The 56,370-nt window shown below is 71.7% G+C and carries 52 protein-coding genes and 1 tRNA gene (2 of these 53 running past the window's edge); 26 read left to right on the plus strand and 27 right to left on the minus strand.

What is annotated here, in order from left to right:
- Positions 1-749: the 5' portion of an SMI1/KNR4 family protein gene (locus B079_RS0122730; RefSeq protein ID WP_018548145.1), read on the minus strand. The gene continues 244 nt to the left of window position 1, outside the view; only the first 749 of its 993 coding nucleotides appear in the window; it begins with the start codon at positions 747-749; its stop codon lies off the left edge, out of view.
- A 322-nt stretch (positions 750-1,071) separates the two neighbouring features.
- Between B079_RS0122730 and B079_RS0122735 the strand changes: the two genes are divergently transcribed.
- Together B079_RS0122735 and B079_RS0122740 are read left to right on the plus strand one after the other, a co-directional pair.
- Entirely contained in the window at positions 1,072-1,587 is a 516-nt protein-coding gene (locus tag B079_RS0122735; protein ID WP_018548146.1) for a YwqJ-related putative deaminase, read from the plus strand.
- 70 nt (positions 1,588-1,657) lie between these two features.
- Complete coding sequence (locus tag B079_RS0122740; RefSeq protein WP_018548147.1) at positions 1,658-2,188, plus strand: SUKH-3 domain-containing protein; 531 nt, start codon at positions 1,658-1,660, stop codon at positions 2,186-2,188.
- Positions 2,189-2,278: 90 nt separating this feature from the next.
- Here B079_RS0122740 and B079_RS0122745 read toward each other — a convergent pair whose 3' ends face one another.
- The gene (locus B079_RS0122745; RefSeq protein ID WP_018548148.1) at positions 2,279-3,589 is read right to left on the minus strand and encodes a sensor histidine kinase; all 1,311 of its coding nucleotides are present in this window, start codon (positions 3,587-3,589) and stop codon (positions 2,279-2,281) included.
- A gap of 165 nt (positions 3,590-3,754) precedes the next feature.
- Here B079_RS0122745 and B079_RS0122750 point away from each other — a divergent pair, with 165 nt between their 5' ends.
- The 7 genes from B079_RS0122750 to B079_RS0122780 all read left to right on the plus strand — a co-directional run bounded on the left by B079_RS0122750 (position 3,755) and on the right by B079_RS0122780 (position 9,529).
- Complete coding sequence (locus tag B079_RS0122750) at positions 3,755-4,633, plus strand: hypothetical protein (RefSeq protein WP_018548149.1); 879 nt, start codon at positions 3,755-3,757, stop codon at positions 4,631-4,633.
- A gap of 11 nt (positions 4,634-4,644) precedes the next feature.
- A tRNA-Gln gene (locus B079_RS0122755) sits at positions 4,645-4,715 on the plus strand.
- Positions 4,716-4,852: 137 nt separating this feature from the next.
- Entirely contained in the window at positions 4,853-6,301 is a 1,449-nt protein-coding gene (glmU, locus tag B079_RS0122760) for a bifunctional UDP-N-acetylglucosamine diphosphorylase/glucosamine-1-phosphate N-acetyltransferase GlmU (protein WP_078496064.1), read from the plus strand.
- Positions 6,302-6,472: 171 nt separating this feature from the next.
- A complete protein-coding gene (locus B079_RS0122765; protein ID WP_018548151.1) occupies positions 6,473-7,453 on the plus strand; it encodes a ribose-phosphate diphosphokinase in 981 nt (326 codons plus the stop codon).
- A gap of 205 nt (positions 7,454-7,658) precedes the next feature.
- The gene (locus B079_RS0122770) at positions 7,659-8,258 is read left to right on the plus strand and encodes a 50S ribosomal protein L25/general stress protein Ctc (protein ID WP_018548152.1); all 600 of its coding nucleotides are present in this window, start codon (positions 7,659-7,661) and stop codon (positions 8,256-8,258) included.
- Between the two features lie 116 nt (positions 8,259-8,374).
- Positions 8,375-8,971, plus strand: coding sequence for an aminoacyl-tRNA hydrolase (pth, locus tag B079_RS0122775; protein WP_018548153.1), 597 nt, complete (start codon positions 8,375-8,377; stop codon positions 8,969-8,971).
- A 63-nt stretch (positions 8,972-9,034) separates the two neighbouring features.
- Entirely contained in the window at positions 9,035-9,529 is a 495-nt protein-coding gene (locus B079_RS0122780; RefSeq protein ID WP_026248967.1) for a hypothetical protein, read from the plus strand.
- Positions 9,530-9,633: 104 nt separating this feature from the next.
- On the opposite strand, the gene ppc is transcribed toward B079_RS0122780, so the two are convergent.
- A complete protein-coding gene (gene ppc / locus B079_RS0122785) occupies positions 9,634-12,366 on the minus strand; it encodes a phosphoenolpyruvate carboxylase (protein ID WP_018548155.1) in 2,733 nt (910 codons plus the stop codon).
- A gap of 309 nt (positions 12,367-12,675) precedes the next feature.
- Here ppc and B079_RS0122790 point away from each other — a divergent pair, with 309 nt between their 5' ends.
- Positions 12,676-13,671, plus strand: coding sequence for an acyl-CoA desaturase (locus B079_RS0122790; RefSeq protein ID WP_026248968.1), 996 nt, complete (start codon positions 12,676-12,678; stop codon positions 13,669-13,671).
- The gene (locus B079_RS0122795) at positions 13,668-14,345 is read left to right on the plus strand and encodes a TetR/AcrR family transcriptional regulator (protein WP_018548157.1); all 678 of its coding nucleotides are present in this window, start codon (positions 13,668-13,670) and stop codon (positions 14,343-14,345) included. The genes B079_RS0122790 and B079_RS0122795 overlap by 4 nt, the downstream gene beginning before the upstream one ends.
- Positions 14,346-14,355: 10 nt before the next feature.
- On the opposite strand, the gene B079_RS0122800 is transcribed toward B079_RS0122795, so the two are convergent.
- Both B079_RS0122800 and B079_RS0122805 read right to left on the minus strand, forming a co-directional pair.
- On the minus strand, positions 14,356-14,766 hold the full coding sequence (locus tag B079_RS0122800) for a VOC family protein (protein WP_018548158.1): 411 nt from the start codon (positions 14,764-14,766) through the stop codon (positions 14,356-14,358).
- A 3-nt stretch (positions 14,767-14,769) separates the two neighbouring features.
- Positions 14,770-15,561, minus strand: coding sequence for a trans-aconitate 2-methyltransferase (locus B079_RS0122805; RefSeq protein WP_018548159.1), 792 nt, complete (start codon positions 15,559-15,561; stop codon positions 14,770-14,772).
- Positions 15,562-15,649: 88 nt separating this feature from the next.
- Here B079_RS0122805 and tamR point away from each other — a divergent pair, with 88 nt between their 5' ends.
- On the plus strand, positions 15,650-16,147 hold the full coding sequence (tamR, locus tag B079_RS0122810; protein WP_018548160.1) for a MarR family transcriptional regulator TamR: 498 nt from the start codon (positions 15,650-15,652) through the stop codon (positions 16,145-16,147).
- Here the strand turns inward: tamR and B079_RS0122815 are convergent.
- The gene (locus tag B079_RS0122815) at positions 16,106-16,873 is read right to left on the minus strand and encodes a LuxR C-terminal-related transcriptional regulator (protein WP_018548161.1); all 768 of its coding nucleotides are present in this window, start codon (positions 16,871-16,873) and stop codon (positions 16,106-16,108) included. The two genes, tamR and B079_RS0122815, sit on opposite strands and share 42 nt — an antisense overlap.
- A 280-nt stretch (positions 16,874-17,153) precedes the next feature.
- Here B079_RS0122815 and B079_RS0122820 point away from each other — a divergent pair, with 280 nt between their 5' ends.
- Entirely contained in the window at positions 17,154-17,597 is a 444-nt protein-coding gene (locus B079_RS0122820; protein WP_037801812.1) for a GNAT family N-acetyltransferase, read from the plus strand.
- 9 nt (positions 17,598-17,606) lie between these two features.
- Here the strand turns inward: B079_RS0122820 and galK are convergent, their stop codons facing one another.
- Genes galK through galT form a run of 3 tightly spaced genes read right to left on the minus strand, consistent with a single transcriptional unit; the run spans position 17,607 to position 20,823 of the window.
- On the minus strand, positions 17,607-18,761 hold the full coding sequence (gene galK / locus B079_RS0122825; protein WP_018548163.1) for a galactokinase: 1,155 nt from the start codon (positions 18,759-18,761) through the stop codon (positions 17,607-17,609).
- Positions 18,761-19,723, minus strand: a complete 963-nt coding sequence (gene galE, locus B079_RS0122830) for a UDP-glucose 4-epimerase GalE (RefSeq protein WP_018548164.1) — start codon at positions 19,721-19,723, stop codon at positions 18,761-18,763. The genes galK and galE overlap by 1 nt, the downstream gene beginning before the upstream one ends.
- Positions 19,720-20,823: a galactose-1-phosphate uridylyltransferase gene (gene galT / locus B079_RS0122835; RefSeq protein WP_018548165.1), complete on the minus strand. Its 1,104-nt coding sequence runs from the start codon at positions 20,821-20,823 to the stop codon at positions 19,720-19,722. The genes galE and galT overlap by 4 nt, the downstream gene beginning before the upstream one ends.
- Positions 20,824-21,018: 195 nt before the next feature.
- Between galT and B079_RS0122840 the strand changes: the two genes are divergently transcribed.
- Positions 21,019-22,731: a sodium:solute symporter family protein gene (locus B079_RS0122840; protein WP_018548166.1), complete on the plus strand. Its 1,713-nt coding sequence runs from the start codon at positions 21,019-21,021 to the stop codon at positions 22,729-22,731.
- Positions 22,732-22,752: 21 nt separating this feature from the next.
- On the plus strand, positions 22,753-23,091 hold the full coding sequence (locus tag B079_RS0122845) for a hypothetical protein (protein WP_018548167.1): 339 nt from the start codon (positions 22,753-22,755) through the stop codon (positions 23,089-23,091).
- Between the two features lie 34 nt (positions 23,092-23,125).
- Here B079_RS0122845 and B079_RS0122850 read toward each other — a convergent pair whose 3' ends face one another.
- The 4 genes from B079_RS0122850 to B079_RS0122865 all read right to left on the minus strand — a co-directional run bounded on the left by B079_RS0122850 (position 23,126) and on the right by B079_RS0122865 (position 30,394).
- Positions 23,126-23,821, minus strand: coding sequence for a response regulator transcription factor (locus tag B079_RS0122850; protein WP_018548168.1), 696 nt, complete (start codon positions 23,819-23,821; stop codon positions 23,126-23,128).
- Between the two features lie 193 nt (positions 23,822-24,014).
- Positions 24,015-25,937 carry a PQQ-binding-like beta-propeller repeat protein gene (locus B079_RS32590; protein WP_051095273.1) on the minus strand — a complete coding sequence of 641 codons (1,923 nt, stop codon included), beginning with the start codon at positions 25,935-25,937 and terminating at the stop codon, positions 24,015-24,017.
- Between the two features lie 628 nt (positions 25,938-26,565).
- The gene (locus B079_RS0122860) at positions 26,566-28,404 is read right to left on the minus strand and encodes a PQQ-binding-like beta-propeller repeat protein (RefSeq protein ID WP_018548170.1); all 1,839 of its coding nucleotides are present in this window, start codon (positions 28,402-28,404) and stop codon (positions 26,566-26,568) included.
- A 184-nt stretch (positions 28,405-28,588) separates the two neighbouring features.
- A complete protein-coding gene (locus tag B079_RS0122865; protein WP_018548171.1) occupies positions 28,589-30,394 on the minus strand; it encodes an ABC-F family ATP-binding cassette domain-containing protein in 1,806 nt (601 codons plus the stop codon).
- Between the two features lie 146 nt (positions 30,395-30,540).
- Between B079_RS0122865 and B079_RS0122870 the strand changes: the two genes are divergently transcribed.
- Positions 30,541-31,146 carry a Uma2 family endonuclease gene (locus B079_RS0122870; protein WP_106432365.1) on the plus strand — a complete coding sequence of 202 codons (606 nt, stop codon included), beginning with the start codon at positions 30,541-30,543 and terminating at the stop codon, positions 31,144-31,146.
- 5 nt (positions 31,147-31,151) lie between these two features.
- Here B079_RS0122870 and B079_RS0122875 read toward each other — a convergent pair whose 3' ends face one another.
- The 6 genes from B079_RS0122875 to rsmI form a co-directional block, all read right to left on the minus strand.
- A complete protein-coding gene (locus B079_RS0122875) occupies positions 31,152-32,045 on the minus strand; it encodes a 4-(cytidine 5'-diphospho)-2-C-methyl-D-erythritol kinase (protein WP_018548173.1) in 894 nt (297 codons plus the stop codon).
- Complete coding sequence (gene rsmA, locus B079_RS0122880) at positions 32,042-32,911, minus strand: 16S rRNA (adenine(1518)-N(6)/adenine(1519)-N(6))-dimethyltransferase RsmA (protein WP_018548174.1); 870 nt, start codon at positions 32,909-32,911, stop codon at positions 32,042-32,044. Before rsmA ends, B079_RS0122875 begins: the two co-directional genes overlap by 4 nt.
- A gap of 140 nt (positions 32,912-33,051) precedes the next feature.
- On the minus strand, positions 33,052-34,458 hold the full coding sequence (locus tag B079_RS36360; RefSeq protein ID WP_018548175.1) for a resuscitation-promoting factor: 1,407 nt from the start codon (positions 34,456-34,458) through the stop codon (positions 33,052-33,054).
- A 116-nt stretch (positions 34,459-34,574) separates the two neighbouring features.
- The gene (locus B079_RS0122890; protein ID WP_018548176.1) at positions 34,575-35,468 is read right to left on the minus strand and encodes a TatD family hydrolase; all 894 of its coding nucleotides are present in this window, start codon (positions 35,466-35,468) and stop codon (positions 34,575-34,577) included.
- A gap of 25 nt (positions 35,469-35,493) precedes the next feature.
- Positions 35,494-35,877: a hypothetical protein gene (locus B079_RS0122895; RefSeq protein ID WP_018548177.1), complete on the minus strand. Its 384-nt coding sequence runs from the start codon at positions 35,875-35,877 to the stop codon at positions 35,494-35,496.
- 247 nt (positions 35,878-36,124) lie between these two features.
- Positions 36,125-36,973, minus strand: coding sequence for a 16S rRNA (cytidine(1402)-2'-O)-methyltransferase (rsmI, locus tag B079_RS0122900; protein ID WP_018548178.1), 849 nt, complete (start codon positions 36,971-36,973; stop codon positions 36,125-36,127).
- Positions 36,974-37,078: 105 nt separating this feature from the next.
- Between rsmI and B079_RS0122905 the strand changes: the two genes are divergently transcribed.
- Positions 37,079-38,833, plus strand: coding sequence for a dolichyl-phosphate-mannose--protein mannosyltransferase (locus tag B079_RS0122905; RefSeq protein ID WP_018548179.1), 1,755 nt, complete (start codon positions 37,079-37,081; stop codon positions 38,831-38,833).
- Between the two features lie 27 nt (positions 38,834-38,860).
- On the opposite strand, the gene B079_RS35560 is transcribed toward B079_RS0122905, so the two are convergent.
- Together B079_RS35560 and B079_RS35565 are read right to left on the minus strand one after the other, a co-directional pair.
- Positions 38,861-39,676, minus strand: coding sequence for a GMC oxidoreductase (locus B079_RS35560; protein ID WP_234016851.1), 816 nt, complete (start codon positions 39,674-39,676; stop codon positions 38,861-38,863).
- Positions 39,589-40,437 carry a GMC family oxidoreductase N-terminal domain-containing protein gene (locus B079_RS35565; protein WP_051095257.1) on the minus strand — a complete coding sequence of 283 codons (849 nt, stop codon included), beginning with the start codon at positions 40,435-40,437 and terminating at the stop codon, positions 39,589-39,591. The genes B079_RS35560 and B079_RS35565 overlap by 88 nt, the downstream gene beginning before the upstream one ends.
- Before the next feature lie 239 nt (positions 40,438-40,676).
- Between B079_RS35565 and B079_RS0122915 the strand changes: the two genes are divergently transcribed.
- The 3 genes from B079_RS0122915 (at position 40,677) to B079_RS0122925 (ending at position 45,469) form a co-directional block, all read left to right on the plus strand.
- A complete protein-coding gene (locus B079_RS0122915) occupies positions 40,677-41,462 on the plus strand; it encodes a DJ-1/PfpI family protein (protein WP_026248971.1) in 786 nt (261 codons plus the stop codon).
- A 617-nt stretch (positions 41,463-42,079) separates the two neighbouring features.
- Positions 42,080-43,711 (plus strand): penicillin-binding transpeptidase domain-containing protein, encoded by a 1,632-nt coding sequence (locus B079_RS0122920; protein ID WP_018548181.1) that lies wholly within the window; start codon positions 42,080-42,082, stop codon positions 43,709-43,711.
- 96 nt (positions 43,712-43,807) lie between these two features.
- The gene (locus B079_RS0122925) at positions 43,808-45,469 is read left to right on the plus strand and encodes a penicillin-binding transpeptidase domain-containing protein (protein ID WP_026248972.1); all 1,662 of its coding nucleotides are present in this window, start codon (positions 43,808-43,810) and stop codon (positions 45,467-45,469) included.
- A gap of 39 nt (positions 45,470-45,508) precedes the next feature.
- Here B079_RS0122925 and B079_RS0122930 read toward each other — a convergent pair whose 3' ends face one another.
- Positions 45,509-45,862, minus strand: a complete 354-nt coding sequence (locus B079_RS0122930; protein WP_018548183.1) for an SsgA family sporulation/cell division regulator — start codon at positions 45,860-45,862, stop codon at positions 45,509-45,511.
- 162 nt (positions 45,863-46,024) lie between these two features.
- Here B079_RS0122930 and B079_RS0122935 point away from each other — a divergent pair, with 162 nt between their 5' ends.
- The 4 genes from B079_RS0122935 (at position 46,025) to B079_RS0122950 (ending at position 49,855) form a co-directional block, all read left to right on the plus strand.
- Positions 46,025-47,062, plus strand: coding sequence for an energy-coupling factor ABC transporter permease (locus B079_RS0122935; protein WP_018548184.1), 1,038 nt, complete (start codon positions 46,025-46,027; stop codon positions 47,060-47,062).
- A gap of 1 nt (position 47,063) precedes the next feature.
- On the plus strand, positions 47,064-47,825 hold the full coding sequence (gene cbiQ / locus B079_RS0122940; protein ID WP_018548185.1) for a cobalt ECF transporter T component CbiQ: 762 nt from the start codon (positions 47,064-47,066) through the stop codon (positions 47,823-47,825).
- A 13-nt stretch (positions 47,826-47,838) separates the two neighbouring features.
- Positions 47,839-48,600 carry an energy-coupling factor ABC transporter ATP-binding protein gene (locus B079_RS0122945; RefSeq protein ID WP_018548186.1) on the plus strand — a complete coding sequence of 254 codons (762 nt, stop codon included), beginning with the start codon at positions 47,839-47,841 and terminating at the stop codon, positions 48,598-48,600.
- Positions 48,601-48,685: 85 nt separating this feature from the next.
- Positions 48,686-49,855, plus strand: a complete 1,170-nt coding sequence (locus tag B079_RS0122950) for a serine hydrolase domain-containing protein (RefSeq protein WP_018548187.1) — start codon at positions 48,686-48,688, stop codon at positions 49,853-49,855.
- Between the two features lie 306 nt (positions 49,856-50,161).
- Here B079_RS0122950 and B079_RS0122955 read toward each other — a convergent pair whose 3' ends face one another.
- The 4 genes from B079_RS0122955 to B079_RS0122970 form a co-directional block, all read right to left on the minus strand.
- Entirely contained in the window at positions 50,162-50,437 is a 276-nt protein-coding gene (locus B079_RS0122955; protein ID WP_026248973.1) for a DUF1876 domain-containing protein, read from the minus strand.
- Positions 50,438-50,518: 81 nt separating this feature from the next.
- A complete protein-coding gene (locus B079_RS0122960) occupies positions 50,519-51,412 on the minus strand; it encodes an NAD(P)-dependent oxidoreductase (RefSeq protein ID WP_018548189.1) in 894 nt (297 codons plus the stop codon).
- 128 nt (positions 51,413-51,540) lie between these two features.
- Positions 51,541-52,662, minus strand: a complete 1,122-nt coding sequence (locus tag B079_RS0122965; RefSeq protein WP_018548190.1) for an FAD-dependent oxidoreductase — start codon at positions 52,660-52,662, stop codon at positions 51,541-51,543.
- Between the two features lie 143 nt (positions 52,663-52,805).
- Positions 52,806-53,651 (minus strand): EamA family transporter, encoded by an 846-nt coding sequence (locus B079_RS0122970; protein WP_026248974.1) that lies wholly within the window; start codon positions 53,649-53,651, stop codon positions 52,806-52,808.
- A 161-nt stretch (positions 53,652-53,812) separates the two neighbouring features.
- On the opposite strand from B079_RS0122970, the gene B079_RS0122975 reads away from it, so the two are divergent.
- Complete coding sequence (locus B079_RS0122975; protein WP_037801814.1) at positions 53,813-54,178, plus strand: hypothetical protein; 366 nt, start codon at positions 53,813-53,815, stop codon at positions 54,176-54,178.
- Positions 54,179-54,214: 36 nt separating this feature from the next.
- Positions 54,215-54,580, plus strand: a complete 366-nt coding sequence (locus B079_RS0122980; protein ID WP_018548193.1) for a hypothetical protein — start codon at positions 54,215-54,217, stop codon at positions 54,578-54,580.
- Between the two features lie 67 nt (positions 54,581-54,647).
- Here the strand turns inward: B079_RS0122980 and B079_RS0122985 are convergent, their stop codons facing one another.
- Positions 54,648-56,370, minus strand: the 3' portion of a protein-coding gene (locus B079_RS0122985) for an MMPL family transporter (protein WP_018548194.1). Its footprint extends 482 nt past the window's final position; the window shows 1,723 of its 2,205 coding nt (coding positions 483-2,205); its start codon lies beyond the right edge, outside the window — the gene reads right to left on this strand; its stop codon occupies positions 54,648-54,650.

Here is a 56,370-nt window from a genome sequence, read left to right on the forward strand (position 1 = left end):
ACCGCGAGCAGACCGCCCTGCACGAACCCGATGCCCAGGTAATCCTTCGTCAGATGGTCGCGCAGACACTTGTTGACGTACACCAGGTCGTTGACCGCCGCCTCGTCCCGCACCGTGAAGAACGGCTGGTCCACCAGCAGCCCCAGCTCCGCGTCCAGCGCCGCGCCCACCGGAGCGCAGCCGCCCGCCGCCTTCAGGAACGAGCGGTAGGCGCCCGGCAGCCGGTACCCGAGGTCCTCCTCGACCCCCTGCACCTGTGACTCCGTCACCGCCACCCCCGACTTGGGCAGCCCGAAGTGCGCCGGACGCGTCTCCGGCAACGGCCGCGTGCCCCGCTTGTCGTGGTCCACCACCGCCGTCGCCAGACCGCCGTGATGCCGCAGCAGCGCCTTCACCTCGACCGGGACCAGCTCCAGACGGCGCGAGGCCGCCACGTGATGCCACGTCCAGCCGTGCGGCGTCGCCACGTCCGGCACCGTGTCCCACAGCTCATGCCCCGAGGCCGCCAGCGCCGCGTTCGCCGACACATAGTCCGTCAGCCGCAACTCGTCGACCCCGAAACCCTCCGGCGGGTCCGCGATCTCCGCCGCCGCGCGCGCGTACGGCCCGAAATCGGGATAGCCGCGCTCGTCGACCCGTACCCCTCGCGGATGACGCGCCGCCCGCACCGGGTCCGGGAAGTGCACGACCTGCCCGGCATAGGCCGCGTTCGGCGGCGCGGCCTCCTGCCCGAGCCGACCTGTCGTCATGGCGGTTGCCCCCTGCGGCACTCTGTACGAGCCGGCGCCCGCGCCCACGACCGGCGCACCCCGACCCGTATCCGACTGTCTCAGGCGTCACCGACGCCTCGACCGCGACCAGCGCGGTGCCGACAGCCTATGCCGTACGCGCACACCGGTCACCGGGCCGCCGGACCACCACCCCGAGGCCCCCCGGACCTCTCTCCCCGCACGACATACAGTCACACAGCGTCACGACTCTGGCGTGTCGCGGCGCCCCAGCTTCCGCAGCCGCCACGGCATTTGGCACTCTGTGTCCCTCGGGGGAGCCCCAGGGGAGGGAAAGACGATCATGAACACGATGGCCACCAAGAGCACCGACACGCCCTCCGGCGACCCCCGCATCGGCTGGAGCGCCACCGACGCACCCCCCGCCCCCACCCTCCACCACCGCCGCGACGGCATCCTCCCCACCATCGCCGCCGCCCTCTCCGTACGCGGCGAAACCCTCACCGGCACCGCCGCCCGCGGCGACCGGCCCCCCGCGCTGCACCCCCTCGTCCAGGACTTCCTCGACACCCTCACCAGCAACCAGCGCGACCGCTTCACCGGCCGCTGCGCCGAAACGATCCTCATCTCCCGGCACCTCACCGCCATCGAGGCCACCCGCAGCAAACGCGCCGCCCGCAGACCCCTCACCAACGGCGAAGCCCGCAAATCCCTCAAGCAGGCCAAACTCACCGCCCGCCGCATACGCGAGGACGGCGACCCCCTGCACGGCAGCTTCGCCACCCCCTGCCGCGCCTGCACCGCCCTCAGCGCCCACTTCGGCGTCCGCATCGTCGACCCGGCCACCGGCGCCCACTGACACCACCGGCCCCACCGGTCACCGGAACCACCACCCGCACGACGACCGCACGCACGACGATCGAAGGCACATGCACCCCAACCGCACCACCACCCACGGCACCACCACACTCGGCCAGCCACCGGCCACCCCCCGCTTCCCCGGAGCCGCCGACAACGCCCTGCGCACCGCGGGCTGGCACCCCGGACGCTGGGACATAAAACAGGCCGAGATCTGGGCCGACACCCTGCGCGAACACCTCTCCCCCGCCGGACACCGCCACACCGTCTTCCCCGCCGCCGTCGAAGCCTGGGCCGAATTCGGCGGACTCCACATCACCCCCACCGGCACCGGACGCCAGGTCGCCCCCGCCACCCTCCACCTCGACCCCCTGCACGGCCTCCACCTCGCCCGCACCCTCGGCGACCTCGGCCGCGCCCTCGGCACCGAGGTCAGCCCCCTCGGCGAGGAGACCGCCACCGCCGCCCTCCTCGCCATCGACGCCGAAGGCCGCGTCTACGCCCTCGACCACAGCGGCGACTGGTACCTCGGCCCCGACATCGACCACGCCCTGGCCACGCTGATCATGGGCACCCATCCGGTACGGCTGACGGTGGGCTGAGCGCGCGCGGGGCCGCAGGACGGGGGCCGCAGGGGCTCAGGGCTCAGGGTCAGCCACGCGACACCGCGACGGACGCGACAGGGCGCCCCCTCACACCGCCGGAATCACCGCCGACACCCGGAAGCCGCCCTTCTCCGTCGGCCCCGACACGAACACGCCCCCCAGCGCCAGCACCCGCTCCCGCATCCCCAGCAGACCATTGCCACCCGACGGCAGCCCCGCCGCCGACGCCGACGCCACCTCCGGCGGAGACTCGTTCTCCACCTGCATCGCGATCTCCGCCCGCCGGTGCGCCAGCCGCACGATCGTCCGCGCACCCGCCGCATGCTTGTGCACGTTCGTCAACGCCTCCTGCACCACCCGGTACGCCGTCTGCTCCACCTCCGCCGCATACGAGCGCGCCTCGCCCTCCACCGACAGGGCCACCACCATCCCCGCCTGCGCGGACTGCCCCACCAGCTCCTCCAGCTCCGCCAGACTCGGGCCGTCAAGGACCTCCTCGGCAGCCGCCCGCGACGCCGCCTCCGCAGCCGCCACCCCCACCGCCGCCAACGGCACCGGCTCCGCCGCCCGCCGCACCGCGTCCCCCGACCGCAGCACGCCCAGCATCTCCCGCAACTCCGTCAACGCCTGCCGGCCCATGTCCCCCACCAGCGCCGCGTTCCGCACCGCCTTCTCCGGGTCCTTACGGGCCACCGCCTGCAACGCCGCCGCGTGCACCACCATCAGACTCACCCGGTGCGCCACCACGTCGTGCATCTCCCGGGCGATCCGCGTCCGCTCCTCGCCCCGCGCCCACTCCGCCCGCTCCTCGGCCCGCTCCGCGAGCAACTGAAGCTCCCGCTCCAAGCTGTCCGCCCGCTCCCGCAAGCTCTCCATCAACCGGCGCCGCGCCCCCACGTACAACCCGAGCAGCAGCGGCGGCGCCGTCAGCCCCAGCGACGTCGTGACCGCCGCGAACGGCACGAACCAGTCGCCGAGCGTCAGATCACCCCGCGCCATGTCCTGCCGCACCCGCACGAACGTCACGATCATCGTGCCCACCAGCGACATGCCCGCGAGGGCCACGATGATCCGGCGCGGCAGCTCGCACGCCGCCAGCGTGTACAGCCCCACGATGCCCATCAGGAAGCCCATCTGGGCCGGGGTGATCGCGATCGCGACGAGCACGACGACCACCGGCCACTTCCTGCGCACCAGCAGCACCGCACCGGCCAGCAGCCCGAACACGATCCCCACCGACAGCGGCACACCCGCGTCCCGGGCGAACGGAACACCCTCCGCGCCGCACTCCACGGCGGACACCAGGGCGAGCGCCCCGTCCAGCGCCGCGCCGCGCCGCCTCTCCCACCACCATGGGCCGGTCAGGGCCCTGGCGCGGTCTTCCCCCGTCGTGGTCATGCCTCCAGCCTACGGGCGCCGAGGGCGGCTTTTCCGGCGAGTTTCACCCTCCGCCCGGATCACACACCGTAATCGAATGTCCTCGAAACCATCTGAAATCGCTCGAACTACTGAACCCCGGCCCTTCACCACCGGACCTACCCGTTCCGCCCGGACGGTATGCACATGGCACATTCACTGGGCAACGGCGGGCGGTACGCGGACTTCGACACGTTGCGAGCGCGAGCGGTCGCGCTGCGCCGCGCGGGGCTCAGCCTCCGGCAGATCCGCGACGAACTGAAGATCTTCAACAACGACCTCCTCAACCGCCTCGTCCACGGCGAGCCCCCTCCGGAGTGGACGAAACGCCCGAACGCGAAGGACGACCTGCGCGAACGGGCCCGAGAGCTGCGCCTCCAGGGCTGGACGTACGACCAGATCCAACTGGAACTGGGCTGCTCCAGAAGCTCGGTGTCCCTGTGGGTACGGGACCTGCCGAGGCCGGAGCGCCGCACCCCCGAGGAGGCGTCGGCCATCGCCCGCAAGGGCTGGGAGGCACGGCTGCGCGTCCGCGACGAGGAACGCCGGCGCACGAAGGAACAGGCCGCGCACGACGTGGGCGCCCTGTCGGAGCGCGAGCTGTTCCTGATCGGCATCGGGCTCTACTGGGCCGAGGGCGCCAAGGACAAGCCGTACGACCGCCGCGAGAACGTCACCTTCGTCAACAGCGATCCCGGCATGATCGAGGTCTTCCTCGCCTGGCTGGACCTGGTCGGGGTGGCGCGCGAGCGGCTGCGGTTCATGGTGCTCATCCACGAGAGCGCGGACGTCCCGGCCGCCGAGCGCTACTGGGCGGATCTCGTGGGCGCCGATCCCTCCGCCTTCAACAAGACGGGCCTCAAGCGTCACAACCCCAAGACGGTCCGGAAGAACACCGGTGAGGGCTACCGGGGCTGCCTCGTCGTCAAAGTGCTGAAAGGTGCCGACTTGTACCGTCGCATTGAGGGGTCCTGGTACGGCATAGTGGAGGCCGCGCGCGAGGTCGATCAATTGAATCGGACATAGCGCACCAACCATCCCGGATCGTCTAAGGGCAGGACAAACGGTTTTGGTCCGTTGAATGAGGGTTCGAATCCTTCTCCGGGAGCCCACAGCGCACATATCCCAGGTTCGGGTCCTGACCGGTATCTCACCGGCAGGACCCGCTCTCATGTCCCCCCGAATTCACCCCGGTATCCTGCGCTCGTCACCCCCCACACCCTTCATGAGCCGAAAGGCAACCCCGTGAGCGCCATTCGCCCGGCAGCCGTCGTCGTTCTCGCAGCGGGTGAGGGCACCCGTATGAAGTCCGCCACACCGAAGGTGCTGCACGAGATCTGCGGCCGTTCGCTGGTGGGGCACGTGCTGGCCGCCTCCCGTGAGCTGGACCCGGAGCACCTCGTCGTCGTCGTGGGCCACGCCCGTGAGCAGGTCACCGCGCACCTGGCGGAGATCGACCCCGGTGTCCGCACCGCCGTGCAGGAGCAGCAGAACGGCACCGGGCACGCGGTGCGGATGGCGCTGGAGGAGCTGGGCGGCCCCCTGGAGGGCACCGTCGTCGTCGTGTGCGGCGACACCCCGCTGCTCACGGCCGGCACCCTGCGGGAGCTGGCCGGTACGCACCACGCCGACGGCAACGCGGTGACCGTGCTGACCGCCGAGGTCCCGGACGCGACCGGGTACGGCCGGATCGTGCGGGACGAGACGACCGGCGCGGTGACGGCGATCGTGGAGCACAAGGACGCGACAGAGGCGCAGCGGGCGCTCCGGGAGATCAACAGCGGTGTGTTCGCGTTCGACGGCCCGCTGCTGGCGGACGCGCTGAAGCAGGTGCGTACGGACAACAGCCAGGGCGAGGAGTACCTGACGGACGTGCTCGGCATTCTGCGGGAGGCCGGGCACCGGGTGGGTGCCTCGGTGGCCGGGGATCACCGGGAGATCGCCGGGATCAACAACCGGGTGCAGCTGGCGGAGGCGCGCCGGACGCTGAACGACCGTGTGGTGACGGCCGCGATGCTGGACGGTGTGACGGTGGTGGATCCGGCGACGACGTGGGTGGATGTGACGGTCACGTTCGGCCGGGACGCGCTGGTGCACCCGGGGACGCAGCTGACGGGTGCGACGCATGTCGGCGAGGGCGCGGAGGTCGGTCCGAACAGCCGGCTGAACGACACGCACGTGGGCGCGGGTGCGCGGCTGGACAACACGGTGTCGGACGGTGCCCGGGTCGGGGAGGGCGCGTCGGTGGGTCCGTTCGCGTATCTGCGGCCGGGGACGCGGCTCGGTGTGAAGTCCAAGATCGGGACGTATGTGGAGACGAAGAACGCGTCGATCGGTGAGGGGACGAAGGTTCCGCATCTGTCGTACGTGGGGGACGCGACGATCGGTGATTTCACGAACATCGGGGCGGCGAGCGTGTTCGTGAACTACGACGGTCAGGACAAGCATCACTCGGTGATCGGGTCGCATTGCCGGACGGGGGCGGACAACATGTTTGTGGCGCCTGTCACGGTCGGGGACGGTGCGTACACCGCCGCGGGGTCCGTGATCGTCAAGGATGTGCCGGCCGGTTCGCTGGCCGTGGCGCGTGGCCAGCAGCGCAATATCGAAGGCTGGGTGGCCCGTAAGCGGCCCGGGAGCGCGGCGGCGAAGGCGGCCGGTGCGGTGTCCCGTCCGGCCGGTGACGAGGGCTGACGGGGCCGGGGCAGGTCTCGTCCGGCCCCCTTCCGGACACGAGTGCGTCAAACACGGCGTACCGTGATAAGTGCACACCCGCACCCCCTACCAGCTGATTCGGCCCTCTCGTGCCCAGCCGAGAGGCCGCTTGGCCGAGGCTGGCTGACACACCTCTGAGGAGACAGTGCTGTGACCGGGATCAAGACGACCGGCGAGAAGAAGATGATGTTCTTCTCCGGCCGCGCCCACCCCGAGCTTGCCGAGGAGGTCGCCCGCGAGCTCGGTGTCGGGGTCGTCCCGACGAAGGCGTTCGACTTCGCCAACGGTGAGATCTACGTTCGCTATCAGGAGTCGGCGCGTGGCGCGGACTGCTTTCTGATCCAGAGCCACACGGCCCCGATCAACAAGTGGATCATGGAGCAGCTGATCATGATCGACGCGCTGAAGCGCGCGTCGGCCCGCTCCATCACGGTGATCGTGCCGTTCTACGGTTACGCGCGTCAGGACAAGAAGCACCGTGGCCGTGAGCCGATCTCGGCGCGGCTGATCGCGGATCTGATGAAGACGGCGGGTGCGGACCGCATCCTGACGGTGGATCTGCACACGGACCAGATCCAGGGCTTCTTCGACGGTCCGGTGGACCATCTGTTCGCGCTGCCGCTGCTGGCGGACTACGTGGGCTCCAAGGTGGACCGTGACAAGCTCACGGTCGTGTCGCCGGACGCGGGCCGGGTGCGGGTGGCGGACCGCTGGTGCGACCGGCTCGGTGCGCCGCTGGCGATCGTGCACAAGCGGCGCGACAAGGACGTGGCGAACCAGGTCACGGTCCATGAGGTCGTGGGTGAGGTCAAGGGCCGGGTGTGTGTGCTGGTCGACGACATGATCGACACGGGTGGCACGATCTGTGCGGCGGCGGACGCGCTGTTCGCGCACGGTGCCGAGGACGTGATCGTGACGGCGACGCACGGTGTGCTGTCGGGTCCGGCGGTGGACCGGCTGAAGAACTCGCGGGTGAGCGAGTTCGTGTTCACGGACACGCTGCCGACGCCGGGTGAGCTGGCGGCGGATCTGGAGAAGATCACGGTGCTGTCGATCGCGCCGACGATCGCGAACGCGGTGCGTGAGGTGTTCGAGGACGGCTCGGTGACGAGCCTCTTCGACGAGCAGTGAGGTTTCCGCTGGCCCGTCTCGCGGGCTAGTGGATGATCCTTTTGGGTGCGGCCTTCCGGCCGAGTAGACTGCGACAGTTGCTCGGCGAGGGAGGCCGCACTCGTGTTTTTCGCGAGGTGGCTGTCCGTTATCGACGCGCTCTTCGTAGCAGGCCGTTCGTGGCCGGGTGACCACGTCCCTACTACCTCTACGAGGAGTGATTCACATGTCCGAGGTGAAGATCGCCGCCGAGACCCGCACCGAGTTCGGCAAGGGTGCGGCCCGCCGCATCCGCCGTGACAGCAAGGTTCCCGGTGTGCTCTACGGCCACGGCTCCGACCCGCTGCACCTGACCCTCCCGGGCCACGAGCTGCTGCTGGCGCTGCGTACGCCGAACGTCCTGATCGCCCTGGACATCGACGGCAAGACCAACGAGCTGGCGATCCCGAAGGCCGTCCAGCGTGACGCCATCAAGGGCTTCCTGGAGCACGTCGACCTGCAGCTGGTCAAGCGCGGCGAGAAGGTCAACGTCGAGATCCCGGTCGTCGCCGAGGGCGAGCTGGCCCCGGGCGGCAACCTGCTCGAGCACGTGCTGAACGCCCTGCCGGTCGAGGCCGAGGCCACGCACATCCCCGAGTCCGTGACGGTCTCCGTCGAGGGCCTGGAGGCCGGTGCCTCGATCCACGCCAAGGACATCAAGCTGCCGGCCGGTGTCTCGCTGGCCGTCGAGGGCGACGCCGTCGTCCTGCAGGTCCTGGCCGCCCAGGCCGAGGAGGTCTCCCCGGAGGCCGAGGCCGCCGAGGGTGACGAGGCCGCCGAGGCCTGAGTCGGCCCGGTTCTGCCGCCGCGTCCGTGGCGGTAGCCGTATTCGCTCCAGCCGCTGCTTCCCTAAGGGTGTTCCCTTGGGGGAGCAGCGGCTGTCGCACGTGAGGAGACAGGGACGTGAGCACGTCCGAGAGTGCCCCCTGGCTGGTCGTCGGGCTCGGCAATCCGGGTCCTGAGTACGCGATGAACCGGCACAACGTCGGTTTCATGGTGGTGGATCTGCTCGCGGAGCGGATCGGCGGGAAGTTCAAGCGGGCGTCCAAGGCGCAGGCGCAGGTGCTGGAGGGCCGGATCGGTCCGGCGGGTCCGGGCAGCCGCCGGGTGATCCTGGCGAAGCCGATGTCGTTCATGAATCTGTCGGGCGGCCCGGTGAACGCGCTGCGGGACTTCTACAAGGTGCCGGTCGATCACATCGTGGCCGTGCACGACGAGCTGGACATCGACTACGCGACGCTGCGGCTGAAGCTGGGCGGCGGGGACAACGGGCACAACGGCCTGAAGTCGATGACGAAGGCGATGGGCGCGGACTATCACCGGGTGCGGTGCGGGATCGGCCGTCCGCCGGGGCGGATGCAGGTGGCGGACTTCGTGCTGAAGGACTTCGCGTCCACCGAGCGCAAGGAGCTGGACTGGTTCGTGGACCGGGCGGCGGACGCGGTGGAGTCGTTGGTGACGGAGGGTCTGGAGCGGGCGCAGTCGGCGTACAACTCCTGACTTGTCGGGTCTGCTCCGCAGCGGAGTTGACCGGTCGTAGGGGTATGGCCAATGATCCCGGCCATGCCTGCCAGAGCCAGTTCTGTCCGCCGGGCTTCCGTGACCGCGCTGGGGGTGGGGCGGGCCGTGCTGATGGGCATGTGCGCCGCGCTGATCCTCTTCGCCGGGGCATGGGGTTCCTGGGGCACCGCGCAGCACGTGATGCTGCCCAAGGGCCGTGAGCACGGCACGATGCGGGTGACGGAGTGTTCCGGCGACCGCTGTACGGGTCCGTTCACGCCGACGTCCGAGGGGGCGGTGCGGCGTGCGCGTGTGGTGCTGGCGAAGAGCGTCGCGGTGCGCGAGGGCCGGTCCTACGAGGTGACGGTGGAGCCCGGTACGGACGTGGTGGTGCGTTCGGGGCTCTCGGGGACGCTGTTCGCGTGGCTGCCGCTGGGCGGGGCGCTGGTGCTGGCCTCGGTGGTGGTGGCGGGCGGGATGCGGCTGACGCGGACCGGCTGGGTGCTGGCGGGGCTGGGTGTGGCGCTGCTGACGGGGGCGTTCGTGACGGCGCAGTGACGTACGCGTGCGTCCCCTGACCTGTGCGCCCCCTGATCTGGATGTGCCGGTGCCCCCGGAGCCTTTCGGTCTCCGGGGGCACCGTCGTGTGTACGGCGGGGTGGTCAGCCGGTGTTGCGCAGGCCCGCCGCGACGCCGTTGACGGTCAGGAGCAGGGCGCGGGCGAGGAGCGGGTCGGGTTCGGCGCCCTCGGCGACCGCGTCGCGCTGGCGCTTGAGCAGGGCGACCTGGAGGTAGGAGATCGGGTCGAGGTAGGCGTCGCGGATGGCGAAGGTCTGCCGCAGCACGGGCTGGGCGTCGAGGAGTTCGCTCTCGCCGGTGATGCGCAGGATCTCGGCGACGGTGAGGTCGTGCTCGGCGCGGATGGTGTCGAAGACGTGCCGCAGGTTCTCGGGCACGAGGGTGTCGACGTAGTGTCCGGCGATGCGCAGGTCGGTCTTGGCGAGGGTCATCTCGACGTTGGAGATGAAGTTGCGGAAGAAGTGCCACTGCTCGTGCATCTCGTCGAGCACGGTGTCCAGGCCCGCCTCGCGCAGGGCCTTGAGGCCGGAGCCGACGCCGAACCAGCCGGGGACGATCTGCCGGGACTGGGTCCAGCCGAACACCCAGGGGATGGCGCGCAGTCCGTCGAGGGAGACGCCGGAGCCGGGGCGGCGGGAGGGCCGCGAGCCCAGGTGCAGGTCGGCGAGCTGGTCGACCGGGGTGGAGGCGAGGAAGTACGTCGGCAGGTCGGGGTCCTCGACCAGCTCGCGGTAGGCGGAGTGGGCGGCGTCGGAGACCACGTCCATGGCCGCGTCCCAGCGGGCCAGGGCCTCGTCGGACTGGCGGGGCGCGGTGTGCAGGGCGGACGCCTGGAGGGTGGCGGCGACCGTCAGCTCCAGGTTCTCCCGGGCCAGCGAGGGGATCAGGTACTTGTCGGAGATGACCTCGCCCTGCTCGGTGACCTTGATCTCGCCCTCCAGGGTGCCCCAGGGCTGGGCGAGGATCGCGTCGTGCGAGGGGCCGCCGCCGCGGCCGACGGTGCCGCCGCGGCCGTGGAAGAGGCGCAGGCGGACGCCGTAGCGGTGGGCGACGTCGCGCAGGCGGCGCTGGGCGCGGTGGATCTCCCACTGGCTGGTGGTGATGCCGCCGAACTTGGAGGAGTCGGAGTAGCCGAGCATGACCTCCTGGACGTCTCCGCGCAGCGCGACCAGGCGCCGGTAGGAGGGGTCGGAGAGCATGTCCTCCAGGATGGTGTCGGCGGCCTTCAGCTCGTCGGTGGTCTCCAGGAGGGGGACGATGCCGATCTTGGCCCAGCCCGCGTGCAGGTCGAGCAGTCCGGCCTCGCGGGCCAGGACGGTGGCGGCGAAGACGTCGTCGGCGCCCTGGCACATGGAGATGATGTACGACTCGATGACCTCGGGTCCGAAGACCTCCAGGGCGCGCTTGACGGTCTGGAAGACGCCGAGGGTCTTGGCGGCTGCCGCGTCGACGGGGGCCGGGCTCGGGGCGAGCGGGCGGCGCGAGCGCAGCTCCTTGGCCAGCAGCTTGGCGCGGTAGTCGCGGGGCATGTCGGCGTAGCGCCAGGACTCCTCGCCGAGGCGGTCGAAGAGCTGGCCGAGGGCGTGGTGGTGGGCGTCGGCGTGCTCGCGGACGTCCATGGTGGCGAGCTGGAGGCCGAAGGCGGCCAGGGTGCGGATGACGCGGGCGAGGCGGCCGTCGGCGAAGAGGGCGCCCCGGTGGGCGCGCAGGGAGGTCTGGATGATCCGCAGGTCGTCGAGGAGTTCGGCGGTGCCGAGGTAGTCGCGGCCCTCCTGGTGGGGGGTGTCGCGGGCCAGGCGCTGCTTGGTGTTCTCCAGCTTCTGGCGGATCGCGGTGGCCTTGAGCCGGTAGGGCTCCTCGGCGTTGAGGCGCTTGTAGCGGGGGCTGATCTCGGGCAGGCGCTCCAGGTCGGCGTCGAGGGAGGTGAGCAGTTCCTCGGTGGCGCCGGTGTAGCGGATGGAGTTGGAGAGCAGTCCGCGCAGCTCGTCGATCATCTCCAGGGCGTCGTTGATGCCGTGCTCGTGCTGGAGGATGAGGACGTCCCAGGTGACCTGGGGGGTGACGTTGGGGTTGCCGTCGCGGTCGCCGCCGATCCAGGTGCCGAAGGTGAGCGGCCGGGTGTCGTCGGGCAGCTCCACGCCGACGCGTTCCAGCTCGGCGGTGAGGTCTTCCAGGACGTCCCCGACGGCGTGCGCGTGCAGCTCGTCCAGGTAGTAGATGGCGTTGCGGGCCTCGTCGGTGGGCTCGGGGCGTACGACGCGCAGTTCGTCGGTCTGCCAGACGAGGTCGATGTTCTCGGCGAGGCGCACGTCGTGGCGGCGGCGGTCGGAGTCGAGGACGGGGGTGTCCAGGAGTTCGGCGACGCGCCGGAGCTTGTTGAGGACGGAGCGGCGGGCGGCCTCGGTGGGGTGCGCGGTGAAGACGGGCCGCACGTTGAGGTTGCGGACGGTCTCGCGGACGTGCTCGGGGTCGGCGTCCTTGAGGCGGTCGGCGGTGCGGGCGATCAGGCCGCCCTCGGCGGCGCGGCGGGCGCGCAGCTCGCGGCCTCGGTGCACCTGCTCGGTGACGTTGGCCAGGTGGAAGTAGGTGGAGAAGGCGCGCACGAGCTTGGCGGCGGTCTCCAGTTCGGTGCCGCGCAGCAGCTCGGCGGCGGCCTCCCCGTCCTCGCGGGTCAGGCGGCGGACCTTCTCGACCAGTTCCAGGAGTTCGGGGCCCTCCTGCCGTACGAGGGTCTCGCCCAGCAGGTCGCCCAGGCGCCGGATGTCGGCGCGCAGTTCGCTGCCGGTCGTGGTGGTCTGGTCGTCGGCACTGCTCACAGGTGCGGCTCCTTGCAGTGTTGAAGCTCAACTGGGAGGGAACCCGGGGCATCCGGCCGTCGTGACGCAAAACGCCGCATACGGCCTGGAACGTCCGGGAAGTAAACAGAGCGGACCGCGCTGTCCGACCGCTTCCAAGGATAGGTGTCCACCGGGACGCGCAGGGTCTGGGGCCCTTGCCGCGCCCCGACTCGCTGCCATACTTACGACGCCGTAGGTTACGGAACCGTAGGGAAGTATTCCCTTCATTCCCGTCCGGTCCCGGCGGCCCGGCACCTGCCCCGACCCTCGACCCCACAGGGGACGCGCATGACGTCAAGTTCCGATGTGATCGACGAAGCCTCACCCGATGGCTCCTCCGCCACGCTGGGCGGCGAGAAGAAGCGCTCGATCGAGCAGATCGCCCTGCTCGTGTTCATCGTGGTGCCGTTCCTGGCCCTGGTGGCGGCCGTGCCGCTGGCCTGGGGCTGGGGAGTGAGCTGGCTCGATCTGGGCCTGCTGGCACTCTTCTACTTCATCGGCTGCCACGGCATCACCATCGGTTTCCACCGGTACTTCACCCATGGCTCGTTCAAGGCCAAGCGGCCCCTGCGGATCGCGCTGGCGATCATGGGCTCGATGGCGGTCGAGGGCCCGATCGTGCGGTGGGTGGCCGATCACCGCAGGCACCACAAGTTCTCCGACGCCGAGGGTGACCCCCACTCGCCCTGGCGCTACGGCGAGACGCTTCCGGCGCTGATGAAGGGCCTGTGGTGGGCCCACATCGCCTGGATGTTCGACGAGGAGCAGACCCCGCAGGACAAGTTCGCGCCGGATCTGATCAAGGACCGCGCCATCCGGACGATCTCCCGGCAGTTCGTGATGTGGACGGTGATCTCGCTGGCGCTGCCGCCGCTGATCGGCGGGCTGGTCACGATGTCCTGGTGGGGGGCCTTCACCGGGTTCTTCTGGGGTTCACTCATCCGGGTGGCGCTGCTGCATCACGTGACCTGGTCGATCAACTCGATCTGTCACGCGGTGGGCAAGCGGCCGTTCAAGTCGCGCGACCGCTCGGGCAACGTGTGGTGGCTGGCGATCCTGTCCTGCGGCGAGTCCTGGCACAACCTGCACCACGCGGACCCGACGGCGGCGCGGCACGGTGTGGAGCGCGGCCAGCTGGACTCCTCGGCCCGGATCATCCGCTGGTGCGAGCAGCTGGGCTGGGCGTACGACGTGCGCTGGCCGTCACGCTCGCGTATCGATTCGCGCCGCAGCGACGGTGCGGGCTCCTCCCGGAGCGGGAAGACCGGCGCCGAGGCGGCATGATTGACGGCGTGGCGACCGACTCCAGCAGCATCCAGGGCAACGACAAGCAGCGGCGGACGCGCCGGACCCGTATGACCGGTGCCGAGCGCCGCCAGCAGTTGCTGGAGATCGGTCGCACCCTCTTCGCGGCCAAGGGCTTCGAGGGCACGTCGGTGGAGGAGATCGCGGCGAAGGCCGGGGTGTCCAAGCCGGTGGTGTACGAGCACTTCGGCGGCAAGGAGGGGCTGTACGCGGTGGTGGTCGACCGTGAGATGCGGCGGCTGCTCGACATGGTGACCGGCTCGCTGACGGCGGGGCATCCCCGTGAGCTGTGCGAGCAGGCGGCCTTCGCGCTCCTGGACTACATCGAGGAGTACACGGACGGGTTCCGCATCCTGGTGCGCGACTCGCCGATCCCGCAGTCCACGGGCACCTTCGCCTCGCTGATCTCGGACATCGCGACCCAGGTGGAGGACATCCTGGGCCGCGAGTTCAAGAGCCGCGGCTTCGACTCCAAGCTGGCCCCGCTCTACGCGCAGGCGCTGGTCGGGATGGTCGCGCTGACCGGGCAGTGGTGGCTGGACGTGCGGCGCCCGAAGAAGGCGGAGGTCGCGGCGCATCTGGTGAACCTGGCGTGGCACGGCCTGGACGGCCTTGAGCAGAAGCCTCGGCTGATAGGGCACCGCAAGAACTAGCGCGCGCTTTCTACGGCGTCTCGGTCCGGTCCGGCGTCTCGGTCCGGTCCGGCGCTTCGGGCCCGGTCGGCTCCAGGAACTCCAGGCGGTTGCCGACCGGGTCCTCCGTGTAGAAACGGCGGTGGCCGGGGAGGTCGCCGTCCCAGGTCACGGGGGCGCCGTGGGCGGTGAGCCGGGCGGCGTACGCCTCGATGTCACGGACCCGCAGCCCGGGGTGAGCCTTGCGGGCCGGGCGGAAGTCCTCCTCGATGCCCAGGTGGAGCTGGACCCCGGCCGCCTGGAACCAGCAGCCGCCGCGCGCAGCGAGCACCGGGGGCTTGGGGATCTCGGTCATGCCGAGGGTGCCGGTGTAGAAGGCGCGCAGCGCGTCCTCGCTGCCCGCGGGGGCGGCGAGCTGGACGTGGTCGACGGCGACGAGCACGGCTCAGCCCTCCCGTACGGCGACGGCGAAGAGGCGGCGGAAGGGCAGCACGGTCCCGTAGGGGGTGCTCGGGTAGGCCGTGCGCAGCAGGTCGCGGTACTCGGCGAGGAACGCGTCCCGCGCCTCGGGGTCGTCGGCGAGCGCGGTCAGGGCGGGGCGCAGTCCGGTGCCCTTGACCCAGTCGAGCACCGGGTCCTGGCCGGTCAGGACGTGCTGGTACGTCGTCTGCCACACGTCGGTGGTGAGGCCGAGGCGGGCGAGGCGGTCCAGGTAGCCGCCGGGGGTGTGGACGGAGTCCGGGCGGCGCAGGACACCGGCGAGGCGGGACCTCCAGCGCGGGGTGTCCGCGAGTTCGCGCATCAGGGCGTGCAGCGGGGCGTCGGTGTTGTCGGGGACCTGGAAGGCGAAGGTGCCGCCGGGCTTCAGGGCGGCGGTCCAGTCGGCGAAGCGGTCGAGGTGGCCCGGCACCCACTGGAGGGTGGCGTTGGAGACGATCACGTCGCAGGGCTCGTCCGGGGTCCAGGTGCGGGCGTCGGCGTGGGCGAAGTCCAGCGCGGGCTGCTCGGCGCGGGCGCGCTCCAGCATCTCGGGCGAGTTGTCGTAACCGGTGAGGTGCGCGGTGGGCCAGCGGGCGGCGAGCAGGGCGGTGGCATTGCCGGGGCCGCAGCCGAGGTCGGCGACGCGCGGGCGCTCGCTCGGCGGGTCGGGGACGCGGGCGACGAGGTCGGTGAAGGGGCGCAGGCGGTGACCGGCGTGGCGGAGGTACTGGGCGGGGTTCCACTGCGGCATCGTCATGTTCTCCAGCCTGGCGCCCGAGTTCTCTCGATGTCAAGACTGTCGATGTCAAGAGACTTCACGTCGACACAACCACTACACTGATCGCATGGAGGACGAGGTCGATCGGCTGGTCGCAGCGTGGCGCCGGGAGCGCCCGGACCTCGACGTGGAGCCGCTGGAAGTACTGAGCCGGGTGAGCAGGCTGGCCCGGCACCTGGACCGCGCGCGCCGGCTCGCCTTCGCCGAGCATCAGCTGGAGCCCTGGGAGTTCGACGTGCTGACCGCGCTGCGCCGCGCCGGGACGCCGTACCAGCTCTCCCCCGGCCAGCTGCTGACCCAGACGCTGGTCACCTCGGGCACGATGACCAACCGGATCGACCGGCTCGCCAAGAAGGGCCTGGTCGAGCGGCTGCCCGACCCGAGCGACCGGCGGGGCGTGCTGGTGCGGCTGACCGACACCGGCCGGGACCGGGCGGATGAGGCGCTGGCGGGGCTGCTGGCGCAGGAGCGGGCGATCCTGGGCGAGCTGTCTGTCGCCCAGCGCTCCGAACTGGCCGGGCTGCTACGCCAGTTGACCGCCCCGTTCGACAACGTCCCCGGCTAGGTCCACCGGGCCCACCCCGGCCCTGCGGGCGAGCGCCACGGCGGCCAGGGTGGAGTGGACGCCGAGCTTGCCGAGGACGTTCTGCATATGGGTGCGCACGGTGTGCGGGGAGAGGAACAGCCGCTCCGCGACCGCCTTGCGGCCGAGCCCGGCGACCATGCAGCGCAGCACCTCCCGCTCGCGCGGGGTCAGCGACTCCACCAGGCGCTCGCTCTCGCTGCGGTGCTTGCGGGCGGCGGTCAGTTCCTTGAGGACGCCGGTGAGCAGGGCGGGCGGCAGATGCGTCTCGTCGCGCAGGACGCCCCGGATGACGGTGAGCAGCCGGGACAGCGAGCAGTCCTTGGCGACCCAGCCGCTGGCGCCCGCCTGGAGCGCGAGGGCGGCCCGGCGGGGCTCGTCCTTCTCCGCGAGGACCACGGAACGTACCCCCGGCTGGGCGGTGCGGACCCCGGCGACCAGGGAGATCCCGTCCACCGGGCCCTCGGCGTCGCCCAGTTGGACGGGGATGGCCGCGCGTCCGCCCGGCAGGATCCTGCCCAGGTCGGCGTCGACCAGCAGGACGTCGTAGCGGCGGCCCTCGGCGGCGGCCCGCTCCAGGCAGCGCAGCGCCGCCGGGCCGCTGCCCGCGGCGAACACGTCGACGTCCGGCTCCGCGGCCAGCGCGGCGGCCAGCGACTCGGCGAAGATGCGGTGGTCGTCGACGACCAGGACTCGGATGCGAACCACGTAACCCCCTATCCCCAGGCTCCGTGTGGGAGCGGGGGAGACCCCAGGCTGGGAGAACGACGACGGCTCGCGGTCACGGCACCCGCGAGGGAGCCGCCCGACCGCACGGCACACGCCGTCGCGGACAGTGCTACCCCCCTCGCGGGTGCCGTACCCGCCTGTCTCGCCCCCTGAATCGGCACCGGCCCCCACCGGCACCGCTTCTCAGCGTACGGGCGGGGGCCGTCGGGGGCGGGCGAATTGGCGGAACTGACCGGGCTGCGCGTTTATGGTGTGCCGCATGTTTCGTATCGAGACGGAAGTCGACCAGGACCGACGTGCTCTGCTGCGGGCGCGGCTACGGGACACCAACACAGCGGCCTCCCCCGTCCTGGCCGCCTTACGCGGCACGCCCCCCGCGCGGGAAACCCCGCTCCACGTCTGGGCGTTGGACGACTCCGGCGCCCTGTCCGGCGGCCTGGTCGCCCACACCTGGGCCGGCTGGCTCCACATCACCTACCTCTGGGTCGACACCCCCCACCGAGGCACCGGCCTCGGCACCCACCTCCTCACCGCGGCCGAACACCAGGCCCTCCACCACCACGCCTGCACCGCCGCCCGCGTCGAGACCTGGGACTTCCAGGCCCCCGGCTTCTACCGCAGACAGGGCTACGAGGTGGTCTGCGAAATCCCGGACTACCCACCGGGGGTCACGGAGTACACGCTGACCAAGCGACTCGGCTGAGCTGAGGGCTCAGGCCAGGCGGCGGGCGCCCGGGGAAGGCACCGCCTCGAAGATGCGTGGGGCCCGGTAGCCGGCGTGTGCGAAGGCCTCCTTGATCGCCTTGGTGAGGGTGTCGACCGCGGAGGCTTCTGTCAGGGCGATCGCCGAGCCGCCGAAGCCGCCGCCGGTCATGCGGGCGCCGAGGGCTCCCGCCGACAAAGACGTGTCGACGGCCAGGTCCAGCTCCGGGCAGGAGATGCGGAAGTCGTCGCGGAGGGAGGCGTGGCCCTCGGTGAGGAGGGGGCCGATGGCGCGGACGTCGCCCGACTCGAGCAGGGTCACCACGCGTTCCACCCGGTGGTCCTCCGTGACGACATGGCGGACCAGGCGGCGGACCTCCTCCTCGTCCCCGAGGTCGGCCAGGGCCCGGTCGAGGCCGGAGTACGGCACGTCCCGCAGCGCGTCCACGCCCAGCAGGGCCGCGCCCTTCTCGCAGCCCGCGCGGCGCTTGCCGTATTCACCGCTGCTGTGGGCGTGCTTGACCTGGGTGTCGATGACCAGGAGGCGCAGGCCCTCGGCGGCGAGGTCGAAGGGGATCTGGCGCTGGGAGAGGTCGCGGGTGTCGAGGAAGAGGGCGTGGCCCTCCTCGCAGCAGGCGGAGGCGGTCTGGTCCATGATGCCGGTGGGGGCGCCGACGTAGACGTTCTCCGCGCGCTGGCACAGGCGGGCCAACCGCCAGCGGGGAAGGCCGAGTTCGTGGAGGTCGTTCAGGGCGAGGGCGACGACGATCTCCAGGGCCGCGGAGGAGGACAGGCCCGCGCCGGTCGGCACCGTGGAGGACAGATGGACATCGGCTCCCGTGACCGGACAACCCGCCTCGCGCAACGCCCAGACCACGCCCGCCGGGTACGCCGTCCAGTCGTGGTCCGAGCCCGGCTCCAGAGCGTCCAGAGCCAGCTCCACGGGCCCGCCCTCGACGTCCGCCGAGTGCAGCCGCAGCACCCCGTCCGTGCGGCGCGAGACCGCCGCCGTCACCTGGTGGGGAAGTGCGAACGGCATCACGAAGCCGTCGTTGTAGTCGGTGTGTTCGCCGATCAGGTTGACCCGGCCCGGCGCCGCCCACACCCCCTCCGGTGCGGCTCCGTACAGCTCGGCGAAGCGTTCCCGGACCGACTCTGCGCCCACTACTGCTCCTTGTGCGTCCGACGCGCGAACTGCCAGGCGTCCGCGATGATCCCGGCGAGGTCCGCGCGGGAAGGGTTCCAGCCCAGTGTGGCGCGTGCCGTCTCCGCCGACGCCACCAGGACCGCCGGATCGCCCGCCCGGCGCGGGGCGGTGATCTCGGGGACCGGGTGCCCGGTGACCTCGCGGACGGTCTCGATGACCTCGCGGACGGAGAAGCCGTTGCCGTTGCCGAGGTTGCAGATCAGGTGCTCGCCGGGCTGCGCGGCGTCGAGCGCGAGGAGGTGGGCCTCGGCGAGGTCGGCGACGTGGATGTAGTCGCGCACGCAGGTGCCGTCCGGGGTCGGGTAGTCGTCGCCGTAGACCGAGATGGCGTCGCGGCGGCCCTGGGCGACCTGGAGGACGAGCGGGATGAGGTGGGACTCGGGGTCGTGCCGCTCGCCGTGACTGCCGTACGCGCCCGCCACGTTGAAGTAGCGCAGCGAGACCGCCGCGAGGCCGTGCGCCGCCGCCTCACCGGTGATCATGTGGTCGACGGCGAGCTTGGAGGCGCCGTAGGGGTTGGTGGGCTTCGTCGGCGCGGACTCCCGGATCGGGACCTCCTCCGGCTCGCCGTAGGTGGCGGCGGTGGAGGAGAAGACCAGGCGGCGCACGCCCGCCTCGCGCATCGCGGCGAGCAGCGCCATGGTGCCGCCGACGTTGTTCTCCCAGTACTTCTCGGGCTTCACGACCGACTCGCCGACCTGCGAGAACGCGGCGAAGTGCAGCACGCCGTCGAAGGAGGGGTCGAGCCACTTGGCGGCGTCGCGGATGTCGCCCTCGACGAAGGTCGCCCCCTCGGGGACGCCCGCGCGGAAGCCGGTGGAGAGGTTGTCGAGGACGGTGACCTCGTGTCCCGCCTCCAGCAGATGCTGGGCCACCACGCTGCCGACGTAACCCGCGCCACCCGTCACCAGGTACTTCATGAACTCGCTACCTCTCGCAGTCGCTCGGCCGCGCGCTCCGGCGGCACGTCGTTGATGAATACGTTCATGCCGGACTCGGAACCCGCGAGAAACTTCAGCTTGCCGGAAGTGCGTCGGATGGTGAAAAGCTCCAGGTGCAGCGCGAAGTCCTCGCGCTGCGCGCCGGGGACACCCGTGTCGCCGAACGGCGCCTGGTGCCAGGCGGCGATGTACGGCGTCGGGGGCTCGCTCACAGCCTCGCTCGCGCCCTCGCGCACGGCGCCCTCCTCTCCCTCCCGCCCGAAGATCCGGTCGAAGCGCTTCAAGAGTTCCAGATAGACCTGGGGAAACTCTGTGCGCGCGGCCTCGTCGAGCGCGAGCAGATCGGGCACCCGGCGCTTGGGATACAGATGGACCTCGTACGGCCAGTGCGCGGCGTACGGCACGAAGGCCGCCCAGTGTTCACTCTCCAGGACGACCCGCTCACCGGCGAGTTCCCGCGCGAGGACGGCGTCGAAAAGGTTCTCCCCGCCGCTCTCCGCCTTGTGCGCGGCGAGCGAGCGGAGCATCAGCGCGGTGCGGGGCGTGGTGAACGGGTAGGCGTAGATCTGCCCGTGGGGATGACCGAGGGTCACCCCGATCTCGGCGCCCCGGTTCTCGAAGCAGAACACCTGTCGCACGGAGGGCAGTTGGGAGAGTTCGGCGGTGCGGTCGGTCCACGCGTCGAGGACCAGCCGGGCCTGTTCCCCGGTGAGGTCGGCGAAGGACGCGGTGTGGTCGGAGGTGAAGCAGACGACCTCGCAGCGCCCGGAGTCCCCGGCGAGCGAGGGGAAGCGGTTCTCGAAGACCACCACGTCGTAGGAGGAGTCGGGGATCTCGCTCAGCCGCTCACCCCGGCTCGGGCACAGCGGGCACTCGTCGGCCGGGGGGTGGTAGGTGCGGCCCTGGCGGTGGGAGGCGATGGCGACCGAGTCGCCGAGCAGCGGGTCGCGGCGGACCTCGGAGCGGGTGACCGTGGGCTCAAGCGGGCGCCGGTCCACCGCGTCGCGCACCGTGTCGTCGCGCAGGTCGTAGTAGATCAGCTCACGCCCGTCGGCCAGCCGCGTCGGGGTCTTCTTCACGCCGGACTCCTTGATCGACCACCCCGCAGGGCGTCCTCACCCAATCACTCAACACAATCAAACATAACAAACCACAACTCGACAACGGAGCGTACGATCACAATCAAACAAAGAACACCAACAGAACTGTTCAAATACTGAAGGCCGCGGCGTAGGTTCCGCTCTGGATCAGTTCGCGCAACGAAGCGAGTTCTCATGCAGACGTCCCCGACCGGCCCCGCGCCTCTGGCGGCGGGCCACACCTACCTGGCCGCGGAGCTACGGCTCCCCACCAACTGGCTCGATTACACGATCCTGGCCATCTACTTCGTCGTCGTCCTCGGCATCGGCTTCGCGGCCCGCCGCTCGGTGAAGACCAGCCTGGACTTCTTCCTCTCCGGACGCTCGCTGCCCGCCTGGATCACCGGCCTCGCCTTCATCTCGGCGAACCTGGCGGCCACCGAGATCCTGGGCATGGCGGCCAACAGCGCGCAGTACGGCGCGTACACGGTGCACTGGTACTGGATCGGCGCCATCCCCGCGATGGTCTTCCTGGGCCTCGTGATGATGCCCTTCTACTACGGCAGCAAGGTCCGCTCGGTCCCCGAGTTCCTGCTGCTGCGCTTCGACAAGGCCGCCCATCTGCTCAGCTCGATCCTGTTCGCGTTCGCGGCGATCCTGATCGCGGGCGTCAACCTGTACGCCCTCGCGATCGTGGTCGAGGCGCTGCTCGGCTGGCCGCAGTGGGTGGCGATCGTGGTCGCGGGCGCCTTCGTGCTCGCGTACATCACGCTCGGCGGTCTCTCCTCGGCGATCTACAACGAAGTGCTCCAGTTCTTCGTGATCCTGGCCGCCCTCATCCCGATCACCTTCCTCGGCCTGAAGAAGGTCGGCGGCTGGGACGGCCTGACCCACAAGCTGGACGCGACGCACGGGGCGAACTTCACCACCGCGTGGGGCGGCACCGGCATCGGCAGCGCCAACCCGCTCGGCGCGAACTGGCTGACCATCGTCCTCGGCCTCGGCTTCGTGCTGTCCTTCGGCTACTGGACCACCAACTTCGCCGAGGTGCAGCGCGCCCTGTCCGCGAAGAACCTCTCCGCGGGCCAGCGCACCCCGCTGATCGCCGCGTACCCGAAGATCTTCATCGTCTTCCTGGTGATGATCCCGGGCCTGGTCGCCGCCGCCCTGGTCCCCAAGATCGGCACCGCCGGTTCCGGGCTCCAGTACAACGACGCGATCCCCTATCTGATGCAGGAGCTGCTGCCCAACGGCGTGCTCGGCATCGCGGTCACCGGTCTGCTCGCGGCGTTCATGGCGGGCATGGCGGCCAACGTGTCGTCGTTCAACACGGTGTTCACCACCGACATCTGGGCGCGCTACGTCAAGCCCGGCCAGGAGGACGGCTACTACGTCCGCTTCGGCCGTCTGATCACCGTCATCGGTGTCTGCGCCTCCGTCGGCACGGCGTTCCTGGCGTCCTCGTTCTCGAACATCATGAGCTACCTCCAGACGCTGTTCTCCTTCTTCAACGTCCCGATGTTCGTGGTCTTCATCGTCGGCATGTTCTGGAAGCGCGCCTCGGCCAAGTCCGGCTTCTGGGGCCTGCTCGCGGGCACCGCGACCGCGATGGTCAACTACTTCGTGTTCTACAAGCAGGGCATCATCTCGATCCCCTCCGACCAGGGCGCCAACTTCGTCTCCGCCATCGCGGGCTTCGTCGCGGGCGCGGTCGTGATGGTCGCGGTGTCGCTGTTCACCAAGGCCAAGCCGGCCGACGAACTCCAGGGCCTGGTCTACGGCACCAAGTCGCCGGGCATGTCCGAGGCACCGGCCGAGGGTGACGACGCCTGGTACCGCAAGCCCGCCCTGCTCGGCTGGGGCGCCGTCGTCCTGGCCGCCGCCTGCTACATCCCGTTCTCGTTCTGATCGCGGGAGGATGAGGAAACCATGACCGAAGAATCCCCCCGCCCCGAGCACGGCGCGACCGAGCACGACGTCCAGCGCGAGGTCACCGAGCTGGAGGGCAAGTCCGCCACCGCGGCCCGCATCTTCGACCTGCGGCGCATCATCGGCGGCCTGTTCGTCGTCTACGGCGTCATCGTCACCATCGCCGGGATCACCGACTCCCAGGCCGCGATCGACAAGGCCGAGGGCGTCAACATCAACCTGTGGACCGGCATCGGCATGCTGATCCTCGGCGTCTTCTTCCTGGCCTGGCTCAAGCTCCGCCCGACCCCGCCCCCGCTCCCCACGGAGGGCGCGGCCGAGGAGGACCCCGCCCACTAGTGAACCGGGCACCGTGCGGGGCCGGAGCTGTGCGTCACAGCTCCGGCCCCGTCGTCGTGTGCGGCAGGGGGCCCGCTCTGTCCAGGAGGCCGGTGCGGGCGGCCAGGGCGGCGGCCTCCAGGCGGGAGCCGACACCGAGCTTCATCAGGACGCGCTGCACATGGGTACGGGCGGTGCTGGGCGCTATCCCCATGCCCGCCGCGATACGGCGCGTGTCCTCGCCGTCCGCCACCCGGACCAGCACCTCCACCTCGCGCGGGGTGAGCAGCCGCAGCAGCCGCTGGCCCTCGTCGTCGGGCTGGGCGGCGGGATTCAGCAGCTCCGCGAAGGCGCCCTGGAGCAGCTGCGGGGCCACGGCCGCCTCGCCCGCCCGCGCCTTCATGATGGCCCGCTCGACGCCCTCGATGCGCTCGTCGTGCCGGACGTACCCCGAGGCACCGGCCGCGAAGGCCGCCGCGATGCCGCGCGGGGACGGCACGGGCCCGAGGACCACCACGGCCACCTGCGGGCGCTCCCGCTTGATCCGCACCACCGGGTCGAAGACGCCCGGTTCGGCGGGTGCCGCCGTACCGAGCAGGCACACCTCGGGTGCCCGTGTGATCACCAGCTCGGCCGCGCCCGCCGCCGGTGCCGCCGCCGCGAGCACCCGGTGCCCGCGCAGCTTGAGCGCGGAGGCCAGCGCCTCCGCGAGCAGGCGGTGGTCGTCGACGACCATCAGCCGCACTCCCATACTGCAAACCCCCCAGTCCCCCGGTGGATGCCCCACTATGGACGCCCACCGGTCCCCGGGGACAGAGGGCCCCCCGGCGCCTCGTCCCCCATGTCCCGGAAGTTACACGCTTGTTCGACGTCGCGCCGCCACTATGCGGAGAAGTGCCCCGGACCGATGAAATCCGGGGCACTCGGGGCGGGGCGGGCTGCGCTCAGCCGTCCGTGCCGAAGGCGAGCACCAGGTACTCCTTGCCGTAGGACACCTTGTGCGCGTAGACCGCGGACATGTACAAACGGCCGCCCGCGAACCGGAGTTCCGCGTACTCGGCGGGCATCGTCGCCTCCATCTGGTGCACGTCCCGGGTGGCCGGGTTCTCCAGCAGCCTGGTCGCCTTGAAGGAGGTGCCGTCGATGCTGAGGACCTGGCCGCCCTTGTCGTACGGCGGGTGGTTGTAGGCGAGCAGGTTGGTGCCGTCCATGCGCAGCGGGTAGAGCGTGTAGCCGTTGCCCGCCGGGGCGCGCTGGCCGGTCTGCTTGCCGGTGGTCAGGTCGAAGGCGACGATCTCGTTGGTCTTGCTGTACTTGTCGCTCGTGCCGTCGTGCTCCTCGGTGGGCACGTACAGCTTGCCGTTGCCCGCGACGACGCCCCGGCAGTCCTCGACCCGGGTGATGCTGTCGCACTTGCCGCCGTAGGTGTCCCCGGGGGCGGAGATGCGGGTGAGCAGCTTGCCGGTCTTGTTGTCGATGGAGAAGTAGTCCGAGATGCCGCTGCCGTCGCCCGCGCTGTGGCCCACGTCCGCGGCGACGACCAGGGGGTCGCTGGAGACCACGGAGGCGTACTCGATGCCGGGGGCCATCTTGTACTCGGAGATCACCTTGCCCGACGTGGGGTCGATGGTCTGGATGTGCAGCGTCGGGTTGTCGTAGCCGCCGCACTTGCGGACCGCGACGAGCTTGGGGCCGCCGCCGTACCCGGCGTCGTAGCAGCCGTCGGAGGGCTTGGGCTGCCAGAGCGGCTTGCCGGAGTCGATGTCGAACGCGGCGCCGCCCTCGTTGCTGCCCGCGGCGACGGTACGGCCGGAGACGGTGACGTTGTCGAAGGTGACGGGGAAGTCGCCCTCTCCCACGGTCTTCGTCCACAGCCGGGTGCCCTTGGTGAGGTCGACGGCCGCGAGCTGGCTGCAGCCCGCCCTCGGGTCGTTCATCTTCGGCTGGAAGACGATCGCCGTGCGGCCGTCGTCGGTGAGCTGCCTGCTCGCCGAGCAGACCGGCCCGGGCAGCTTGAGCGTCCATTTGCGGGTGCCGTCGGCCGGGTCGTACCCGGTGATCTGAGCGACGCCCGACTTGGCGTACACCGTGTCCGTCGCCCAGGAACCCGCCGTGACGACGGTGTTCTTGGTCTCCGGCAGCGGCACCTGGAACAGCAGCTTCGAGGAGGGGTCGGCGGGGACCTTCTCCTTGCCGCCGCCCGCCGCGCCGGAGCCGTTCTTCCCGCCGGTCCCGCCGGACGAGTGCGCGGTGTCCCGCTTGCCGTCGCCGCCGCCCGCGTTGGCGTACCAGAACCCGAGCCCGGCGATCAGCGCGATGGCGACCACCGCGGCCACGACGATGTACACCACGGTCCGCTGTCCGGACGCCTTCGGCGCGGGGTAGGGGGCGGTGGGGTGCTGCCCGTACGGGTACCCGTAGGGCTGCTGCGGCTGCCCCGGGTAGGCGTAACCGCCGGGCGGGGGCGGGCCCTGGGGGTACCCGTAGGGGGGCTGGGGCGGGGCGGCGGGGTGCGGCTGGGGCTGCGGGGCCGGGTGGGGGTACGGCTGCGGATAGGCGTACCCGGCGGTGTGGCTGCCGTGCGGAGCGGCGCCGAACCCTCCGGGGGGCTGGGCGGGGGGTGCGCCGTATCCGCCGGGCTGGGGGGCGGCGGGGGGCTGGCCCTGCGGGGCGCCGAAACCGGGCTGCGGGGCGCCGTAGCCGCCGCTGGGCTGCGACGGGGTGGCGGGCGGCTGGCCCTGGGGCGCGCCGAAGCCCGGCTGCGGAGTGGCGGCCGGGGGCTGGGGCGCGCCGTAGCCACCGGGCTGCGGGGCAGCGGCGGGCGGCTGCTGCCCGGGCCCGGGCGCCGGCGCGGGTGCGGTGGGCAGCTGGTCCTGGGGCGGGCCGAAGCCGCCCGACTGCGGGACCGGGGCGAGTTGGGTGGTCGGCGGGTCCTGGGTGCCGGGCCGCGCGTCCGGGGACGTCTGCGAACCGGCCGCGTCCGCACCGGAGTTGGCGGACGCGGCGGCCGGGGTCGCAGGCGCGTCCGTCGGCGGGACCGGCTTCAGCAGCGTGGTCGGCGGGTCCTGGGCCTCGGGCTCCTTGCTCAGGGATGCCCTGGAACCGCCCTGCGGCGCACCGGAGTTGCCGTCCGGCTGCGCGGCCGGAGGCTGGGTCCGGGGCGCTTCGGGGCTGTCCGTCGGCGGAACGGGGGCCAGTTGGGTGGTCGGCGGGTCCTGGGGTGCGGGACGGTCGGCCGGGGGCGGCTGCGGGGCGCCCCCGGGGGCGGCTGCCGCGCCGGAGGCGTCCTGCCGGGGCGCAGCCGCCGGGAGTTCGTCCGGCGTGGCCGTCACGCGGGGCTCGGGTGCGGCGGAGTCGGCCGGGCGCGGTGGGGCCGTGGCGGGCTCCTCCGGTGCCGGAGCCTGCTGCGCCTCACCGGAGGTGCCCCGCTCGGGGTCGTTGGGGGGTGGCTGGGTCATGGGGTGGATACCTCGAGGTGGGGACGCGGGGCCTGGGTCACTTGCCGAAGGCCATCATCAGCTTTTCTTTGTCGTCGTCGTTGCCGGTCAGCCGGTTCGAGGAGAGATAGAACCGGCCGTCGGCCCAGGCGATCGAGCTGCTGAAGAAGGTGTCCTCGATCTCCGCGGTCGAGGAGGGGTTCCGCAGCAGCGTGCCCGGCTTGTGCGAGGACCCGGAGAGCGGGATCGCGACGACCCGGCCCCCCGTGTCGTACGACGCGTGCACATAGGCGACGAGCTTGCCGCCCTCCGCCTTGATCGGGGTCATCGACTCGTCCGTGGGCGACTTGACGCGCCATTTCTCCTTGCCGGTGGCGAGGCTGACGGCGACGACCTCGTTGGGCCCGGTGGTCTTGCTGGTGGGCAGGAAGAGCGTGTCGTCGGCGACGACGGCCCCCTGGCAGCCCTGGAGCGCCCGGCTGAGCACCGCCCACCCGCAGCTGGTGGTGAACTTCTCGTCCACCTTCACCTCGGAGCGGAACGTCCCGCTGTCGGTGAGGGTGGAGATGTTCCACGCCTTCTTGTCGTCGTTGACGAGGTAGATCACCAGCGGGTTCACCGAGTACGCGTGCTGGACCCGCCAGCCCTTCTTGATCTTCTGCGTCCACTTCACCTTGCCGGTGGCCGCGTCGAGCTGGCGTACCTCGTCGTGCTCGTTGCTGCCGCCCGTGCCGCAGGAGGCGACCTGGATCAGCCGTCCGCCGCCGCCCGTGAAACCGGCGGGAAAGCAGTCCTCGCCGTACTTCTTGGACTCGTACATCGTGCGCCCGGTGCGGATGTCGAACGCGACGCCCGACTGGGAGCGCCCCACCAGCAGGGTGTTGCCGCTGGTGATGAGCTGCACGTTCAGCGCGCTGTCGAACAGGCCGCCCTCGGGGACCTCCCGGTGCCAGCCCTTCTTGCCGGTGCCGAGGTCGATCTGCTGGAGCTGGTTGCACTTGGCGCGGTCGCTGACGCCGTTCATGTACCCGACGACGATCTTGCCGTCGGCCGGGTCCGGGGTGACCGCGCAGATCTTCTGCGGGAAGGTGATCGGGGCCCAGGCGGGGGTGCCGTCGGCCACGCGGTAGGCGAAGACCTGCTTGTACGCGGCTTTCACCGCCGTACTGCCGGTGATCCACATGCCGGGGGCGTCCGCGCCCGAACCCGGGGCGTCGGGGGCGGTCTTGTACCAGAGGACCTTCGCCTCGCCGGGCTTGCGGCCCGCGTTGAGGTCGTCGGTGTCGGAGCCGCCGTCGCCGCTGCCGTCACCCGGGTCGACCGGGGCGGTGACGGTCGGCTTGGGGTCGTCGCTCTGGTGCGCGACGGGCTTCTTGCCGCCGGAGTCGCCGGAGGTCACGGCGTAGACGGTGCCGCCGACGAGGAGCAGGGCGGCGGCGACGGCGCCCGCGATGATGGCCGTCTTCTTGCCGTTGCCGCCGGAGCCCGGCGGGGTGCCGGGGGCGCCGGGGTACGGCTGCTGGGGGTACCCGCAGGGGCCGGGCTGCTGGGCGTAGGGGCCACCGGGGGGCGGGCCGTAGGGGGCGGCGCCGCCGGGCTGGGGCGGATACCCGTAGGGGCCCGGCTGCTGCCCGTACGGGCCGGGCTGGGCGTAGGGGCCGGGCTGCTGCGGGAAGCCGTAACCGGGCTGCTGCGGCGGGGTGTTCGGCGGCTGAGCGTGCGGTGGCTGGGCCGGGGGCGGCGGCGGGTTCTGCGGGGCGCCGAAGCCGGGGTGCGGCGGCGGGCTCTGCGGCGGCTGCCCCTGCGGTGGCTGCGGCTGGGGCGGCTGGCCCTGCGGCGGCTGGTCCTGCGGTGCTCCGAATCCGCCCTGCGGCGGCTGACCGGGTGGCTGAGTCATCAGCGCTGCTCCCCCTCGTCCACTGATTTTTAGCCAAGTGCTCCGAGGCGGGCGGCCGACCGCAAGCCGGACACGCGCTCCCCCGAACGGCTCTTTTCTATCACCCGCCGCCGACAGCACAGGAGCGCACGAGAGCCGGTCCTCCCAAGCGTTCCCAAGGGAGGACCGGCCCGTGATGCCTCCGTTACGCGTCCTCGGCCAACTCCAGCCAGCGCATCTCCAGTTCCTCGCGCTCGTCGGCAAGACCCCGGAGCTGGGCGTCGAGTTCGGCCACCTTGCCGAAGTCGGTGGCGTTCTCCGCGATGGCCGCGTGGAGCTTGGCCTCCTTCTCGGAGATCTTGTCCAACTGGCGCTCGATCTTCTGGAGTTCCTTCTTCGCGGCGCGCTGGTCGGCGGCGCTGCGCTCGGGGGCGGCGGCGCTCTTCGGGGCGGGGGCGGACACGGCCACCGCCTCCTCCATCCGCTGGCGTCGCTCCAGGTACTCGTCGATGCCGCGCGGCAGCATCCGCAGCGTGCCGTCGCCGAGGAGGGCGTACACCTTGTCGGTGGTGCGCTCGACGAAGAAGCGGTCGTGGGAGATGACGATCATCGAGCCCGGCCAGCCGTCGAGGACGTCCTCCAGCTGGTTCAGGGTCTCGATGTCGAGGTCGTTGGTGGGCTCGTCCAGGAAGAGGACGTTGGGCTCGTCCATGAGGAGGCGCAGCAGCTGGAGGCGGCGGCGCTCACCGCCGGAGAGGTCGCCGACCGGCGTCCACTGCTTCTCCTTGCTGAAGCCGAACGTCTCGCACAGCTGGCCCGCCGTCATCTCGCGGCCCTTGCCGAGGTCGACGCGCTCGCGCACCTGCTGCACGGCCTCCAGCACCCGGGTGGCGGGGTCGAGTTCGGCGACCTCCTGGGAGAGGTAGGCGAGCTTGACGGTCCTGCCGACCGCGATGCGTCCGGCGGCGGGCTGGGCCTCGCCCTCGGTGCGGGCGGCCTGGGCCATGGCGCGCAGCAGGGAGGTCTTGCCCGCGCCGTTGACGCCGACCAGGCCGATGCGGTCGCCGGGGCCGAGCTGCCAGGTGACGTGCTGGAGCAGCAGCTTGGGACCGGCCTCGATGGAGACGTTCTCCAGGTCGAAGACGGTCTTGCCGAGCCGCGAGGAGGCGAACTTCATCAGCTCGCTGGTGTCGCGGGGCGGCGGCACGTCCTTGATCAGCTCGTTGGCGGCCTCGACGCGGAAACGGGGCTTGGACGTACGGGCCGGGGCACCGCGTCGCAGCCAGGCCAGCTCCTTCCTGACCAGGTTCTGCCGCTTGGCCTCCTCGGTGGCGGCGATGCGCTCGCGCTCGGCACGGGCGAAGACGTAGTCGGAGTAGCCGCCCTCGTACTCGTACACGTCGCCGCGCTGCACGTCCCACATGCGGGTGCAGACCTGGTCCAGGAACCACCGGTCGTGGGTCACGCACACCAGCGCCGAGCGGCGCTCGCGCAGATGCCGGGCGAGCCAGGAGATGCCCTCGACGTCCAGGTGGTTGGTGGGCTCGTCCAGGACGATGAGGTCCTGCTCCTCGATGAGCAGCTTCGCCAGCGCGATACGGCGCCGCTCACCACCGGAGAGCGGACCGATGACCGTGTCGAGCCCCTTGGGGAACCCCGGCAGGTCGAGCCCGCCGAACAGCCCGGTCAGCACGTCCCTGACCTTGGCGTTGCCCGCCCACTCGTGGTCGGCCATGTCCCCGATGACCTCGTGCCGGACGGTGGCCTCCGGGTCGAGCGAGTCGTGCTGCGTCAGCACCCCGAGCCGCAGCCCCCCGGAGTGCGTCACCCGCCCGCTGTCGGCCTCCTCCAGCCGCGCGAGCATCCGGATCAGCGTGGTCTTCCCGTCCCCGTTCCGCCCGACGACCCCGATCCGGTCCCCCTCCGACACACCGAGCGAGACACCGTCCAGCAGGGCACGCGTGCCGTAGACCTTGCTGACGTTCTCGACATTGACCAGGTTGACGGCCATTTCACTCCTGTGCGCGCGGGGCGGATCAGCCTTCAAGCGTAGGGCCTGCGGGGGTGAGGGCGGGGCGCGAGGGGCCGGTCACCCTTTGTGATGACGTGATCGGGATTCGGCGGCTACCGTGGTGGGGAGGCAGCAGGATCCCGTTCATGGGAGGAACCATGACCGCCGAGTCCGTCGAGCACCGCGTCCAGTGGCCGGTGCCGCCGCAGGACGGCTACACCGTGGACGACCTGTTCACGCTGCCCGATCTCCCGCCGCACACAGAGCTGATCGACGGGAGCCTGGTTTTCGTGAGTCCGCAGCGTCGTTTTCATTACCTTGCGATCGATCTGCTGTTCAACGGGCTGCACGCGGCTCTCCCCCCGGAGTTCAGCGTCGAACGGGAGATGGCCGTCGTCCTCGACGACCGCAACGGCCCTGAACCCGATGTATGTGTGGTCCGTGCCGACGCGGTGACCGGGCTGGACCAGACCCGATTTCAGGCTCGGGACGTCCTGCTCGCCGTGGAGGTCGTCTCCCCCGAGTCCGGTTCCCGCGACCGTACGACCAAACCGCAGAAGTACGCCGCCGCGGGTATCCCGGCCTTCTGGCGTGTCGAGCAGGACGGACCCACCGGCAACCCCCTCGTCCATGTGTACGAGATCGACCCGCTCACCAAGTCCTACGTGCACATGGGCCTGCACCGGGACAACCTCAAGGTCGACAAGCCCTACCCGATCGGCATCGACCTGACCGCGATCGGACGGCGCTGACCGGCTCAGATCACCAACGCCCCCGGCGCAGGCCCGGAAGCCACCCGTACCGTCCGGCACGTGCCGGAGGCCAGCAGGGCTTCCGCGACCTTCGCCGCCGACTCCGCGTCCCGGGTCAGGAAGGCCGTCGTGGGGCCCGAGCCGGAGACCAGGGTGGCGAGGGCGCCCGCGTCACGGCCTGCCGCCAGGGTGTCGGAGAGTTCCGGGTAGAGGGAGAGCGCGGCGGGCTGGAGGTCGTTCGAGAGGGTGGCCGCCAGGGCGTCCGGGTCGCCCTTGGCGAGGGCGTCCAGGAGGTCCGGGGAGGCGACCGGCTCGGGGATGTCGCGGCCCTCGGCCAGGCGGTCGAACTCGCGGAAGACCGCCGGGGTGGACAGGCCGCGCTCCGCCATCGCGAAGACCCAGTGGAAGCCGCCGCCGATGTCGAGCGGGGTGAGGCGTTCGCCGCGCCCGAGGCCGAGGGCGGCGCCGCCGACCAGGCTGAAGGGCACGTCGCTGCCCAGCTCGGCGCAGATGTCCAGGAGTTCCGGCAGGGACGCCCCCGTACGCCACAGCGCGTCGCAGGCGACCAGCGCGCCCGCGCCGTCCGCGCTGCCGCCCGCCATGCCACCGGCGACCGGGATGTCCTTGACGATGTGGAGGTGCACGGCGGGGTCGATGCCCCGGCGCTCGGCGAGGGCGAGGGCCGCGCGGGCGGCCAGGTTGGTGCGGTCCAGCGGGACGGACGCGGCGTCCGGGCCCTCGCAGGTGATCCGGAGTTCGTCGGCCGGGGTCACGGTCACCTCGTCGTAGAGGCCGACCGCGAGGAAGACGTTGGCGAGGTCGTGGAAGCCGTCGGGCCGGGCGGCGCCGACCGCGAGCTGGACGTTGACCTTGGCCGGTACCCGTACCGTGACGCTCACGCGCCCGCCCCCTTGTGCTCCGCGATCCGCGCGAACTCCTCCACCGTCAGCGACTCGCCGCGCGCCTGCGGGGACACCCCGGCCGCGACGAGGGCCGCCTCGGCCGCGGCGGCCGAACCGGCCCAGCCGGAGAGCGCGGCGCGCAGGGTCTTGCGGCGCTGCGCGAAGGCCGCGTCCACGACCGCGAAGACCTGCTCCCTGGTGGCGGTGGTCCTGACCGGCTCGGTGCGGCGGACCAGGGAGACCAGGCCGCTGTCGACGTTCGGCGCGGGCCAGAAGACGTTGCGCCCGATGGCACCGGCCCGCTTGACCTCGGCGTACCAGTTGGCCTTCACCGAGGGCACGCCGTACACCTTGGAGCCGGGCGCGGCGGCGAGCCGGTCGGCGACCTCGGACTGGACCATCACCAGGGTGCGCTCGATGCTCGGGAAGGTGGCGAGCATGTGCAGCAGCACGGGGACGGCGACGTTGTAGGGCAGGTTCGCGACCAGCGTCGTGGGCGGCGGGCCCGGCAGCTCGTCGACGAGCATCGCGTCGGAGTGGACCAGCGCGAACCGGTCGGCGCGCTCGGGCATCCGGGCGGCGATGGTCGCGGGCAGCGCGGCGGCGAGCACGTCGTCGATCTCGACGGCGGTGACCCGGTCGGCGGCCTCCAGCAGGGCGAGGGTGAGGGAGCCGAGACCCGGCCCCACCTCGACCACCACGTCGTCGGGGCGTACCCCGGCGGTGCGGACGATGCGGCGGACCGTGTTGGCGTCGATCACGAAGTTCTGACCGCGCTGCTTGGTGGGCCGCACGCCGAGCACGGCCGCCAGTTCGCGGATGTCGGCGGGTCCGAGCAGGGCGTCGGGGGTGGGGCTACTCACGGAACAAGGGTACGGGGCGGCGGCGGGCCTCCCGCCCGGCGGACGGCGCGGCGGGGCCGTACGGCGGTCGCGGGGACGGTCCGAGAGTGCCCGGTTGCCGCTCCGTACGGGCGCGAAGAGCGCCCGGCCCGCGCCCCCGCTCACCCCCGCAGCCGCCCTCCGCAATGCGGCCACGGACTCGTCCCGTGCCGCAGATAGAGCTTCTTCGCACGGTAGGTCTGCTCCTCGGCCGGGGCGTCCTGCGGGCGGCCCTGGCCGCCGAGGCTGCGCCAGGTGGGGGTGTCGAACTGGTAGAGGCCGCCGTAGGTGCCCGAGGGGTCGACGGCGTCGGGGCGCCCGCCGGACTCGCAGACGGCGAGGGCGTGCCAGTTCAGGTGGTCGGCGCCGCCCACGGAGGCGGGGCGCTGCCGGGTGCCGTAGCGGACCTTCCCCCGGCGCGGCTCGCGCACCACCTCGGAGCCCTCCAGGCGCGGGCGCTGCCGTACGCCGTTGACGGTGCGCACCAGATAGGTGACCCGGCGCAGCCCCGGGCTGCCCTGCCGGTCGACCACCTCGGTGCCCTGGAAGAGGCTCGGGTCCTCGGTGCGCTCGACGGTGTACGCGATCGGTTCCTCGCGGACCTCGCGGGTGCCGGTCACGCGCAGCACGGTGACGGTCTGCCCGTCGCGCGGGAAGCTCGTGGCGGGCACGGAGGTGGTGTCCTCGCCGTGCAGGGTGATCCCGGCCTGGTCCAGCGCCTCCCGGACGGTGGCGGCGTTGGTGCGGACGGTGCGGCTGCGGCCGTCCGCGACGAGGGTGACGGTGCGCTCGGTGCGCACGTCGAAGCGGAGCCCGGCCCGCCCGATGGGCTGGGAGCGCGAGACGGAGAGGTAGGCGCCCTCCGCCCGCACCCCGAACTGCCGGAGCGCCTCCTCCACGGTGTCGGCGGTCGTCCACACCGTGCGCCGCTCGCCGTCGATGGTGAGCCGGAGGGGGCGGCCGTGGCGGACGGTGATCTCGTCGCCGTCGGTCAGCGGGGTGCCGGGGGCGGGCGCGACCACGTCGTGGCGGCCGAGCCGGACGCCCTCCTCCCGGAGCAGGTCGGTGACGTCGTCGGCGAAGGTGTGCAGGGTGCGGTGGCCGCCGTCCACGGTCAGCTCGACGGACTTGTCCTCGGCGACGAACGCGCTGGTGCCGCCCGCGAGGAAGGCGACGACGAGGGCCTGCGGGACGAGCCTGCGCACGGCGGACTCGGGGCGCTCGCCGGACCACGAGCGGGACCGGGCCCGGCGGCGCGCGGCGCGTCCGCCCTCGGCCACCGTCGCCGTCGCCGTCGCCGGTACGTCGTACACGTCCGGTGCCGGTCGTGGCACCGGCAGCGCGGGCTCGGTGGCGAGGTACGCCTCGGCCTCGTAGGCGGGCCGGTAGGTGTCCGGGCCGCCCGGCAGGTCGTACGGCAGGGTCCGCGCGCTGTGCGGGGCGCCGGAGTCGGGCACCGTGGGCGCGACGGTCCCGTGGGTGCCGTGCGGTCCCACGGGGCCGTACGTCTCGTACTGCGACTTGGTCACGCCGACACACGCTCCAGGGGGCCAGAGGGGTCCGGTTCGGGCCCCCAGAACCTAGCGGAGCGGGCGTCACTCTCCAAAGCGACGCGACTACGGTCCGTCGCGCCTCGAACGGGCGCTCAGTACCCGAAGGCGCGCGCCGTGTTCGCGGCGAGCGCGGTGGCGAGGGTGTCCTCGTCGGTGCCGCGTACGGCGGCCATGGCGCGCACGGTGACCGGGATCAGATACGGCGCGTTGGGGCGGCCCCGGTACGGCGCCGGGGTCAGGAAGGGCGCGTCGGTCTCGACCAGGACCAGTTCCGGCGGGGCCACGGCGAGCGCGTCGCGCAGATTCTGGGCGTTCTTGAAGGTGACATTGCCCGCGAAGGACAGGTAGTAGCCCTCGCGGGCGCAGATCCCGGCCATGTCGGCGTCGCCGGAGTAGCAGTGGAAGACGGTGCGCTCGGGGGCGCCCTCCTCCTTGAGGACGCGCAGGACGTCGGCGTGGGCGTCGCGGTCGTGGATGACGAGGGCCTTGCCGTGCCGCTTGGCGATCTCGATGTGGGCGCGGAAGGAGCGTTCCTGCGCCTCCTTGCCCTCGGGGCCGGTGCGGAAATAGTCGAGCCCGGTCTCGCCCACGCCCTTGACCTGCGGAAGCGCGGCGAGGCGGTCGATCTCGGCGAGGGCGTCGTCCAGCGCCGCGTCACCACCCGGCGTACGGGCCCCCTGCCGGGACCAGCCGTCGGGATCGCCGTGGACGATGCGCGGCGCCTCGTTCGGGTGAAGGGCGACGGCCGCGTGGACGCTGTCGTACGCGGCGGCCGTCTCGGCGGCCCAGCGGGAGCCCGCGAGGTCGCAGCCGACCTGGACGACGGTCGTCACCCCCACGGACGCGGCCTTCGCCAGGCCCTCCTCGACGGTGCCGGACTGCATGTCGAGGTGGGTGTGCGAGTCGGCCACGGGCACCGCCAGGGGTGCCGGGAGCGGCGGGGCCGCGTGCTTGTCGTCCTGGGCGGGACCGGCGTTCGAAGGCATGTGCCGATCCTACGGAAGCCCGCGCTCAGCTCGCCCGGCGCTGGAAGGGATGCAGCAGGTCGGAGAGGTGCCAGTGGTGCGGCTCGGCCTGCGGCGGCGCGGCGACGGGTCGTACGGCGTGCGACCTGGGCTGGGCGCAGGCACGCACCGAGGACACCTGCCCGGCGCGCATGATCCGCACCACGTGGCCGTCGCAGTTCTGGCAGGCGGGTCGGCTCAGCGGGGACGGCACGACCCGCCCGTCCGCCACGTACCGGACGCACTCGTGGCCCTCGGTGTCGGTGTGGTGCGCTATCTCGTACGACTGCTCCCAGCCGTGCCCGCAGCTCATGCAGGCGAAGGAATACGACTCGTGAACAACGGCGGTGGCCGTCTCCCGGAGGCCGACCGGCCCTGCGATCTCGCTCATGCCCGCTCCTCTTGTGCGCCGGAGGCGAGGGACGAGGTGGTCCCTTCGACCAGTGGACGCCGGACGGTGAGCGAGCGCATCCGTCCTGTCGAGTATTGGACCCGTTTTGGCCCGCCCTTGCCGAAACGCCCCTCCTCCAGGGGCGGCCCTTTGCCTGCGCCCCGCCCCTTTTGCCCCCGCATGGGGCGCACCTCCGGCGCACCGGAGAGCAGCGGTACGCCTCGGCCCGTGACTTCAGCCCGTGACTTCAGCCCGCCGTCTTCTTCGACGCCACCACCGCGTCGAACACCACCCGCTTCGGCAGTCCCGCCTCGGCGGCGACGGCGGCGATGGCTTCCTTGCGGCGTTCGCCGGCGTCCTCGCGGACGCGGACGCGGCGGACGAGTTCGGTGGCGTCCAGGTCCTCGGGGCCGGGTTCGGGGGCGCCTTCGACGACGACGGTGATCTCGCCGCGCACCCCGTCGGCGGCCCAGGCGGCGAGGTCGGCCAGGCCCCCGCGCTTGACCTCCTCGTACGTCTTGGTCAGCTCGCGGCAGACGGCGGCGCGGCGCTCGGGGCCGAAGACCTCGGCCATCGCGGCGAGGGTGTCGTCCAGGCGGTGCGGGGCCTCGAAGTAGACGAGGGTGCGGCGCTCGCCCTCGACCTCGCGGAGCCGGGAGAGGCGTTCGCCCGCCTTGCGCGGCAGGAAGCCCTCGAAGCAGAAGCGGTCGACCGGCAGCCCGGACAGGGCGAGCGCGGTGAGGACGGCGGAGGGTCCGGGCACCGCGGTGACCTTGACGTCCTTCTCGACGGCCGCCGCGACCAGCCGGTACCCGGGGTCGGAGACCGAGGGCATCCCCGCGTCCGTGACGAGCAGCACCCGCGCCCCGCCCAGCAGCTCCTCCACCAGCTCGGGGGTGCGCGCCGACTCGTTGCCCTCGAAGTACGACACGACGCGCCCGCGCGGTGTCACCCCGAGGGCCTGGGTGAGGCGGCGCATCCGGCGCGTGTCCTCGGCGGCGATCACGTCGGCGCCCGCCAGCTCCTCGGCCAGCCGGGGCGGGGCGTCCGCGACGTCGCCGATGGGTGTACCTGCGAGGACAAGGGTTCCAGTCACGCCCCCATCCTCCCAGGGCCCCCGGGGCGGACGGAAAACGATCGCGTCCCCATCGATACCGCACATGCACGGGACTCACACAGCGCGTTTCCCTACCATGGCGCGGTGACCAGTACCGCGTCCTCCACGGACCTCCGGCAGGGCCAGGCGCCGCCCGACGACGAGCGGCCCTCCTGGCAGCGGCGGCTGCGCCGATTCGGCTACGCGCCCGCGGGAGGCGCCCCGGGGGGAGCCGACGTACGGGACCGCCTGGTGCCGCCGTACGCCGAGCCCTCGCCGCGGCTGTGGCAGGTCCTGGGCGTGCCCCCGCTGCTCGCGGACCGGATCACCCGCTGGTCGGCGTGGGGCGGCCCGCTGCTCGTGACGCTCCTCGCGGGCGTGCTGCGCTTCTGGAACCTGGGCAGCCCGCGGGCGGTGATATTCGACGAGACGTACTACGCCAAGGACGCCTGGGCCCTCGTCCACCGGGGCTTCGAGGTCAACTGGGACAAGAACGCCAACGACGCGGTCCTCCAGACGCACGGCCACCTCTCCGTCCCGCTGGACGCGGCGTACGTCGTGCATCCACCGGTCGGCAAGTACGTGATCGGGCTCGGCGAGCTGCTCTTCGGGTTCGACCCGTTCGGCTGGCGCTTCATGACCGCGCTGCTCGGCACGCTGAGCGTGCTGATGCTGTGCCGGATCGGGCGCCGGATCTTCCGGTCGACGTTCCTCGGCTGCCTGGCGGGCCTGCTGATGGCCCTCGACGGCCTGCACTTCGTGATGAGCCGGACCTCGCTGCTCGACGGCGTGCTGATGTTCTTCGTGCTGGCGGCCTTCGGCTGTCTGATCCTGGACCGCGACCGCTCACGCGCGAGACTGGCAGCCGCGCTCCCGGTCGGCGAGGACGGCCGGGCCCGCCCGGACGCGGCCGTCGCGGACACCTTCCGCCTCGGCTGGCGCCCCTGGCGCTGGGCGGCCGGTGTGATGCTGGGCCTGGCCTTCGGCACCAAGTGGAACGGCCTGTACATCCTGGTCGCGTTCTGCGTGATGGCGGTGCTGTGGGACGTGGGCGCGCGCAAGGTCGCGGGCGCCCGGCACCCGTACGAGGCGGTGCTGAAGCACGACACCGGCATCACGTTCCTCGCGACGGTCCCGGTGACGATCGCCGTCTACCTGGCTTCCTGGACCGGCTGGATCCTCTCCCCCACGGACGGCACCGGCGGCTACTTCCGCGACTGGGCCGCGACCGCGGGCAAGGGCGGCTCCTGGACCTTCCTGCCGGACTGGCTGCGCAGCCTGTGGCACTACGAGCACGAGGTCTACGAGTTCCACGTCCACCTCTCGTCCCCGCACACCTACCAGTCCAACCCGTGGAGCTGGCTCGTGCTGGGCCGCCCGGTGTCGTACTTCTACGAGTCCCCCTCCCCCGGCACCGACGGCTGCCCGGCGGACACCGCGGGCAAGTGCGCCCGCGAGGTGCTGGCCATCGGCACCCCGGCGCTGTGGTGGGCGGGCTGCGCGGCGCTGCTGTACGTCCTGTGGCGCTGGGCCTTCCGCCGCGACTGGCGGGCCGGTGCCATCGCCTGCGGCATCGCGGCCGGGTATCTGCCCTGGTTCATGTACCAGGAGCGGACGATCTTCCTCTTCTACGCGGTCGTCTTCGTGCCGTTCCTGTGTCTCGCGGTGGCGATGATGCTCGGCGCGATCATCGGCCCGGCGCACTCCAGCGACACCCGCCGGGTGGTCGGTGCGACGGGCGCGGGCGTCCTGGTGCTGCTGGTCGCCTGGAACTTCATCTACTTCTGGCCGCTGTTCACGGGCACGGCGATCCCGATCGACCAGTGGCGGTCGCGGATGTGGCTGGACACCTGGGTGTAGCCCGTTCCTTGTCGACGGCCCGGCGGCTCACCGCCGGGCCGTCGCCGTTTCCGGGGCCGGGTACGCGGCGAGCAGCGTCTCGGCGGCCTTCTCGCTGATCAGGTAGACGGCGGAGGCGATGAACAGGCCCGGGATGTCGGGGAAGACGGAGGCGTCGACGACGCGCAGCCCCCGCACGCCGCGCACCCGGAAGTCGCCGTCGAGCACGGCCGCGGGGTCGTCGTCGGAGCCGATCTTCGCGGTGCCGCAGGCGTGGTGGCCCCAGGACTGGGTGCGGATCCAGTCCTCCAGCCGACCGGTGGTGCGGACCTCGGGCCCGGGGACCAGTTCGCGGGTGACACCGGCGTCGGCCGCGTGGGCGATGACGTCGCGGGCGATCTCGATCCCGTCGACCATGCCGCGCAGGTCCTCCTGCCAGCCGGGACTGCCCTCGGAGAAGTAGTGGAACCGGATGTCCGGCGGCTCGGCGGGGTCGGCGGAGCGCAGGCTCACCACGCCGCCCCGGTTCTTGGTGTGCCCCTTGAGGACGACCACGGCCAGCCGGTCGCGCGCGTGCGAGCCGTCCTCCGCGTAGCCCGGGTAGTAGCCGTGGAAGTCGACGGGCAGCACCAGCAGCATGAGGTCGGAGTCGCCGTCGGCGACGCTCGACCCGGCGATGAGCGTCGCCAGCAGCCCGTTGGTCGAGTAGGGCCCGCCGTGGTCGTCGTCCCACTCGCCGATCAGCGCGTCGCGGGGCTGCCCGGGGGCGGGGACGTTCAGCGAGGAGCCGTCGAACAGGGCGTAGTCGTGATCGAGTTCGGCGACCACGGACGCCTCGTAGCGGTCGTGGAGGTTGCGTCCCACGCCGGGGGCGTCGACGCGTACGGGGATGCCGAGCCGTTCCAGTTCCGCGCGGGGCCGATGCCGGAGAGCATGAGCAGCTGCGGGGTGTTGTAGGTGCCGCCCGCGAGGACGACCTCCTTGGTGGCGTACGCGATGCCCTCGGCGCTCTCGTCCTCGGTCAGGTCGGCGGGGTCGGGGTCGAGACGGCAGGTCTCGTGCGAGGAGGCGCCGTACGCCCGGTGCTGTTCCCGGTAGGCGACGCCCACGGCCCGGTCGCCCTCGAAGAGCACCCGGGTCACCAGCGCGTCCGTCCTGATCGTCAGCCGGTCGCCGACCTGACGGCGTACGTCGAGCAGCCGCTCGCGCGAGCCGTTGCGCACGCCGTCGGCCACGGCGGTCGGGACGAACCCCATGCCCTGGAAGTCGGGCGGGGTGTCGGCGGCGTTCGGGTCGCGGGGCAGCGGCACGTCGTCGGGGATGCCGAAGCGGTCGCGGGCGGTCCGCTCCACCGCGCCGATGATGTCGAGGAACCTCGGCTCCCGGCCCGCCAGAGCGGGTGCGGCCCGGGTCGTGCCGAGCCAACCGTCCGTGCCGTGGCGGGCCTTGGCGTCCCGCTCGGCGGGCGTCTCGCCGGGCAGCGGCTCGGCGTCCTGGCCCTGCCAGTGCTCGAGGCGCCGGAAGCGCTCGCGCATGGCCTCGGTGGACCAGCCGGTGTCGCCGGTGAGTTCCACCAGCCGCTCCCACTCCTTGCCCTGCGGGAAGAGGGTGATGAGCGCGTTCACCGTCGTACTGCCGCCGAGGGAACTGCCCCGAGGATAGAGAACGCCGTTCTCCGCGTCGACGAATTTCCGGTCCTCGCGCTGGTTCTCCCGTACGAAAAAGCTCCACGCCGAGCACTGTGCACCTGCGGAAAGAGCCGCGCCACCCACCGCCTCGCGCCCCTCTGACAGGCCCGTTCGCGCGCGTTGGCCTGGGCGAGGGGCGCCCGAGAACCATCACCGACACAAAGGCTGTGAGCACGATGGCAACGGCTTCCGGCGAGCTGAGCAAGGAGCCGACTCCGGACCCGGCCGAGGACAACGCCTATTTCCCGTCGCCGTATTCGCTGAGTCAATACACCGCGCCGAAGACCGACTTCGCCGGCGTGAAGCACAAGGACGCCTATTCCGGCGACAAGAAGGCGCACCATCTGATGGAGGCGGGCTTCGACATCGACGTGGCCACCGTGGGCGGCTATCCGGCGAAGCTGGAGCTGTGGGCGCTGCCGGAGGAGGACGAGGCCGTCCTGTCCGCCTTCGAAGCGCTCAAGCCGAAGCTCAAGAACCCCCTGGACCTCGCGGACGTCGTCGCGGACGATCTCGGCGAGGACTCGAAGTACGTCGCCGTGTTCATCCCCGGCGGGCACGGGGCCGTGGTGGGGCTGCCCAGGAGCGAGGACGTGACACGGACGCTGGACTGGGCCCTGGCGAACGACAAGTACGTCATCACCCTGTGCCACGGCCCCGCGGCGCTGCTCGCGGCCTCCCTGGGCAAGACGGAGTCGCCGTTCAAGGGCTACTCGGTCTGTGTCTTCCCGGACGCGCTCGACGAAGGACCCAACCTGGACATCGGCTATCTGCCCGGACGGCTGCAGTGGCTGGTCGCCGGGCTGCTGCGGGAGCAGGGCCTGACCGTCCTCAACGACAAGATGACCGGCCAGGTCCACCAGGACCGCAGACTCCTCACCGGCGACAGCCCGCTCGCCTCCAACGCGCTCGGCCTGCTGGCGGCGGACGCGCTGGTGGAGGCGACGCGGGACGAGGGCTGAGAGGCGGCTCGGGCGAGGGGAGAGCGGGAGGGGCCCCGGAAGGCAGGCGGTACCCGCCGATACGCCAGGTTTCGCCACCCCCGCACGTCCCCGGCCTGCGGTTTCTCCATTCGCCATCCGAACGCGCCAGTCGAACACCCCGGCGCCCGCCACCGGCAAACCGGGGCGAACCCCCCGTAGGCCCGGGCGCCGGACGCTTGAGCGAGGGGGGTCGGTTGGGGTTGGCTCTCTCCTCGGAGGCTCCAGGGGGAGGGCCTTCCGCACGGCCCCCGCGGCCTTGAGGCCCGGCTCCGGAACGCACCCCGGAGCCGGGCCGGCGACCGGGGGCCCCGGTGGGTCCGGCCGGTCCGACGTCGGCCGGACTCACCCCCACGCGTCCCGCCCGGAGACGCGCCCGCGCCACCCCCGCGCCACCACAAAGGGCCCGCGCACCACGGCCGTCGGCCGCGCAACATCTCCATTCGGTCAACAATCGACAACTCTCTTCACGAGGGGCCCACGAGCGGTCCACGAGCGCATACAGTTCCCCCGCACCGATTTTTGAACGCGTTCAGTACATCGGGCGCGACGGTCGCACCACGGGGACACGGGGACACGGGGCTGGGGAGGGACACGTCATGGGCAGGAAAGTCAAGATCGCTGTCGTCAGCGGGGTCTGCGCCGCGATGCTGGGCGGCGCGGGCTACGGGATGTACAACGTCGCCTCCGCGCTGGGCGGGACCGGGGTCAGCAGCGCGCCCAAGGTGAAGACCGGACCGCCCGACCGGGACGAAGTGGCCGAGACCAGCAAGGCGTTCTTCGCCGCCTGGACCAGGAACCAGCCCGAGCGCGCGGCCACGTACACCAACTTCCCCGAGGAAGCCCAGCAGTTGCTCACCGCGTACGGCGACGACGCGCACATCACCGGCGTCCGCATCACCCCCGGCAAGGCCGACGGCACCACCGTGCCGTTCAAGGTGAGCGCGCAGGTGTCGTACGGCGAGAAGTCCGAACCGATCGCGTACAGCAGCGAGTTGACCGTGGTGCGCGGGGTGAACTCGCACCGGCCGCTGGTCGACTGGGAGCCCTCGGTGGTCTACCCCCGGCTGGAGAAGGGGGACACGCTGACCATCGAGGAGGCCGCGAGCCCGCAGGTGGAGGCCGTGGACCGGGACGGCAAGGTGCTGACCCGGGAGAAGTACCCCTCGCTCGGCCCGATCCTCGACGAACTGCGCCGGCGCTACGGGGACAAGACCGGTGGCCGGGGCGGCGTGGAGCTGGTGATCCGGCATCAGGACGCGGCGGACGGGGACACGGCCGCCGACACCACCTTGATGACGCTGGTCAAGGGCCGCACCGGCAAGCTCAGGACCACCCTCAGCGCGGGCGCGCAGGCGGCGGCCGAGTCGGCGGTCGCCGACTACACCAACTCCTCGGTGGTGGCGGTCAAGCCGAGCACCGGCGAGATCCTGGCGGTCGCCAACCACCGCGACGACGGCTTCAACGCGGCCTTCCTCGGCGAGCTGGCGCCCGGCTCGACCATGAAGATAGTCAGCGCCGCGACCCTCATCGACCACGGCCTGACCACCGCCAACGGCCCGGCGCCCTGCCCGGCCAGCGCCGTCTGGCAGAGCCAGACCTTCAACAACCTCGCGGACATGAAGCCCAACGAGCAGGCCACGCTCTCCGAGAGCTTCGCCCGCTCCTGCAACACGGCGTTCGTGAAGTTCGCGGACGACGTGCAGCCGGACTGGCTGACCAAGGAGGCCGGGCAGCGGTTCGGGATCGGGCGCAACGACTGGAAGATCGGCGTGCCGTCCTTCGACGGCCGGGTGCCCGCACCGGGCGGCCCCGACACGGCGGCCGGGCTGATCGGCCAGGGCCAGGTGCAGATGAGCCCGCTGAACATGGCCTCGGTGACCGCGACCGCGCTGACCGGTGTCTTCCGCCAGCCGGTGATCGTGCCGCTGAGCCTGGACGGCCGCAAGCCCGCCACCGCCCAGGGCCTGCCCGCCGCCACGTCCCAGCAGTTGCGCGAGATGATGAACCGCACCGCCCGCTCCGGCACCGCCGCGGGCGTGATGGCCCGGATGAGCGGCGTCATCGGCGCCAAGACCGGTTCCGCCGAGGTGGACAGCCAGTCGAAGTCCAACAGCTGGTTCACCGGCTACCGCAACGACGTGGCCGCCGCGGCGGTCACCGAGGACGGCGGCCATGGCATCGACGCCTCCGGCCCGATTGTCGCAAGAGTGCTACGGAGCACGGGCTGAGAACAGCCACTCGACGCGGGACTCTAGGGTGGTGCAGTCGTTGGGGAAGTGTGAGGGCTGCGCGGACCCCGGGGAGAGCGCGGAGGGCTTGGGACTGTGGGCAAGAGAAGGCGTGCCGCCGAGCGGCCGAAGACCAGACCCGCCGTACTCGGCGGGATGATCGCCGTGGTCGTCGGCGGCGCGGGCTTCGGCCTCTACGCGCTGTACGAGGGCGGCGCGTCGGCCGACGACCGGACCCTGTCGGACCACAAGGAGGTCAAGACGGGTCCGCCGAGCGCCCTCGAGGTGAAGACGGCCGCCACCCGCTTCCTGACGGCCTGGCAGAAGAACGACCCGGCCAGGGCCGCCGCCGTCACCGACGACGCCCCCGCCGCCACCGCCCTGCTCACCGGCTACACCAAGGACGCCCGGCTGAAGGACGTCACCCTCACCGCGGGCAAGCGCGCGGGCGCGAAGGTGCCGTTCTCGGTGAAGGCGACCGTCTCCTTCGAGGGCACCGACAAGCCGCTGGCGTACGACAGTTCACTGACCGTGGTGCGCCGTAAGTCCGACGGCGCGGCGGTGGTGGACTGGCAGCCTTCCGTCGTCCACCCGGATCTGAAGGACGGCGACAAGCTGGTCACCGGCGAGTCCGGCACCCCGCCGATCAAGGCCCTGGACCGTGACGGCGGCGAGCTGACGACGGCCGAGTTCCCTTCCCTGGGCACGGTGCTGGACGGCCTGCGTGAGAAGTACGGCAAGCAGGCGGGCGGCACAGCGGGCGTGGAGCTGCGCGTGGTGCGCGGCAAGGCGTCCGAGAAGGCCGGGCTGTCCGACAAGACGCTGGTGGCGCTGAGCGCGGGCACCCCGGGCACGGTGAAGACCACGCTGAGCCCGACGCTCCAGGCGGCGGCCGAGCAGCAGGTGGACAAGCGGGAGAAGGCGTCCGTGGTCGCCCTGCGCGCCTCCACCGGGGAGATCCTGGCGGTCGCCAACAGCGGGCACGGCTTCAACACCGCGTTCCAGGGCTCGCTGGCCCCCGGTTCCACCATGAAGATCATCACCTCCTCGCTGCTGATCGAGAAGGGCCTGGCGTCGCCGGACAAGAAGCACCCCTGCCCGAAGACGTACACGTACGGCGGCTGGAAGTTCCACAACGACGACGACTTCTCGATCAAGGGCGGCACCTTCAAGGCGAGCTTCGGGCGCTCCTGCAACACCGCCTTCATCAGCCAGGCGAAGAAGCTGAAGAACGACGACCTGACCAAGCAGGCGCAGCAGGTCTTCGGCCTCTCCATGGACAACTGGCAGATCGGCGTGCCGACACTGGACGGCTCGGTGCCGGTGCAGTCGGCGGCCCCGATGGCGGCCTCGCTGATCGGGCAGGGCGGGGTGCGGATGAACCCGCTGAACATGGCGTCGGTCGCGGCGACCGTGAAGACGGGCACCTTCCACCAGCCGTACCTGGTCGCGCCGTCGGTGGACCACCGCACGCTGGCGACCGCCTCGCGCACCCTGTCCGCGAAGACGCTGGCCGATCTGCGGGAGCTGATGCAGTTCACCGCGGCCTACGGCACCGCCGCCGAGGCGATGGCCGGGCTCGGCCCGGACTACGGCGCGAAGACCGGCTCGGCCGAGGTGGACAACCAGAAGAAGCCCAACGGCTGGTTCACCGCCTACAAGGGCGACCTCGCCTCGGCGGGCGTGGTCCAGGCGGGCGGCCACGGCGGCGACACGGCGGGGCCGATCGTCGCGACCCTGCTGAAGCTCGGGAGCTGACCCGCCCGGCCCCCGCGTGAGAACGAGCCCGTCCCCAGCTCAGCTGCGGACGGGCTCGGCCGTGTAGGTGCGGCGCAGGAAGCGCATGAGGGCTTTGACGTCGAACTGCACGACCTCGACGCCCTGCGGGGAGTGGAACTCCACGACCGCCTGGACCCGGCCGCACGGCCAGACCCGTACGTCCCCGTCACCGCTCTCGGCGGGGGCCCGCAGCCCTTCCTCCAGGAGCGCGCGGGAGAAGGTCCACTCCTGCGGTCCGGGCAGCCCCACGCGGACCGACCAGGGGTCGGTGTCGGGGTCGTAGGTCAGCATGACGGGTACGGCTCCCGGCTCGTCCTCGTCCGTCTCGTCCGTCACGATGTGGGCGCGCGCGTACTGCTCGACTACAGACATCGGATCGCCCTCTCACATGGGGTGACATCGCCGGAGCCGTCCATCCACCTCGTCTCTAATGTCCCATATTTTCCGATTTACGCCCCCGGAGTGCCGAGACTTCACCAACGGAGACCCCCTCCCTCTTGCAAAGGGTTTGCAACAAGCCTCTAAAATCACCCTGTGCATGTACCTGACGGATTCATCGACGCCCCGACCTCCGCCGTCACCGGAGTGGTCGCCGCCGGCGCCCTCGCGGTGAGCCTGCGCGGTGCCCGCCGCGAGCTGGGCGAGGAGCGCGCCGCACCGCTGGCCGGACTGGTCGCGGCGTTCATCTTCGCCGTACAGATGCTCAACTTCCCCGTCGCGGCCGGAACAAGCGGCCACCTCCTGGGCGGTGCGCTCGCCGCGATACTCGTCGGCCCCTATACGGCCGTGCTCTGTGTGTCGGTCGTGCTGCTCATGCAGGGCGTGCTGTTCGCGGACGGCGGGCTGACCGCGCTCGGCGTGAACATCACCGACATGGCGATCACGACCACCGTCGTCTCGTACGCCGTCTTCCGCGGGCTGCTCGCGCTGCTGCCGCGCACCCGGCGCTCGGTGACCGCCGCGTCCTTCGTGGCCGCGCTGGTCTCCGTACCGGCCGCCGCCGTGGTCTTCACGCTGATCTACGCGATCGGCGGCACCACCAACGTGTCCCTCGGCAAGGTCGCCACCGCGATGATCGGCGTCCATGTGCTGATCGGCATCGGCGAGGCCGTGATCACCGCGCTCACCGTGGGCGCCGTCGTCGCCGTACGCCCCGACCTGGTCTACGGCGCGCGCGGACTGCGCCAGAAGCTCCGGCTGCGGGTCGACGGCGAGCTGGTGGACGCCACCGACGCCGCCCCGGCCCCGGTGGCCGCGCGTACCTCCCGGCGCACCCTGTGGCTCACCGGCCTGGTCGCCTCGCTGGTGCTCGCCGGGTTCGTCAGCTTCTACGCCTCCGCGAACCCCGACGGCCTGGAGAAGGTCGCCCACGACCAGGGCATCGACCGCAAGGCCGAGCGGCACGCCTCCGCCGACTCCCCGCTCGCGGACTACGGCGTCAAGGACGTGTCCGACGCGCGTCTGTCGGGCGGACTCGCGGGCGTGATCGGTGTGGGCGTCACGGTGGTGGCGGGCAGCGCGGTGTTCTGGGCGGTGCGCAGGCGCCGCGAGACCGCACCCGCGGAAGCCTGACATGGGCGCCGGACACGCCCACCGCCTCTACCGGCACGGGCACTCCCCGGTGCACGCGCTGCCCCCGCACACCAAGCTGGCCGCCACGCTCGCCTTCGTCGTCGTGGTGGTCGCCACCCCACGCGAGGCGATGTGGGCGTTCGGGGTGTACGCGGTGCTGCTGGCCTGCGTCGCGTACCGGGCCCGCGTGCCCGCCGGGTTCCTGCTGCGGCGGCTGCTGATCGAGGTGCCGTTCGTGGCGTTCGCGGTGCTCATGCCGTTCGTGGCCGAGGGCGCGCGGGTGCACTGGCTCGGCCTCTCGCTGAGTGTGGACGGCCTGTGGGGCGCCTGGAACGTCCTCGCCAAGGGCACCCTCGGCGTCGCCGCCTCCGTCCTGCTCGCGGCCACCACGGACCTGCGCGAGCTGCTGCTCGGCCTCCAGCGGCTCAAGCTGCCCCCGCTGCTCGTCCAGATCGCCTCCTTCATGATCCGCTACGGCGACGTCGTCACCGACGAGATGCGCCGCATGCGCGTCGCCCGCGAGTCCCGCGGCTTCGAGGCGCGCGGCGTACGGCACTGGGGCGTCCTCGCCAAGTCGGCGGGCGCCCTGTTCATCCGCTCCTACGAACGCGGCGAGCGCGTCCACCTCGCCATGATGAGCCGGGGCTACTCCGGCACGATGCCGGTCATCGACGAGATCACCGCGTCCCGCACCCAGTGGTCGTACGCCCTGACCCTCCCGGCGACCGCGCTGCTGGTCTGCCTGCTGGGCTGGGCCCTGTGAGGGATGTGCTGGGATGGACGACGTGAGTACTGCTTCGCTGGAGGTCTCCGGCCTCGCCTTCGCCTACCCCGACGGCCACCAGGCGCTGTTCGGGGTCGACTTCTCGATCGCGCGCGGTGAGCGGGTCGCGCTGCTCGGCCCGAACGGCGCGGGCAAGACGACGCTCGTGCTGCATCTGAACGGCATCCTGGGCGGCGGCACCGGCACGGTGACCGTGGCGGGGCTGCCGGTCGGCAAGCGGCACATGGCGGAGATCAGGCAGCGGGTCGGCATCGTCTTCCAGGACCCCGACGACCAGCTGTTCATGCCGACCGTGCGAGAGGACGTGGCCTTCGGCCCGGCCGCCGCCGGACTCAAGGGCGCCGCACTGGAAGAGCGTGTACGGAGCGCCCTTGACCGGGTCGGCATGGCGGACTTCGCGGACCGCCCCCCGCACCACCTGTCCTTCGGCCAGCGCCGCCGGGTGGCGGTCGCGACCGTGCTCGCGATGGAGCCGGAGATCCTGGTCCTGGACGAGCCGTCCTCCAACCTGGACCCGGCCTCCCGACGCGAACTGGCCGACATCCTGCGCGCGTTGGACGTGACCGTCCTCATGGTCACCCACGACCTGCCCTACGCCCTGGAGCTGTGCCCCCGCTCGCTCATCCTCAGCGACGGGGTGATCGCGGCGGACGGCCCGACCGGCGAACTGCTCGGCGACGACACACTGATGCGGGCGCACCGTCTGGAGCTGCCGTTCGGCTTCGACCCGAAGGCCGTGACGCGGGGCGCCTGACATGTGAGCCGTGTCCCACCGAGGAATCGAAGGCCACGCCCCCCGTGTTTCACTCGTGAGCGCAAGCCAGTGAAGGGGCTCGGGTGTGGAAGCGAACGTGAACGGCACGGTGGCCGAGGGCTTCGAAGCGGTCGGGGAGGCGTTCGCGGCGAACTTCGCCCGACTCGGTGAGCGCGGCGCGGCCGTCACCGTCTACCGGGACGGCCACCGAGTCGTCCACCTGTGGGCAGGCACACGAGACGTGGACGGAACGGAGCTTTGGCAGGAGGAGACGGCACAGATCATCCGCTCCGCGACCAAGGGCGTCGTAGCCGCCGCACTCCTCCTCCTGCACCAGCGCGGCGAACTGGACCTGGACGCGCCGGTGGGCGAGTACTGGCCGGAGTACAAGGCGAACGGCAAGGAACACACCCTCGTACGGCACCTGCTCGCACACCGCGCGGGCGTGCCCGTACTGGACACCCCCCTCACCCCCGAGCAGGCCGCCGACCCGGACCTCGGCGCGGCGGCCGTGGCCGCACAGGCACCGGTATGGGAGCCGGGCACCGCCCACGGCTACCACGCGCAGACCTTCAGCTGGCTCACCGGCGAGCTGATCCGCCGGATCACCGGCCGCCCGGTGGGCGAGTGGATCGCGGACGAGATCACCACCCCGACCGGCGCGACCCTGTGGCTGGGCCTGCCCGAACAAGAACAAACCCGAGCGGGCCGCGTAGGCCCGGTGGAGCCACCCCCCATCGAAGGCGCCCTGCGCACCCGCCCCAAGAAGGCCGTAGCAGCCGCGTACGCCGACCCGGACTCCCTCACCCGCCGAGCCTTCGCCGCGATCACCCCCCTCCCGGACGAGAACGCCCTCACCTACCGAGCCGCCACCCTGCCCGCCTCCAACGGCATCGCGACGGCGGACGGCCTGGCCCGGCTGTACGCCTCGCTGATCGGCGAAGTGGAGGGCGGAGTACGCCTGTTCACCCCGGAGACGATGGAACTGGCCCGCACGGAACAATCGTCAGGCCCCGACCAGGTCCTCGTGGTGAACACCCGCTTCGGCCTGGGCCCCATGCTCCACAGCCCCGCCTCCCCCTTCCTGACCCCCCACTCCTTCGGCCACCCCGGCCGAGGCGGCGCCCTGGGCTTCGCGGACCCCGAGACAGGCATCGCCTTCGGCTACATCACCAACGCCTTCCAGCCAGGCGTAACAGCAGACCCAAGGGCCCAGTCCCTGGTACGAGCACTACGGGAAGCACTGCAAGGCTGAGGAACGACCGGGACGTAGGACAGACCCCACGACCCGCACGTACCGACGACGCGAACCGACGACGCGAACCAGCGACCGCCGACCGCCGCACAACGCACCGGACGGCCGCAGACGGCGAGAAGGGGCCGTGGCGGGGGGTGTCCGCCCGCAGCGGCCGGCGAAAACACGTTGAACTTCTCGATATGCAGCCCGCCGGACCGAGGACGGACACCCCCCGCCGCGGCCCCGCCCCACGACGACGCAGCCGCGACGGAAGCGACCACCGGCGGAAGGCCGGACAAGCCGGACAAGCCACCGCCAGGCGACCTACACGTGGATCGGGTGCGAGATCCGCCCCGAGTCCTGGTCGATCTCCTCGTGCGCCTTCTCCAGCAGACGCATGGCGATCTCGTTGAGCGCCCGAGCCCCCGCGATCTCCTCACCGACCCGCGGCTGATTGTTGTCGACCTGGTGCCGGGTAGCGTGCCCATGGGCACGCACCTCACTGCCATCGGGCAGACGCACCATGGCCACCGCGCGCGTGTGCTGGTCGTCCTCCATGAACTCCAGCTCGACATGCCACCCCACAGTGGTGTGCATCATGACGACCACCTCCGGAAAACCTCTGCTTCCAGGGTGCGCCGACGCGCAGCGAATCTCATGTCGACAGCCCCGGCGCCAAGCTCACTCCCCCGGCTTCTCCTCGAAGCTGGCGAAGTAAGCGGCGGCCATGTCCTCACCCCCGTGCCCCTGCGCAGCGGCCCGGGCGAACCGCTCGGCGGTCGCCTCGGCGAGATCGAGCCGTACACCCCCACGCTCCGCCGCCGCGAGGATCAGCCGCGCGTCCTTCTCGGCGGTGGCGACGGCGAAGGACGCCGGGGTCAGCCTGCCGTCGAGCACGAGCGCGCTCTTGGCCCGCAGATACCCCATGTCCAGCGGCCCGCCCTCGATCAGCGAGAAGAAGGACTGCGGGTCGACACCGAGGGCCTGCGCGAGCGCCAGCACCTCACCGGTCGCGGCGGTGACGGCGAGCACCCAGTCGTTGGCGACGAGCTTGAGCCGACTGGCGCTGGCCTCCGCGCCGTCCTCACCGGTCCACACGGTCCGGGAGCCGACCGCGTCGAAGACCGGCAAGAGCGCCGCACGGCCCTCCTCGGGCCCGGCCGCGAGGACGGTGAGCGCCCCGGCCTCGGCGGGCTCGCGGGTGCCGAGGACGGGGGCGTCGTAGAAGAGGAGCCCGTGCTCGCGGGCGAAGGCGGCGAGTTCGCCGGTGAGTTCGGTCCCGGCGGTGGTGCACTGCGCCCACACGGTGCCGGGGTGCAGCGCGGGGACGGCCTCGCGCATGACGTCGAGGACGGTTCCGCCGTCGTACAGCATGGTCAGGACCACATCGGCGCCCTCGACGGCCTCGGCGGGCGTGCCGGTGACCCGTACCCCGTCGGCGGCCAGCGGCTCGGCCTTGGCGCGGGTGCGGTTCCAGGCGCGGACGCCGAGCCCGGCGCAGGCGAGGTTGCGGGCCATGGCGGCGCCCATGATGCCGGTGCCCAGGACGGCGACGGTCGGCTGTGCGGTCGTCATGTGACGGCTCCCTGTCGATGCGGTGGAGGTGGTTCCGTTTGCTCGTGCCCCATCCTGCCCGCAGCCACCGCACGGCCGGCCGTGACGCAACCGACGCGTCCGACGCGTCCGACGCGTCCGGCCGTGGCTCAGCCGGTCTGCCGGTGCTGCTCGAAGAACGCGACCAGTTCCTCCGCGGTGGGCTTGCGGGCGGCGTCGGCGGCGGCCTCGGCGCTGCGCGGGAACAGCACCCGCTCGTACGCGGCGAGCGCGGCCTCGGGATCGCCGGGGTGCGCGGCGATGGCCTCGCCGAGGTCGGCGCCGTCCTGCATGGCGAGGTTGGCGCCCTCGCCGTTGGGGGCGGAGAGGTGGGCGGCGTCGCCGACGAGGGTCACGCCGGGTACGCGGTCCCAGCGGTGTCCGACGGGCAGGGCGTGGTGGGGGCGCAGGACGGGAGCGGTGTCGGACTCGGTGATGAGGGTGGCGTACTCCGGGGCCCAACCCTCGAACTCGGCCGCGATCCGCGCGGTGGCGGCGGCGCGGTCGGTGAAGTCGACGCCCGCGAACCACTCCAGCGACCTGGTGAGCATGACGTAGGTGTGGATGGTCTCGCCGCTCTCCCGGTGCGCCGCGATGGTCCGCCCGTCGTCGTCCGGGTCGAAGACGCCGAAGGAGCCGCCGCCCACCATCTTCGCGACGGCGGGGTGCCGGGTCTCGACGTCGTAGAGGTAGGTCTCGACGAACGCCTCGCCGACGTACTCGGGGGTGGCGTCGGACAGCAGCGGCCGTACGCGCGACCAGGCGCCGTCCGCGCCGACCAGGAGGCCGGTCGTCACGGAGGTGCCGTTCTCGAAGTCCACCTCGTGGCGTCCGTCGCCGAGCGCACGGACCCCGGTGACCTTGTGTCCCCAGCGGACGGTGCCTGCGGGCAGCGCGTCGAGGAACATCCGCCGCAGCTCGCCGCGCTGTGCCTCGGGGCGTCCGCCCGTGCCGTCGTCCGCCTTGTCCAGCAGGACGGTGCCGTCCCGCCGGACGAACCGCATCGCCTGCCGCCCCTCCAGCACGATGGCCCGGAACTCGTCCATCAAGTCGGCTGCCTTGAGCGCGAGTTGGCCGTTGTAGTCGTGGATGTCGAGCATCCCGCCCTGCATGCGGGCGGCGGGGGACGCCTCCGCCTCGTAGACGGTGGACGGTATGCCGTGCACGTGCAGGACCCGGGCCAGGGTCAGTCCGCCGAGTCCGGCGCCGATGATGGTGACGGGGGTGGTCATGGGGGTCTCCTCGCTGGTCACGGACCCGCCGACCGGATGCCCGGCGGGTGCTCCACCACCGTGCCGAGCGCGCCCGACAGCCCGCCGACATCCCCCTGACAGCCCCGACACACAGCCGACAGGACGCCGTACCCAGGGCCGCTTCACCCCGCGTGCAACATCAGCCCGATCCCCACCACCAGCAGCCCCGCCGCCGCGATCCGGGGCGCCCCGAACCGTTCCTTGAAGAACAGCGCCCCGATGGCCGCGCCGACGATGATCGAGGACTCGCGCAGGGCGGCGACGGGGGCGAGCGGGGCGCGGGTCTGGGCCCACAGGACGAGGGCGTAGGCGGCGACGGAGAGGGCGGCGCCAAGAAGACCGAGGCGGGCGTACGGCTTGAGCTGCCGCACCATGTCCCCCCGCACCCGCACATACATGTAGGCGGGGATCACCACACCCTGGAGCGCCATCAGCCAGGCGATGTAGCCGAGCGGGGTGTGCGCCTCGCGCACGCCGAGGCCGTCGAGGACGGTGTACGACGCGATGGTGAGCCCGGTGGCGACGGCGGCGCCGATGGCCTTCCAGTCGGGCCGCCGCCCGCGCAGCCCCCACAGGCTGACCCCGGTCAGCCCCACGCACGACACGGCGACCCCGGCCGCCGCCCAGCCGCCCGGCACCTCGTGCGCGAACAGCGCGGCGAACACGGTGACGACGAGCGGGGCGGTGCCGCGCGCGAGGGGGTACGCCTGCCCGAAGTCCCCGAGCCGGAAGGAGGTCATCAGCAGCGCGTAGTACGCGACATGCACCCCGGCCGAGACGAGCAGATACGGCCACGAGGGCCCGGCGGGCAACGGCGTGAACAGCGCCATCAGCAGCCCGATGATCAGGCCGCCCCCGGCGATGAGGGTGAACCCGGTCAGCTTGTCGTTGATCTGATGCGCGATGGCGTTCCACCCGGCATGGGTGAACGCGGCGAGCAGGACGGCGGCGGTGACGAGCGGCGTCACCGGTGAGGACCAGTCGTCGTCATGCACGGCACGCTAACGGATCACTACGTGGCCTGTACAAGGGGTTGATCCGGCGCGGTCGGCCGCCCTCACCCGAACAAACAGGACCAGTTGCAAGGAGTGACGGATTTCTCGGGACCAACCCCCCTAAGCTGCGGTCCATGAATCGGACCGAGGGCGCTCGACTCTTCCGGGAAGCCTGGATCGCCGGAGTGCACCGTCACTTCCCCGGCGACCCCGAGCCGCGTTTCATCACCCCCTGGGAGGACGTCCCGCAGTGGGAACGGGAGGTCGCCGGGGAAGTCGCCACCCGCGTACGCGACCTCATGACCCTCAGCGAGGGCACCGCCGCCCGCATGTCCCGCGAACAAAAAGCCCGCTTCGTCGCCGTCTGCTGGGCCAACGAGGTCCACGACCAACTCACCGACCCCGACCCGGCCCAGGTAGCCGAATGGTCCGACCTGCCGGTCTGGCAACAGGAAACGGACGCGGACATCTTCGAGGCGATCGAGAGATCACTGGAGTGACGGCCGGGTGAGCACGTCGTCACGAGAGGGGTAGCCATGTCGGAGACCGAGGGCGCGCGACTGTTCCGGGAAGCCTGGATCGCGGGCGTTCACCGCCACTTCCCTGGCGAGCCCAAGCCCGGCTATGTGGCCCCGTGGGAGGACACCCCGCAGTGGGAGCGGGAGGCGGCGGGGGCGGTTGCCGCGCAGGTGCGGCAGTTGTTGAGCCTCAGCGACGGCGCCGCCGCGCGGCTGACCCGCGAGCAGAAGAGCCGCTTCGTCGCCATCTCCTGGACCGCCCAGATGTACAAGCACTTCACCGACCCCAAGCCCGGCTACGTCGCCGACTGGCCCGAACTCCCGGCCTGGCAGCGGGAGACGGACGCGGACATCTTCGAGGCGATCGAGAAGACGGCTCCATGACGGACGGCCGGTGAGGAGGAACCCTCACCGGCCGTCCGCGTCACCTTCGCTCAGGCGTCAACCACCCTCAGGCATGCACCAGTTCCCGCTTCGGGTCCTCGTCCGGCTCCGTGCGCAGGCCCTCGCCCTCGACGTCGACGTTCGGGAGGGCTCGGTCGAGCCAGGCCGGGAGCCACCAGGCGCGGCGGCCGAGGAGGGCGAGGACGGCCGGGACGATGGCCATGCGGACGATGAACGCGTCGAAGAAGACGGCGATCGCGAGGCCGAAGCCGATCATCTTGATCATCGACTCGCTGGAGCCGATGAAGCCGGAGAAGACGGCGATCATGATGATGGCGGCGGCGGTGACGACGCGGGCGCCGTAGCGGAAGCCGGTGACGACGGCCTGGCCGGGGTTCTCCCCGTGGACGTACGCCTCGCGCATCCGGGTCACGAGGAAGACCTCGTAGTCCATGGCGAGTCCGAAGACCACGCCGACCATGAAGATCGGCATCATCGACATGACCGGACCGGTCTGCTCGACGTTCATCAGGCCGGACAGCCAGCCCCACTGGAAGACCGCGACGACCGCGCCGAGGGCGGCGAGCACGCTGAGCAGGAAGCCGAGGGCCGCCTTCAGCGGGACCAGGATCGAGCGGAAGACGACGATCAGGAGCAGGAAGGCCAGGCCCACCACGAGGGCGAGATACGGCAGCAGCGCGTCGTTCAGCTTCTGGGAGACGTCGATGTTCATCGCCGTCGCACCCGTGACCAGCAGCGTCGCGTCCGTCGCGGAGGTGATCGCCCCGCCCTTGCCGCGGATCGCGTGCACCAGGTCCTCGGTGGTGGCCGAGGACGGCTTGGACTTCGGTACGACCGTGATGATCGCGGTGTCGCCCGCCTTGTTGGGCGCGGGCGGCGTGACGGTGACGACGTCCTTGAGCCCCTTGATCTCGTCGCCGACCTTGGTGAACGCGGCCTTCGGGTCGTCGCTCTTCTTCGCGTCGACCACGACCATCAGCGGACCGTTGAAGCCGGGCCCGAAGCCCTCGGAGAGCAGGTCGTAGGCGCGGCGCTGGGTGGTGGAGACGGGCTGGGAGCCGTCGTCGGGCAGGCCGAGTTCGAGGGAGGCGGCCGGGACGGCGGCGGCGCCGAGGCCGATGACGCCGAGCAGCAGCACGGCGACCGGGCGGCGGACGACGAAGCTCGCCCACCGGGTGCCCATGTTGGGACGGCCGGGCTTCTTCGCCTCGCGCCCACCGCCCAGCAGCTTGCTCTTCTCGCCCGCGGGCTTGACGGTGCGGCCCGCGTAGCCGAGCAGCGCCGGGATCATGGTGAGCGCGATGAGCACGGCGATGGCGACGGTGCCCGCGGCGGCCACGCCCATCTTGGTCAGCATCGGGATGTTGACGACCGACAGGCCGACCAGGGCGATGACGACGGTGAGCCCCGCGAAGACCACCGCCGAGCCCGCCGTACCGACGGCCCGCCCCGCCGCCTCCTCGCGCTCGCGGCCCTCGGCCAGCTCGGCCCGGTAGCGGGAGACGATGAACAGGGCGTAGTCGATGCCGACCGCGAGGCCGATCATCGTGGCCAGCGTGGAGGTGGTGGAGCCGAGGTCCAGCGGGTTGGCGAGCGCGGCGATCGTGGCGACCCCGATGCCGACGCCGATGATCGCGGTGAGCAGCGGCAGCCCGGCCGCGATCAGCGAGCCGAAGGTGATGACCAGGACGACCGCGGCGATGCCGATGCCGATGATCTCGCTGGAGCCGGTCTCGGGCGTGGCGTTGAGCGCGTCACCGCCGACCTCG

It is taken from the genome of Streptomyces sp. LaPpAH-108 (assembly GCF_000373625.1).
In the GTDB taxonomy this organism is placed as follows: domain Bacteria; phylum Actinomycetota; class Actinomycetes; order Streptomycetales; family Streptomycetaceae; genus Streptomyces.

What these genes read in the sequence shown, in the direction of transcription:
- B079_RS0122735 (WP_018548146.1), top strand. Translation starts at nt 1,072, where the DNA reads ATGAACACGATGGCCACCAAGAGCACCGACACGCCCTCCGGCGACCCC.
- B079_RS0122740 (WP_018548147.1), top strand. Translation starts at nt 1,658, where the DNA reads ATGCACCCCAACCGCACCACCACCCACGGCACCACCACACTCGGCCAG.
- B079_RS0122745 (WP_018548148.1), bottom strand. Translation starts at nt 3,589, where the DNA reads ATGACCACGACGGGGGAAGACCGCGCCAGGGCCCTGACCGGCCCATGG.
- B079_RS0122750 (WP_018548149.1), top strand. Translation starts at nt 3,755, where the DNA reads ATGGCACATTCACTGGGCAACGGCGGGCGGTACGCGGACTTCGACACG.
- B079_RS0122770 (WP_018548152.1), top strand. Translation starts at nt 7,659, where the DNA reads ATGTCCGAGGTGAAGATCGCCGCCGAGACCCGCACCGAGTTCGGCAAG.
- B079_RS0122780 (WP_026248967.1), top strand. Translation starts at nt 9,035, where the DNA reads ATGCCTGCCAGAGCCAGTTCTGTCCGCCGGGCTTCCGTGACCGCGCTG.
- B079_RS0122790 (WP_026248968.1), top strand. Translation starts at nt 12,676, where the DNA reads ATGACGTCAAGTTCCGATGTGATCGACGAAGCCTCACCCGATGGCTCC.
- B079_RS0122795 (WP_018548157.1), top strand. Translation starts at nt 13,668, where the DNA reads ATGATTGACGGCGTGGCGACCGACTCCAGCAGCATCCAGGGCAACGAC.
- B079_RS0122805 (WP_018548159.1), bottom strand. Translation starts at nt 15,561, where the DNA reads ATGACGATGCCGCAGTGGAACCCCGCCCAGTACCTCCGCCACGCCGGT.
- tamR (WP_018548160.1), top strand. Translation starts at nt 15,650, where the DNA reads ATGGAGGACGAGGTCGATCGGCTGGTCGCAGCGTGGCGCCGGGAGCGC.
- B079_RS0122820 (WP_037801812.1), top strand. Translation starts at nt 17,154, where the DNA reads ATGTTTCGTATCGAGACGGAAGTCGACCAGGACCGACGTGCTCTGCTG.
- galE (WP_018548164.1), bottom strand. Translation starts at nt 19,723, where the DNA reads ATGAAGTACCTGGTGACGGGTGGCGCGGGTTACGTCGGCAGCGTGGTG.
- B079_RS0122840 (WP_018548166.1), top strand. Translation starts at nt 21,019, where the DNA reads ATGCAGACGTCCCCGACCGGCCCCGCGCCTCTGGCGGCGGGCCACACC.
- B079_RS0122845 (WP_018548167.1), top strand. Translation starts at nt 22,753, where the DNA reads ATGACCGAAGAATCCCCCCGCCCCGAGCACGGCGCGACCGAGCACGAC.
- B079_RS0122850 (WP_018548168.1), bottom strand. Translation starts at nt 23,821, where the DNA reads ATGGGAGTGCGGCTGATGGTCGTCGACGACCACCGCCTGCTCGCGGAG.
- B079_RS0122860 (WP_018548170.1), bottom strand. Translation starts at nt 28,404, where the DNA reads ATGACTCAGCCACCCGGTCAGCCGCCGCAGGGCGGATTCGGAGCACCG.
- B079_RS0122865 (WP_018548171.1), bottom strand. Translation starts at nt 30,394, where the DNA reads ATGGCCGTCAACCTGGTCAATGTCGAGAACGTCAGCAAGGTCTACGGC.
- B079_RS0122870 (WP_106432365.1), top strand. Translation starts at nt 30,541, where the DNA reads ATGGGAGGAACCATGACCGCCGAGTCCGTCGAGCACCGCGTCCAGTGG.
- B079_RS0122890 (WP_018548176.1), bottom strand. Translation starts at nt 35,468, where the DNA reads ATGCCTTCGAACGCCGGTCCCGCCCAGGACGACAAGCACGCGGCCCCG.
- B079_RS0122895 (WP_018548177.1), bottom strand. Translation starts at nt 35,877, where the DNA reads ATGAGCGAGATCGCAGGGCCGGTCGGCCTCCGGGAGACGGCCACCGCC.
- B079_RS0122915 (WP_026248971.1), top strand. Translation starts at nt 40,677, where the DNA reads ATGGCAACGGCTTCCGGCGAGCTGAGCAAGGAGCCGACTCCGGACCCG.
- B079_RS0122920 (WP_018548181.1), top strand. Translation starts at nt 42,080, where the DNA reads ATGGGCAGGAAAGTCAAGATCGCTGTCGTCAGCGGGGTCTGCGCCGCG.
- B079_RS0122930 (WP_018548183.1), bottom strand. Translation starts at nt 45,862, where the DNA reads ATGTCTGTAGTCGAGCAGTACGCGCGCGCCCACATCGTGACGGACGAG.
- cbiQ (WP_018548185.1), top strand. Translation starts at nt 47,064, where the DNA reads ATGGGCGCCGGACACGCCCACCGCCTCTACCGGCACGGGCACTCCCCG.
- B079_RS0122945 (WP_018548186.1), top strand. Translation starts at nt 47,839, where the DNA reads ATGGACGACGTGAGTACTGCTTCGCTGGAGGTCTCCGGCCTCGCCTTC.
- B079_RS0122955 (WP_026248973.1), bottom strand. Translation starts at nt 50,437, where the DNA reads ATGATGCACACCACTGTGGGGTGGCATGTCGAGCTGGAGTTCATGGAG.
- B079_RS0122960 (WP_018548189.1), bottom strand. Translation starts at nt 51,412, where the DNA reads ATGACGACCGCACAGCCGACCGTCGCCGTCCTGGGCACCGGCATCATG.
- B079_RS0122965 (WP_018548190.1), bottom strand. Translation starts at nt 52,662, where the DNA reads ATGACCACCCCCGTCACCATCATCGGCGCCGGACTCGGCGGACTGACC.
- B079_RS0122975 (WP_037801814.1), top strand. Translation starts at nt 53,813, where the DNA reads ATGAATCGGACCGAGGGCGCTCGACTCTTCCGGGAAGCCTGGATCGCC.
- B079_RS0122980 (WP_018548193.1), top strand. Translation starts at nt 54,215, where the DNA reads ATGTCGGAGACCGAGGGCGCGCGACTGTTCCGGGAAGCCTGGATCGCG.